Annotated in this window: 57 protein-coding genes, 3 tRNA genes and 5 pseudogenes (1 of these 65 only partly in view); 50 read left to right on the forward strand and 15 right to left on the reverse strand. The window is 52.9% G+C overall.

What is annotated here, in order from left to right; all coding sequences use genetic code 11:
• Positions 1 to 57: 57 nt before the first annotated feature.
• From I656_RS13130 to I656_RS13125, 3 genes and pseudogenes are all read right to left on the reverse strand, one after another.
• Positions 58 to 705: an MOSC domain-containing protein gene (locus I656_RS13130; protein WP_033004756.1), complete on the reverse strand. Its 648-nt coding sequence runs from the start codon at positions 703 to 705 to the stop codon at positions 58 to 60.
• A 77-nt stretch (positions 706 to 782) separates the two neighbouring features.
• Positions 783 to 1713, reverse strand: a pseudogene (locus I656_RS0114665) (LLM class flavin-dependent oxidoreductase); the annotation flags it as partial.
• A 156-nt stretch (positions 1714 to 1869) separates the two neighbouring features.
• Positions 1870 to 2844, reverse strand: coding sequence for a hypothetical protein (locus I656_RS13125; protein ID WP_020753905.1), 975 nt, complete (start codon positions 2842 to 2844; stop codon positions 1870 to 1872).
• Between the two features lie 136 nt (positions 2845 to 2980).
• On the opposite strand from I656_RS13125, the gene I656_RS13120 reads away from it, so the two are divergent.
• The 9 genes from I656_RS13120 to I656_RS13080 all read left to right on the forward strand — a co-directional run bounded on the left by I656_RS13120 (position 2981) and on the right by I656_RS13080 (position 11356).
• Positions 2981 to 3544 carry a thioredoxin family protein gene (locus I656_RS13120; protein ID WP_033004757.1) on the forward strand — a complete coding sequence of 188 codons (564 nt, stop codon included), beginning with the start codon at positions 2981 to 2983 and terminating at the stop codon, positions 3542 to 3544.
• A gap of 259 nt (positions 3545 to 3803) precedes the next feature.
• Positions 3804 to 4193, forward strand: coding sequence for a gamma-glutamylcyclotransferase (locus I656_RS13115; RefSeq protein WP_015374770.1), 390 nt, complete (start codon positions 3804 to 3806; stop codon positions 4191 to 4193).
• 191 nt (positions 4194 to 4384) lie between these two features.
• Positions 4385 to 5743 (forward strand): type I glutamate--ammonia ligase, encoded by a 1359-nt coding sequence (gene glnA / locus I656_RS13110; protein ID WP_020753910.1) that lies wholly within the window; start codon positions 4385 to 4387, stop codon positions 5741 to 5743.
• Between the two features lie 266 nt (positions 5744 to 6009).
• The gene (locus I656_RS13105) at positions 6010 to 6897 is read left to right on the forward strand and encodes a sulfite exporter TauE/SafE family protein (RefSeq protein WP_020753911.1); all 888 of its coding nucleotides are present in this window, start codon (positions 6010 to 6012) and stop codon (positions 6895 to 6897) included.
• A 287-nt stretch (positions 6898 to 7184) separates the two neighbouring features.
• Entirely contained in the window at positions 7185 to 8141 is a 957-nt protein-coding gene (locus I656_RS13100; protein WP_020753912.1) for an MBL fold metallo-hydrolase, read from the forward strand.
• A 224-nt stretch (positions 8142 to 8365) separates the two neighbouring features.
• Positions 8366 to 8665 carry a transporter suffix domain-containing protein gene (locus I656_RS13095; protein WP_014195759.1) on the forward strand — a complete coding sequence of 100 codons (300 nt, stop codon included), beginning with the start codon at positions 8366 to 8368 and terminating at the stop codon, positions 8663 to 8665.
• A gap of 9 nt (positions 8666 to 8674) precedes the next feature.
• Positions 8675 to 9472: an SGNH/GDSL hydrolase family protein gene (locus I656_RS13090; protein ID WP_020753914.1), complete on the forward strand. Its 798-nt coding sequence runs from the start codon at positions 8675 to 8677 to the stop codon at positions 9470 to 9472.
• Positions 9469 to 10383: an ABC transporter ATP-binding protein gene (locus I656_RS13085; RefSeq protein ID WP_020753915.1), complete on the forward strand. Its 915-nt coding sequence runs from the start codon at positions 9469 to 9471 to the stop codon at positions 10381 to 10383. Before I656_RS13090 ends, I656_RS13085 begins: the two co-directional genes overlap by 4 nt.
• Positions 10376 to 11356 (forward strand): ABC transporter permease, encoded by a 981-nt coding sequence (locus I656_RS13080; RefSeq protein ID WP_011231139.1) that lies wholly within the window; start codon positions 10376 to 10378, stop codon positions 11354 to 11356. The genes I656_RS13085 and I656_RS13080 overlap by 8 nt, the downstream gene beginning before the upstream one ends.
• Positions 11357 to 11424: 68 nt before the next feature.
• Here the strand turns inward: I656_RS13080 and I656_RS13075 are convergent, their stop codons facing one another.
• Entirely contained in the window at positions 11425 to 11934 is a 510-nt protein-coding gene (locus tag I656_RS13075; RefSeq protein ID WP_020753916.1) for a hypothetical protein, read from the reverse strand.
• Between the two features lie 190 nt (positions 11935 to 12124).
• Between I656_RS13075 and I656_RS13070 the strand changes: the two genes are divergently transcribed.
• The 22 genes and pseudogenes from I656_RS13070 (at position 12125) to I656_RS12970 (ending at position 27592) form a co-directional block, all read left to right on the forward strand.
• Positions 12125 to 12198 (forward strand) — tRNA-Pro (locus I656_RS13070).
• Positions 12199 to 12208: 10 nt separating this feature from the next.
• A tRNA-Ala gene (locus I656_RS13065) sits at positions 12209 to 12281 on the forward strand.
• 9 nt (positions 12282 to 12290) lie between these two features.
• Positions 12291 to 12380, forward strand: a tRNA-Ser gene (locus tag I656_RS13060).
• A 237-nt stretch (positions 12381 to 12617) separates the two neighbouring features.
• Positions 12618 to 12887, forward strand: a complete 270-nt coding sequence (locus tag I656_RS13055) for an AbrB/MazE/SpoVT family DNA-binding domain-containing protein (RefSeq protein WP_011231142.1) — start codon at positions 12618 to 12620, stop codon at positions 12885 to 12887.
• Positions 12887 to 13216: a type II toxin-antitoxin system PemK/MazF family toxin gene (locus I656_RS13050; protein WP_011231143.1), complete on the forward strand. Its 330-nt coding sequence runs from the start codon at positions 12887 to 12889 to the stop codon at positions 13214 to 13216. The genes I656_RS13055 and I656_RS13050 overlap by 1 nt, the downstream gene beginning before the upstream one ends.
• 455 nt (positions 13217 to 13671) lie before the next feature.
• On the forward strand, positions 13672 to 14505 hold the full coding sequence (locus I656_RS13045; protein ID WP_020753920.1) for a pirin family protein: 834 nt from the start codon (positions 13672 to 13674) through the stop codon (positions 14503 to 14505).
• 95 nt (positions 14506 to 14600) lie between these two features.
• Complete coding sequence (gene nfsA / locus I656_RS13040) at positions 14601 to 15350, forward strand: oxygen-insensitive NADPH nitroreductase (protein ID WP_015374779.1); 750 nt, start codon at positions 14601 to 14603, stop codon at positions 15348 to 15350.
• A gap of 73 nt (positions 15351 to 15423) precedes the next feature.
• The gene (locus I656_RS13035; RefSeq protein ID WP_015374780.1) at positions 15424 to 16167 is read left to right on the forward strand and encodes an NAD-dependent protein deacylase; all 744 of its coding nucleotides are present in this window, start codon (positions 15424 to 15426) and stop codon (positions 16165 to 16167) included.
• A 180-nt stretch (positions 16168 to 16347) separates the two neighbouring features.
• Positions 16348 to 17526 (forward strand): acyl-CoA dehydrogenase family protein, encoded by a 1179-nt coding sequence (locus I656_RS13030; RefSeq protein WP_013145374.1) that lies wholly within the window; start codon positions 16348 to 16350, stop codon positions 17524 to 17526.
• 35 nt (positions 17527 to 17561) lie between these two features.
• Positions 17562 to 18326, forward strand: coding sequence for a beta-ketoacyl-ACP reductase (locus I656_RS13025; RefSeq protein ID WP_013145373.1), 765 nt, complete (start codon positions 17562 to 17564; stop codon positions 18324 to 18326).
• Positions 18327 to 18344: 18 nt separating this feature from the next.
• Positions 18345 to 18793: pseudogene (locus I656_RS0114670) on the forward strand (MaoC family dehydratase N-terminal domain-containing protein).
• Positions 18790 to 19194, forward strand: coding sequence for a MaoC family dehydratase (locus tag I656_RS13020; RefSeq protein WP_020753925.1), 405 nt, complete (start codon positions 18790 to 18792; stop codon positions 19192 to 19194). Before I656_RS0114670 ends, I656_RS13020 begins: the two are co-directional and overlap by 4 nt.
• A 94-nt stretch (positions 19195 to 19288) precedes the next feature.
• A complete protein-coding gene (locus I656_RS13015) occupies positions 19289 to 20458 on the forward strand; it encodes a thiolase family protein (RefSeq protein ID WP_033004758.1) in 1170 nt (389 codons plus the stop codon).
• A gap of 20 nt (positions 20459 to 20478) precedes the next feature.
• Positions 20479 to 21105: a TetR/AcrR family transcriptional regulator gene (locus I656_RS13010; RefSeq protein ID WP_020753928.1), complete on the forward strand. Its 627-nt coding sequence runs from the start codon at positions 20479 to 20481 to the stop codon at positions 21103 to 21105.
• Between the two features lie 59 nt (positions 21106 to 21164).
• Positions 21165 to 22028: a branched-chain amino acid ABC transporter permease gene (locus tag I656_RS13005; protein ID WP_033004760.1), complete on the forward strand. Its 864-nt coding sequence runs from the start codon at positions 21165 to 21167 to the stop codon at positions 22026 to 22028.
• Complete coding sequence (locus I656_RS13000) at positions 22028 to 23068, forward strand: branched-chain amino acid ABC transporter permease (RefSeq protein WP_033004761.1); 1041 nt, start codon at positions 22028 to 22030, stop codon at positions 23066 to 23068. The genes I656_RS13005 and I656_RS13000 overlap by 1 nt, the downstream gene beginning before the upstream one ends.
• Positions 23068 to 23832, forward strand: coding sequence for an ABC transporter ATP-binding protein (locus tag I656_RS12995; protein WP_033004763.1), 765 nt, complete (start codon positions 23068 to 23070; stop codon positions 23830 to 23832). Before I656_RS13000 ends, I656_RS12995 begins: the two co-directional genes overlap by 1 nt.
• Positions 23825 to 24532 carry an ABC transporter ATP-binding protein gene (locus tag I656_RS12990; RefSeq protein ID WP_020753932.1) on the forward strand — a complete coding sequence of 236 codons (708 nt, stop codon included), beginning with the start codon at positions 23825 to 23827 and terminating at the stop codon, positions 24530 to 24532. The genes I656_RS12995 and I656_RS12990 overlap by 8 nt, the downstream gene beginning before the upstream one ends.
• Before the next feature lie 131 nt (positions 24533 to 24663).
• The gene (locus I656_RS12985; RefSeq protein WP_033004764.1) at positions 24664 to 25863 is read left to right on the forward strand and encodes an ABC transporter substrate-binding protein; all 1200 of its coding nucleotides are present in this window, start codon (positions 24664 to 24666) and stop codon (positions 25861 to 25863) included.
• 80 nt (positions 25864 to 25943) lie between these two features.
• Positions 25944 to 26111 carry a gamma-D-glutamyl-L-diamino acid endopeptidase gene (locus I656_RS12980; protein WP_020753934.1) on the forward strand — a complete coding sequence of 56 codons (168 nt, stop codon included), beginning with the start codon at positions 25944 to 25946 and terminating at the stop codon, positions 26109 to 26111.
• A 225-nt stretch (positions 26112 to 26336) separates the two neighbouring features.
• A complete protein-coding gene (locus tag I656_RS12975) occupies positions 26337 to 27338 on the forward strand; it encodes a multidrug resistance efflux transporter family protein (RefSeq protein ID WP_014195771.1) in 1002 nt (333 codons plus the stop codon).
• Positions 27335 to 27592 carry a hypothetical protein gene (locus tag I656_RS12970; protein WP_014195772.1) on the forward strand — a complete coding sequence of 86 codons (258 nt, stop codon included), beginning with the start codon at positions 27335 to 27337 and terminating at the stop codon, positions 27590 to 27592. Before I656_RS12975 ends, I656_RS12970 begins: the two co-directional genes overlap by 4 nt.
• 112 nt (positions 27593 to 27704) lie before the next feature.
• Here the strand turns inward: I656_RS12970 and I656_RS12965 are convergent, their stop codons facing one another.
• Positions 27705 to 28208, reverse strand: coding sequence for a QueT transporter family protein (locus tag I656_RS12965; RefSeq protein ID WP_033004766.1), 504 nt, complete (start codon positions 28206 to 28208; stop codon positions 27705 to 27707).
• 76 nt (positions 28209 to 28284) lie between these two features.
• Here I656_RS12965 and chrA point away from each other — a divergent pair, with 76 nt between their 5' ends.
• Positions 28285 to 29496: a chromate efflux transporter gene (gene chrA, locus I656_RS12960; protein WP_020753936.1), complete on the forward strand. Its 1212-nt coding sequence runs from the start codon at positions 28285 to 28287 to the stop codon at positions 29494 to 29496.
• 5 nt (positions 29497 to 29501) lie between these two features.
• On the opposite strand, the gene I656_RS18565 is transcribed toward chrA, so the two are convergent.
• Complete coding sequence (locus I656_RS18565) at positions 29502 to 29819, reverse strand: hypothetical protein (RefSeq protein WP_164832294.1); 318 nt, start codon at positions 29817 to 29819, stop codon at positions 29502 to 29504.
• Positions 29820 to 29954: 135 nt separating this feature from the next.
• Here I656_RS18565 and I656_RS0114680 point away from each other — a divergent pair.
• From I656_RS0114680 to I656_RS12950, 4 genes and pseudogenes are all read left to right on the forward strand, one after another.
• Positions 29955 to 30388: pseudogene (locus I656_RS0114680) on the forward strand (DMT family transporter).
• Positions 30389 to 30475: 87 nt separating this feature from the next.
• Positions 30476 to 32593, forward strand: coding sequence for a YhgE/Pip domain-containing protein (locus I656_RS12955; RefSeq protein ID WP_020753940.1), 2118 nt, complete (start codon positions 30476 to 30478; stop codon positions 32591 to 32593).
• A gap of 211 nt (positions 32594 to 32804) precedes the next feature.
• Positions 32805 to 33320 (forward strand): nitric oxide synthase oxygenase, encoded by a 516-nt coding sequence (locus I656_RS0114685; protein ID WP_369770198.1) that lies wholly within the window; start codon positions 32805 to 32807, stop codon positions 33318 to 33320.
• A complete protein-coding gene (locus tag I656_RS12950; RefSeq protein ID WP_020753942.1) occupies positions 33317 to 34099 on the forward strand; it encodes an ABC transporter ATP-binding protein in 783 nt (260 codons plus the stop codon). Before I656_RS0114685 ends, I656_RS12950 begins: the two co-directional genes overlap by 4 nt.
• 90 nt (positions 34100 to 34189) lie before the next feature.
• Here the strand turns inward: I656_RS12950 and I656_RS0114690 are convergent, their stop codons facing one another.
• Complete coding sequence (locus tag I656_RS0114690) at positions 34190 to 35341, reverse strand: Ger(x)C family spore germination protein (RefSeq protein ID WP_033004770.1); 1152 nt, start codon at positions 35339 to 35341, stop codon at positions 34190 to 34192.
• Positions 35342 to 35642: 301 nt separating this feature from the next.
• Positions 35643 to 35840, reverse strand: coding sequence for a hypothetical protein (locus I656_RS12945; RefSeq protein ID WP_020753944.1), 198 nt, complete (start codon positions 35838 to 35840; stop codon positions 35643 to 35645).
• 349 nt (positions 35841 to 36189) lie between these two features.
• Between I656_RS12945 and I656_RS12940 the strand changes: the two genes are divergently transcribed.
• The 3 genes and pseudogenes from I656_RS12940 to I656_RS12930 all read left to right on the forward strand — a co-directional run bounded on the left by I656_RS12940 (position 36190) and on the right by I656_RS12930 (position 38605).
• Positions 36190 to 36942, forward strand: a complete 753-nt coding sequence (locus I656_RS12940) for an SDR family NAD(P)-dependent oxidoreductase (protein WP_020753945.1) — start codon at positions 36190 to 36192, stop codon at positions 36940 to 36942.
• 74 nt (positions 36943 to 37016) lie between these two features.
• Positions 37017 to 37787 carry an SDR family NAD(P)-dependent oxidoreductase gene (locus I656_RS12935; protein ID WP_013145353.1) on the forward strand — a complete coding sequence of 257 codons (771 nt, stop codon included), beginning with the start codon at positions 37017 to 37019 and terminating at the stop codon, positions 37785 to 37787.
• A gap of 39 nt (positions 37788 to 37826) precedes the next feature.
• Positions 37827 to 38605: pseudogene (locus I656_RS12930) on the forward strand (enoyl-CoA hydratase/isomerase family protein).
• 270 nt (positions 38606 to 38875) lie between these two features.
• On the opposite strand, the gene I656_RS12925 reads toward I656_RS12930, so the two are convergent.
• From I656_RS12925 to I656_RS12915, 3 genes are all read right to left on the reverse strand, one after another.
• Positions 38876 to 39703, reverse strand: coding sequence for a serine/threonine-protein kinase (locus I656_RS12925; protein ID WP_033004772.1), 828 nt, complete (start codon positions 39701 to 39703; stop codon positions 38876 to 38878).
• Entirely contained in the window at positions 39703 to 39900 is a 198-nt protein-coding gene (locus I656_RS12920) for a hypothetical protein (RefSeq protein ID WP_020753949.1), read from the reverse strand. The genes I656_RS12925 and I656_RS12920 overlap by 1 nt, the downstream gene beginning before the upstream one ends.
• Positions 39901 to 40020: 120 nt before the next feature.
• Positions 40021 to 42114: a DNA topoisomerase III gene (locus tag I656_RS12915; RefSeq protein WP_033004773.1), complete on the reverse strand. Its 2094-nt coding sequence runs from the start codon at positions 42112 to 42114 to the stop codon at positions 40021 to 40023.
• Positions 42115 to 42329: 215 nt separating this feature from the next.
• Here I656_RS12915 and I656_RS12910 point away from each other — a divergent pair, with 215 nt between their 5' ends.
• The 4 genes from I656_RS12910 to I656_RS12895 all read left to right on the forward strand — a co-directional run bounded on the left by I656_RS12910 (position 42330) and on the right by I656_RS12895 (position 45734).
• Positions 42330 to 43703: a cell wall metabolism sensor histidine kinase WalK gene (locus tag I656_RS12910; RefSeq protein ID WP_020753951.1), complete on the forward strand. Its 1374-nt coding sequence runs from the start codon at positions 42330 to 42332 to the stop codon at positions 43701 to 43703.
• 2 nt (positions 43704 to 43705) lie between these two features.
• Positions 43706 to 44386 (forward strand): response regulator transcription factor, encoded by a 681-nt coding sequence (locus I656_RS12905; RefSeq protein WP_014195790.1) that lies wholly within the window; start codon positions 43706 to 43708, stop codon positions 44384 to 44386.
• Between the two features lie 31 nt (positions 44387 to 44417).
• A complete protein-coding gene (locus I656_RS12900) occupies positions 44418 to 44975 on the forward strand; it encodes a TVP38/TMEM64 family protein (RefSeq protein ID WP_033004775.1) in 558 nt (185 codons plus the stop codon).
• 192 nt (positions 44976 to 45167) lie between these two features.
• The gene (locus tag I656_RS12895) at positions 45168 to 45734 is read left to right on the forward strand and encodes a YdhK family protein (protein ID WP_025950592.1); all 567 of its coding nucleotides are present in this window, start codon (positions 45168 to 45170) and stop codon (positions 45732 to 45734) included.
• 130 nt (positions 45735 to 45864) lie between these two features.
• Here I656_RS12895 and I656_RS12890 read toward each other — a convergent pair whose 3' ends face one another.
• Entirely contained in the window at positions 45865 to 47052 is a 1188-nt protein-coding gene (locus tag I656_RS12890; protein WP_020753956.1) for an amino acid permease, read from the reverse strand.
• A gap of 56 nt (positions 47053 to 47108) precedes the next feature.
• Here I656_RS12890 and I656_RS12885 point away from each other — a divergent pair, with 56 nt between their 5' ends.
• From I656_RS12885 to I656_RS0114695, 3 genes are read left to right on the forward strand one after another with little or no spacing between them, the layout of a single operon-like run.
• Positions 47109 to 47591 carry a PH domain-containing protein gene (locus I656_RS12885; RefSeq protein ID WP_033004777.1) on the forward strand — a complete coding sequence of 161 codons (483 nt, stop codon included), beginning with the start codon at positions 47109 to 47111 and terminating at the stop codon, positions 47589 to 47591.
• Positions 47581 to 49023, forward strand: coding sequence for a PH domain-containing protein (locus I656_RS12880; protein WP_033004779.1), 1443 nt, complete (start codon positions 47581 to 47583; stop codon positions 49021 to 49023). The genes I656_RS12885 and I656_RS12880 overlap by 11 nt, the downstream gene beginning before the upstream one ends.
• On the forward strand, positions 49020 to 49151 hold the full coding sequence (locus I656_RS0114695; RefSeq protein ID WP_317889386.1) for a hypothetical protein: 132 nt from the start codon (positions 49020 to 49022) through the stop codon (positions 49149 to 49151). Before I656_RS12880 ends, I656_RS0114695 begins: the two co-directional genes overlap by 4 nt.
• A 79-nt stretch (positions 49152 to 49230) precedes the next feature.
• Here the strand turns inward: I656_RS0114695 and I656_RS12875 are convergent, their stop codons facing one another.
• Entirely contained in the window at positions 49231 to 50892 is a 1662-nt protein-coding gene (locus I656_RS12875) for a cytosolic protein (protein ID WP_033004780.1), read from the reverse strand.
• A gap of 201 nt (positions 50893 to 51093) precedes the next feature.
• On the opposite strand from I656_RS12875, the gene I656_RS12870 reads away from it, so the two are divergent.
• Together I656_RS12870 and I656_RS0114700 are read left to right on the forward strand one after the other, a co-directional pair.
• Complete coding sequence (locus I656_RS12870) at positions 51094 to 51729, forward strand: hypothetical protein (RefSeq protein ID WP_033004781.1); 636 nt, start codon at positions 51094 to 51096, stop codon at positions 51727 to 51729.
• Between the two features lie 106 nt (positions 51730 to 51835).
• The gene (locus tag I656_RS0114700) at positions 51836 to 52411 is read left to right on the forward strand and encodes a hypothetical protein (RefSeq protein ID WP_081212633.1); all 576 of its coding nucleotides are present in this window, start codon (positions 51836 to 51838) and stop codon (positions 52409 to 52411) included.
• Positions 52412 to 52492: 81 nt separating this feature from the next.
• On the opposite strand, the gene I656_RS12865 is transcribed toward I656_RS0114700, so the two are convergent.
• Positions 52493 to 52975 carry a hypothetical protein gene (locus I656_RS12865; RefSeq protein WP_020753963.1) on the reverse strand — a complete coding sequence of 161 codons (483 nt, stop codon included), beginning with the start codon at positions 52973 to 52975 and terminating at the stop codon, positions 52493 to 52495.
• A gap of 354 nt (positions 52976 to 53329) precedes the next feature.
• Here I656_RS12865 and I656_RS12860 point away from each other — a divergent pair, with 354 nt between their 5' ends.
• Together I656_RS12860 and I656_RS12855 are read left to right on the forward strand one after the other, a co-directional pair.
• Entirely contained in the window at positions 53330 to 54436 is a 1107-nt protein-coding gene (locus tag I656_RS12860) for a hypothetical protein (RefSeq protein WP_020753965.1), read from the forward strand.
• Between the two features lie 110 nt (positions 54437 to 54546).
• On the forward strand, positions 54547 to 55215 hold the full coding sequence (locus I656_RS12855) for a hypothetical protein (RefSeq protein ID WP_020753966.1): 669 nt from the start codon (positions 54547 to 54549) through the stop codon (positions 55213 to 55215).
• Positions 55216 to 55491: 276 nt separating this feature from the next.
• On the opposite strand, the pseudogene I656_RS0114705 reads toward I656_RS12855, so the two are convergent.
• Positions 55492 to 56001: pseudogene (locus tag I656_RS0114705) on the reverse strand (arsenic transporter) (it continues 818 nt past the right edge of the window).

The following is a 56001-nucleotide window of genomic DNA, read 5'->3' on the forward strand; positions in this document are numbered from 1 at the left end:
TTATCTAGCACCACGGGTATAAAGATATTTTGTTAGTCATTTCCGCCGCTTTGTGCTTTACGGCCGGGGCCGAGCGGCGAGACGCTTTTGAAACGTTTCGCGCCAGCTTGCGGATAAGGCCGGATGGCTGGCGATTTGCTTCATGGCAGCAGCATTGTCGCGCTCATGATAGTAAATGTGATTGATATACGCGATGGACAGCGCCCCCACGCCCCGTTCGACGAGAACGAGCGGCGCGCCCGGCTCTACGACGCCTTCTTGCAAGACGCGGAAATAAAACCCACTTTTTCCTGTCTGGCAGACGGCTTTCGGCAAATCGGGCAGCTGATGTTTGAACGCCAATTTGGAGCACGGCTGGCGCGGCTGTGACACTTGTACGAGCGCTGTGCCGGCGGCATAAATGTCGCCAAGACATACATCGTCTTCCGTCAACCCGAGAAGCGTCCAGTTTTCGCCAAACGCCCCCGCCGTAAATGGGCGGCCGTATCGCTCTTCCCAATAGACGAAATGCTCGGACGGATAGGCGCAAATCGCTTTATCTTCTCCTCCGTGATGGACGAGGTCGGCTTGTCCATCTCCAGCCAAGTTTTGTTTGCCGACTGCAACGGGATGAGCGACCGGCGTTTTGTCAATGCCGGTTGTGATCCGCTGGCCGCCGATGTGGAGCGTTTTCGGCTTCCCGACATTAATGGAGAGAATCTGCATCGCATTCACCCCCATACAGCGTCGGCGATGAGCCGGAAACTCGCGAGTTTATCCTCGAAGTCGTATGTAATCGTCACGAGCATGATTTCCTCTGTTTCATACTTTTCGCTCAGCCGATACAGCTCGTCTTTGACGCGCGCCGGACTGCCGACGATCATCCGCCGCCGGTTGTCTTCCACCCGTTTGCGCTCATACGGGCTGTACGGATACGCAGCCGCTTTTTCCGGGCTTGGCGTGCCGTTCAGCGCCATCCCTTGCTCGATCATGAGCAGCGTCAAGTCAAGGCTTCCCGCGATCCATTCCGCTTTTTCATCCGTTTCGGCGCAAATTGCAAACACCGCGACCATTCCGCGCGGCTCGGCCAAATACGGCGATGGAACAAACCGGTCGCGGTACAGCCGCATATAATGTTCGCCGCCTTCCCCGTTGATAAACTGGGCGAACACGTACGGCAGCCCTTTATCGGCTGCCAGCTTCGCCGTTTCCGAACTGGAGCCGAGCAGCCATAGTTCCGGCGGGGACTGCACGATCGGCGTCGCCTTGACGCCATACAGCGGGTGAACCGGCGGCAAGGCGTCATACAAATAGCCGAGCAAGTCGTCAATTTGCTCCGGGTAGCGGTCGACGGACCGTCGTCTGTCGCCTTGCAGCGCGATCGTCGCTCGCGGCATCCCCCCGGCGCCCGCCCGACGCGAGGTCGACGCGGCCGGGGTGGAGTCCGGCAAGTACGTGGAAATTTTCCGCTACCTTGTACGGGCTGTAATGCGGCAGCATCACGCCGCCCGAGCCGATGCGGATGCGCGACGTTTTCGCTCCGATGTGTCCGAGCAGCACTTCCGGCGACGAACCGGCAAGGCTGTTCGTATCGTGGTGTTCTGACACCCAAAACCGCTTATAGCCGAGCTGCTCAACATGCCGGGCGAGCTTGACGGTGTTCTCGAGCGCTTCTTCCGCTGTCATGCCTTCCGCGATCGGCGACTGATCGAGGACGCTCAGTTGCAGCGCCATTGCGATTCCTCCTTCTTCCGCCGCAGCGGCGGGAAAAATGATTAGTTTCTATTATGCGCTGTTTTGTTTCGATTTGTCCATTCATTTGCCCGCCCGTCCGGCAAAAACCGATCCGCCGCCGGCGGATCGGTCAATCCCGTCAAGATGCACGGCAGTTCACAAGCTGACGGACTGCTTTTGTTCGGCCGCCTGGCGGTCGGGTTTGGGGCCGCGCTTAGGGAAGAAGGAATGAAACAGCTGTTTCATGCTGTCAATGATAAATGAACATCGCTCATACAGCGCTTCTTTTAAACTGTCAAGCTGGCGGGTGACTTTGTATTGCGCTGCCTCTTGCGCTTCAAGCCGTTCGATGACCGTCTCGTGGAACACGTGCTGCAGCTCGAGCTGTTCGATCAACTTTTGGTACAGTTTTTCTTGCCCTTCGAGGCGGGCGGCCATTCCTTCGGCGAGCTGCTCGCGTTCGGCCGTCCGCTGTTCGAGCCGGCGCATCGTGTCGCTTTGCACGGTGAGCGCTTCGATGACGGCCTGCTGCGCCGCTTCTTCTTTGGCCAGCTGCTCTTCCCACCGCGATTGCCGCCTTTCCTCCCGCTCCTGCTGGGCGATGACTGACTGCTCGAGGCGTTCGAGCGTTCCGGCCAAGGCGGCTTGCCCCGCCTGTGCTTCCATAAGCAGCCGCTCGATGCGGGCGAGCGCTTCCGCCCACTGCCCGCTTTGCGCTTCCTGTTGCTTTTGCCCGGTTTCGGCCGCTTGCTGAAGCGAGGCAACCATGGCGGCCATTTCTTCGTAATAGTTGGTTTGTGCTGCTTGACCAGCGGTCACTGTTTGTTCGAGCTCAGCCAGCGCCTCGGCAAGCTGCCCGCTTTGCCGCGCCCAGCCGGCAGCAAGCGACTGTTCGAGGCGGGCGAACACGTCGGCCATTTGTTCGCGCTGTTCCTCCTGTTTCTTTTGCCCTTCTTCGATGGCGGCCTCAAGCTGGGCGAGCCGTTCCGCCAGCTGATCGAACTGTTGTTTTTGCTGTTCGAGCATTTGTTGAGCGTCCGTGCGGCGGTAATAAAACACCGGGTGGGATGCGGGCGGCGCGGCAGCCGGCCCGTACACGCGCGGGGTCATGTGTTTATTCATATAAATCAACGCGCAAAAGCCTCCTTTCCGTTCGTCTATGTGGCATCATATGCCGAGCTGTGCGGTTCGGTTTGGGCGCCGCATTTGTGGCATCTGGCTGTCTTTTGCTATAATGAAAGAAAATAGCGGAGAAAGGGTGTTGTTGATGCCAGCTGTTGAATCGAACATGTTTCCGCTTGGCAAACAGGCGCCGCCGTTTGCTCTCCCGAACGCCGTCGATGGCCGGCTCGTTCGCCTTGACGATGTAAAATCGGACGTCGCGACGGTCGTGATGTTTATTTGCAACCATTGTCCGTTTGTGAAACATGTCCAGCACGAGCTTGTTCGCCTCGCGAACGATTACATGCCCAAAGGGGTGTCGTTTGTCGCCATCAATTCGAACGACGTTGAACAATATCCGGACGATTCGCCGGAAAACATGAAAAAGGTGGCGGAAGAGCTCGGCTATCCGTTTCCGTATTTGTACGATGAGACGCAAGAGGTGGCGAAAGCGTACGACGCCGCTTGCACCCCGGACTTTTACATTTTCGACCGGGATCTGAAATGCGTCTACCGCGGCCAGTTGGACGACTCGCGCCCGAATAACGGCATCCCGGTCACTGGGGAGTCGATCCGCGCCGCGCTTGACGCTTTGCTCGAGGGCCGGCCGGTCCCAGAAAAGCAAAAGCCGAGCATCGGCTGCAGCATTAAATGGAAACAAGCACTGTAACAATTTGCTTGACTTTTCATTGTGAAGCGGGTATGATGGAGAAAGCATCATTCGTTCGTTGCGGAATCGCCATCGCCGTGCCGTCGGCTTGCGAGTGCAGCCGGCACGGCGTTTTTGTGGCCGCGATCTACTGAACAAATTCACACTGGCGCCGCCTCGGAGCGGCAAGGATGGATGAGAGGAAGGGCTTCCATTGTTTTTGTTTCCTTTCCTTGAGTTTTCATAATCTATGTTATGTAAACAAAAGGAGAACGAGGAGATGGCGGAAGGGCGATATCGGGTGTTTGTGTATGGCACGCTGCTGACTGGCGAAGAAAACCATGAAGTGGTCGCTCCGTACGTTCGCGCTGTATGCTCAGGGAAAGTAAACGGCCGCTTATACAACGTTGGCCCATACCCTGCGCTTGTGCTTGGAGAAGAGGGGGAAGTGGAAGGGGAGTGGCTGACGGTGACGGAAGAAGGGCTCAAGGCAATGGATGAGCTCGAGGATTACGTTGAAGGGCGGCGCGATAACGAATACGAACGGGTGTGGGTTCGCGACGCGCGTAAACCGATCGAAGGATATGTGTACGTCTATCCGCCGGAAAAAGCGGCCGGCTTGCCGCTTATTCCGTCCGGATCATGGCGGCGGCGTGAGGAGAAAATGTAACATCTAGAAACAGCCTATGAGGAACGGTCATCCTCTGGGCTGTTTATTTTTTACATGAATATGAAAACGATTGCAAAAAATCGTTATAAAAATACAGAAAAATTGCTAAAAAAGTGTTGCCAAACGGCCACTCTTTTTCTATAATAAAAGCATGTTAGAAAAATAAACGTAAGAATGTGAGGTAATGTGACATGTCAAAAACGTTCGTTTCCTCCACCCAAACGGGATTGCTTGAACAAATTAAAGAAACGATCCAACAAAAGAACGTTGAACTTCTTCATTTGCAGTTTGTCGACATTGAAGGGATCTTAAAGCACGTGACCGTGACGGCTGAACAGCTTGATGATGTTGTCGAAGGGAAAATCATGTTTGATGGTTCGTCGATCAAAGGCTTCTCGCCGATCAACCGTTCCGACTTGTATCTTCTTCCGGATTTGAATACGTTTGCTGTTTTGCCGTGGACGGTCGAGGAAGGCTATGCGGAAGCGCGCTTTCTCTGCTCGGTGACCAATCCGGACGGCACGCTGTTTGAGGGCGACCCGCGCAACGTGTTGAAAAAAACGGTGGAGCGGGCGGCGGAAAAAGGGTATGCGATCTCGGTCGGCCCAGAGCTGGAGTTTTTCCTGTTCAAAGCCGATGAAAACGGCAATCCGACGCTTGAGCTCCATGATGGCGGCGGTTATTTCGAACCGTCTCCGAAAGACTTGGGCGAACGCGTTCGCCTTGAAATTTACCGCGCCTTAAAAGCGATGGGCTTTACGATTGAAGCGTCGCACCATGAAGTGGCGGAAGGCCAGCATGAGATCAACTTCAAATATGCCGATGCGCTCGGTGCGGCTGACAATGCGACGACGTACAAATGGGTTGTCAAAACGATTGCCAGCAAGTTCGGTCTTCATGCGACGTTTATGCCAAAACCGGTGTTTGGCATCAACGGTTCAGGCATGCATGTCAACATTTCCCTCTTCAAAGATGGCGAAAATGCGTTCTTTGATCCGAACGATGCGAATCAGTTGTCAGAAACAGCGTACCAATTCATCGCGGGCTTGCTGAAAAACGTAAAACACTTCGCGGCGGTTACGAACCCGCTTGTCAACTCGTACAAACGGCTTGTGCCAGGGTATGAAGCGCCTTGCTACATCGCTTGGTCCGCTTCGAACCGTTCGGCGCTCATCCGCATTCCGGCCAAACGCGGCGTCGCGACGCGCGTTGAGCTCCGTTGCCCGGATCCGTCGGCCAATCCGTATTTGGCGTATGCCATCATCGCTGCCGCTGGCCTTGACGGTGTCGAAAAAGGTTTAACCGCTCCGGCGCCGATTGATGAAGACATCTTCCATATGTCGGAAGAACGACGTGCGGAGCTTGGCATTGACAACTTGCCGGAAAACTTGGGCGAGGCCATCGCAGCGCTAGAAAGCGGAGACATCGGCCGCGCGACGCTTGGCGAGCACGTATTCAACGAATACGTCGCGATGAAAAAAGACGAATGGAACAGCTACCGCACGGCGGTCCACGCTTGGGAAGTCGAGCGGTATCAAGGGAAGTTCTGATCGAAAGCCAGCATCCAAAAGGTGTCCCGTCGCCATATTCGGGGCGCCTTTTTTCTGCAGGCGGCTGTTTGTCTTGATGGACGGCCGCGCGGCGCCTTCCGTCCGTCGGCCGCCAAGCCGTTGGTGTTCGCAACGTCATCTTGCGAGCGGGGACTAAAATAAATGATAGCATTTTTTATTTTTTTAAAATTCATAGTTGACATCTATGAATAATGAGATTTAAATTATAAGTAACGCGCTCAACCATTGAAAACGGAGGGAAACCAATGAAAAAACTGATCGTTTTTGTGTTTGTAGGATTTATCGCCCAGCTGATTGACGGCTCGCTTGGGATGGCGTATGGCGTCACGTCGTCGACGCTGCTGTTGACGTTCGGCATCGCTCCGGCCGTCGCCTCGGCGTCCGTTCATTTGGCGGAAGTGGTGACGACGGCGGCATCTGGCGCTTCCCATTGGAAGTTCGGCAACGTCGACCGCCGCATGGCCTTTAGGCTCATCATTCCCGGGTCGGTCGGCGCGTTTGTCGGAGCATGCTTTTTAAGCAACTTGCCGGGAGATTTGATTAAACCATATGTATCCTTGTTTTTGTTGGCGCTTGGCTTTTACATTATTTATCGATTTTTAGTGTTGAACGGCCGCGCGCCGTCGACGCCCGGAAAACAGTGGTCCAATAAGCAGCTCGTCCCTCTCGGATTGGTGGCTGGCTTCCTTGATGCGACCGGCGGTGGAGGATGGGGGCCGATTGCGACGCCGGTGCTGTTGGCCAATAAAAGCATGGAAGCGCGCAAGGTGGTCGGCACCGTCGATACATCCGAATTTGCCGTCGCGCTGTCGGCGACGCTAGGATTCGTCATTTCGCTTGGTTGGGAGCAAGTGAACTGGTACTGGGTGCTGACGCTCATGGCGGGCGGGGTCGTTGCTGCGCCGATCGCGGCTTGGCTTGTGCGCAAACTGCCGTCCCATTTGCTTGGAGTGTTGGTCGGCGGGTTGATTATTTTGACGAACGTCCGCACGCTCCTGCACGCTTGGGAGGCGCCTGCGCCGGTGTATCCGACCGTTTATGGCCTCATCGTCATCGGCTGGGCGGCGGCGGTATGGCTGGCGATCAGAAACGGACGGAAAGGAAAGGCGACTAGCAGGGAGTTGGCGTCGTAAGCATTGGGCGCGCTTGGCAAACGGCGGTGTCTTTCTGTTGGCGGCAGCGTTGGATGCGGTCGGGTTGAGCATCAGGGAGCTTGTTCGTGCTGCGGAGGGCAACGGTCGACAGCGCCTGCCCTCAAAAATAGCGCGCGGAGCAGTTGTTGCCCCGTTTGACGACAGTTGAAACGAGAAGGCGGCTCTTGCCCTCTGGGCAGGGGCTGCTTTTTTATCAGCCCCTGTAGCGGGAAGCCGGTTTCTATGCTAAAATATTCTGTATCATCAACCAAAGGGGGAGAGGGAACATGGCACAGCCGCTTGATCTCGGCCGCCGCATTTCACTCATCGATTTGTATGATTTGCGCATGCCGCAGCGCACCGGTACATACGTGCTTCACGAAGAGAACTTGGCGATCGTGGAAACAGGGCCAAGCCCGTCGGTGCCGCATTTGCTTGCTGGGTTGAAAGCGCTTCATATTGACCCGGGCGAGATCCGCTATATTATCGTTACCCATATTCATTTGGATCATGCGGGCGGCGTGGGGCTGCTTCTTCAGCATTGCCCGAATGCGATGGTTGTCGTCCATCCGAAAGGGAAGCGGCATTTGGCTGATCCATCGCGCCTCATCGCTGGAGCGAAGGCGGTGTACGGCGCGCAGTTTGAGTCGCTCTTTGATCCGATTCTTCCGGTGCCAGAAGAGCGATTGATCGTGAAAGAGGACGGGGAAACGTTGGAGTTGAGTGCGGAGCGGACGCTTGTGTTTTATGATACGCCGGGGCATGCGAACCATCACGCTTCGATTTATGATTCGTACAGCCGCGGCGTGTTCACCGGCGATACGATCGGCGTTTTTTATCCGCAGCTGCAAGAAGCGGGGCTTACGTTTTGCCTGCCTTCAACATCTCCGAACCAATTTGATCCCGAGGCCATGAAGCAGTCGGCGGCAAGACTTGAGGAGCTGAGACCGGAACGCATTTATTTTGGCCATTTTGGCATGCTGGATGACCCGCAGGAAGCGTTCCGCCAGCTTCGCGTTTGGCTGCCGAAGTTCGTGGCGGCGGGAAAAGAAGCGGTCGACCGTCATCCGGAAGCGCCGGCTGCCGAGCAGGCGAAAATGGCAGCGCACCGGTTGCGCGGCGAAGTGATGGCGTTTCTTGATGATCATGGCGCTCCATCTTCGTCGTCGGCGCATGCGGCGATCGAGCTTGATTTGCAAGTGTGCGCGATGGGGTTGATCGATTATTGGCAGAAACAACGGTGATCATTCGATTGGCCTGGCCGATTCGGCTGGGTTTCTTTTTTTGACGGGAAAGCGAAAATTGGAAAAACGGGAAAAACTGTTTTTGTGTGTGTTCGGTTTTTAGGCGGATCATTTCGTGAAATTGCGGTGTATATGTTAGAGTGGAAATAAGCGATCCTGATTCCTGTTGGAAAGAGCGTCCATGAGCAAGGGGGAACGGAAGAGTGAAACAGAGGCGGTCCGTCATGCATCACATTGGCGTCGGGTTCATCATCGCATCGTTCGTCGTTTGGGTCATTCCGCCCATCGCGCCATTTTTACCGTTTTCGACTGCGGCCAAAGCGTCGATCGTTGCGGTTGCCATTGTGGCGGCGGAAATCATGTTTTGGATCGGGGCGCTGTTGGTTGGAAAGGAAGCGGCGTCGAAGCTGAAGAAGTATTGGGATCTGAAACATTGGCGAATAAAACGGCGGTTGTCGGATCAAACCAATGATGGCGAACAATGCCAAGACGGATCGCGAGAGATGACAACGATGAAGAAATGAGGTGGTTGCATGCGACGGAGCACAGTTGCGCTTCTCATAGCCGTTGCCGCCCTGTCTGGAGTGCTTTGGCTTGGCGGCCTGGCATTGGCGGTGCAAGACCAGTTTTTTTCGGCCGCCAAGCCGCCGACGAAAGAACAACGGCCGCCGACGGCTGAAACAAGGCAACATGACGAGAAAATGGATATTGTTGCTCTTGGCGATTCGTTGACGAGAGGAACGGGCGATGAAAGCGGAAAAGGGTATGTCGGCTATATGGTCGATGAGCTTCGCCGGCAAACGGATAGGCCGATCCGTGTGACGAACTTGGCCATCCGCGGCCTTCGCTCTGACGGACTGCTTCGCCAGCTTGGCCAGCCTGAGATTCAGCGGCAAGTCGCCATGGCGGATCTTATTGTGATGACCATCGGCGGCAACGACTTGTTTCAAGGCGGGGAAGCGTTGAAACTGGATCGAAAGCAGCTGAATGAGGCGAAACGGCGATATGTAGCCAACCTAGACCGTATTTTCGCCGCGCTGCGCCGCTTCAACAGCGAAGCGGTCATTTTTGCGATCGGTTTGTACAACCCGTTTGGCGATTTAGACGATGCCAAACGGACGTCGGCGGTTGTGCGCGATTGGAATTTTGCATCAGCGGAAGTGGCGGCCCGCTATCCGAACATCGTCGCGGTGCCGACGTTTGATTTGTTTGCCCTCCATGTCAACGACTATTTGTACAGCGACCATTTTCATCCAAACGCGGCAGGCTACAAGCGGATTGGAGAGCGCGTCGCCTCGCTCATCACGTTGACGGAGGAGGGTGAGCAATGACCAAACAGGTGACGTTAGCGGTCAAAGAGCTGCGGAAAACGATTCGCGGCAAGGAAATTATTAAAGGCATTTCGTTTGAGTTGCATGAGGGGGAAGTATTCGGTTTTTTAGGGCCGAACGGCGCAGGAAAAACGACGACGATCCGCATGCTCGTCGGGCTCATTCGGCCGACGTCGGGGACGGTGGCGATTTGCGGGTATGATCTTCACCGCCAGTTTACCGACGCGATCCGCCAGATCGGCTGCATCGTCGAAAACCCAGAAATGTATCCGTATTTAACAGGCTGGGAAAACCTTGAACATTTCGCCCGCATGATGCCGGGAATTGGTGCAGATCGGATCATGGAAGTGGCGAAGCTCGTCGGCCTTGAACAGCGCATCCATGACCGAGTGGGCACGTATTCGCTCGGCATGCGGCAGCGGCTCGGCATCGCTCAGGCGCTGCTTGGAAAGCCGAAGGTGCTCATTTTGGACGAGCCGACCAACGGCCTTGACCCGGCCGGCATTCGCGAAATGCGCGCCTTCATCCGCTTTTTGGCGGAAACGGAAGGGTTGAGCGTCCTTGTTTCATCGCATTTGTTAAGTGAAATTCAATTAATGTGCGACCGCGTCGCCATTATGGCGAAAGGGCGGCTCTTGGCCGTGGACACGGTTGAGCGGCTGTTAAACCAACAGGCGCGCGTCGTCTGGAAAGCCGCTCCAACGGATCGGGCGCGGGCGCTGTTAGCGGCGGAAACCGAGGTGCTGCGCGCTGATGAAGAGACGATCGTCACGCCATATGAGCCGTCGAGACTAGCCGCTTGGAACGCCAAGCTTGTCCAAGCCGGCGTCTCGGTTTCGAAAATTGAACCGCGGCTGCCGACGCTCGAGGATTTGTTTATCGAGCTGACAGGGGGCGAAACGATTGAGTAAGCTCGTGTATAATGAAATGTTGAAAATCGTCCGCAAAAAGCGGCTATGGGTGATCGCCGCCATCATTGCGGTGCTCGTCGCCTTGTTTACATACGCCCAATACCGCGAGACGGAAGAGCTGAGAAAACGGCTTGGCACGACCGACTGGCGGACGCAGCTGCAGCAGCAAATCGTCGATTTGCAAAACCGCTTGCAGTCGCCGAGCATGTCGGAGGAATGGCGGAAATACTTGCAAATCCGCCTCAAGCAGCAGCAGTACTACTTAGAGCACAACATTAATCCGTCCGCCCCTGGAGCGCCGACGTTTATGCGGACGTTTATCGAAAACGCCATCGACTTGTTTTTGCCGCTTTTAGTGATGGTGGTGGCGGCCGATTTAGTGTCGTCCGAGGCAAGCGCTGGAACGATCAAGCTGCTTCTCGTTCGGCCGGTGAAGCGGTGGAAAATTTTGTTGAGCAAATATATCGCGTTGCTCCTGTCGGTGTCGCTCATTATGCTGATGGCGGCGGTGCTGTCGTATGCCATCTCCGGACTCGTGTTTGGATATGGCGGCTTCCGTCTGCCGCTGTTGACCGGATTTGTCCAGCAAGGAGAGGATCTCAATACAGCGAATGTCCACATGATTCCGCAATGGAAATACATTTTGATCGAGCTCGGGCTGGCAGCGTTTGTGAGCGTTGTCGTCGGTACACTGACGTTTATGTTTTCCGTGCTGCTTAGGAGCACGGCGGCGGTGATGGGCATCATGCTGGCAGCATTGATTTCTGGCGCGATTTTGTCGAACATGGTGTCGTCGTGGCATTCGGCAAAATATTTGTTTATGGTCAATTTGCGGCTGACGGATTACATCAAAGGAGCGGCTCCGCCGATTGAGGGGATGACGCTTGGCTTTTCGATGGCCGTGCTGGCTGTCTGGGGGCTTGCAGGGCTTCTTGTCGCTTTTTTTGTCTTTATGCGGCGAGATGTCTATTGAAAACGGCAGAGCGGCGAAAACCCGAGGGGGTGTTCCCTCGGGTTTTTCAGTGAAAGGGGATGAAATGCCTATCTATTCGGCTGCTTGTCGTGAACGCCGGCGAGTCCAAGCGCGTGATGGCCCCGCAGCAACTGCTCCACGGCCGGCCATTGCTGTTCATCGCAACGGATGAGAAGCACGATCCCATTCGGTATGGAAGAGATCGGCGCATCTTCGCGGTCGGCGAGCAAATACAGCTTGTTCATGTCGACGGAGCCGCGGTAGCTGTCCCAAATGCTGTACATGTAGATGGCCACATAAAACATGAGCCATCGTTCGTCAAGAACGGCTTTTGCCTTTTCAAAATCGCCAAGCAGCGAGTATAATATACCTGTATTGATATGGGCTTTTGTGTTGATAAACAGCTCCCAGAGGATTAACATAAAGGCCGTGGCGTAGCGTTGCTGCATCAAATTGCCGAAACCCGGAAACGAAAAGGAAAAAAAGGCGACGACAAGCGGATGACGCAAATGGAAATGGGTGGTTGTCAATTGCGACAAATGCGCCCGTTTGCGCCGCGCCGGCGGAATGAGTTTCACAAAGCGCCCCCTTTCCTTTACACGGTTGCTGTGTTTTTAGTATAGGAAAAAAGGAGCGGCAGCTATGCAGGTCGTTTCAGAAAAAAGATCAATTTTCATCCGTTATGGCGAAAAAAAGATAAAAAAACTATTGACTTTCCTTTGAGGTTCATATAGAATGTGAATTGTCGCAAGGTAAACCAGCCTATGTCGGGAAGTAGCTCAGCTTGGTAGAGCACACGGTTCGGGTCCGTGAGGTCGCAGGTTCAAATCCTGTCTTCCCGATCATTAATTTGGGGCCTTAGCTCAGCTGGGAGAGCGCCTGCCCCGCACGCAGGAGGTCATCGGTTCGAATCCGATAGGCTCCATTTTCATACGGAGGAATACCCAAGTCTGGCTGAAGGGGGCGGTTTCGAAAACCGCTAGGGGTGTCACAGCCCGCGGGGGTTCGAATCCCTCTTCCTCCATTTCTAATATCCGATCCTGTCAAATGGTAAATCATGAAACCCTTGATACGACTGCGTTGGCAGTCGTTTTTCATTTTTTGGGAATCCTTTTGACTTTTCTTCAAATCCTTTAACATGTTCAGCGTCTTATCATCAATCGTAATCGTTCGTTTCGAATCGAAAACACCGTCTCGATGGCATCTTTTTTTGAATTTATGTATATACTATGTATATACGAAATGAAAGGAGAGAGGTATAATGGAATTAAACAAACAGAAAGGAGTGTCAATCATGACAATAACCGTTCAAAAATGGGGAAACAGCCTTGCGGTTCGTATCCCAAGCGTGATTGCTGAACGTTTAGCGCTTCATCAAGGATCAGAAGTGGAGATGATCGTTGAGAACCAAGCGATCAAGTTGATCCCGAAAAAGAAGAAGCCGACATTGGAGGAACTTTTGGCTAAAATCACGCCGGAAAATCGCCATGCTGAAATTGATTTTGGAACAGAAGGGAATGAATTGTTCTGATGCAAGCGCCGGATCGTGGGGATCTTGTTTACGTCAATTTCAATCCACAAGCAGGGCATGAGCAGGCAGGAAAAAGGCCCGGCATCGTTCTATCACCAAAGCGGTTCAATCAATTGACAGGGTTTGCGGTGCTTTGCCCGATCACCCGGCAACAAAAAGGATATCCATTTGAAGTGGAATTGCCATCAGGCTTGGCCGTTGAAGGCGTGATTTTAACCGATCAGGTCAAAAGTTTAGATTGGCGCGCCCGACAGCTTCAAATAGTAGGACGGGCGCCCAATGAAGTTGTTTCGGATTGCTTGGATCTGATTCATACTTTTCTTTCGTGAAAGGCCATTTATGTTGGCCTTTTGTTCACTTTTAGCATACTTTTTGCGTACATTTTTGCCCTTCACGCTCCTTGAGGCGGGAGACTTCCTTCGGATATTTTGTGAAAAAGGCAGAATTGAGCAACGAAAAGAAGGCGGATCGTCCCGCTTTTTTGCATGGATTGACACACTGGAGATTATTTTGCACAAATTTTGCACGTGATGAACGAGCATGTCCATTCATCCTTGAAATATCAATCGTTTTATGGTGGGATTGGAATCCCTCTTCCAACGTCCACCTGCCGAGTGCCGGCAGGTTTTTTGTTTTTTGCGAGCGGTATGGCCGCCATTTTTCAGGCGGATGGCTTGCCTGTTTTTCGTTGAATCCGGTACGATGAAGGGGGGAGCGGTTTGCCGATTGAGCTGCACTCCTTCCGGCAACGGCCGGGATTGCGCAACATAAGGGAGGAGAGGTTATGGCGATTCAACGCCGCATTCGTCGCGTGAAAACCGTGCAAATGACGACCAACAGCCCGATTCATCAGAGCGGTTCGGTGCTTGAGCCCGGGAACTGGCAAGAGTATGATCCGTTTTTGTTGCTGATGGAAGACATTTTTGAGCGAGGAACGTTTGACGTCCATCCGCACCGCGGCATTGAGACGGTCACGTATGTGATCAGCGGCGAGCTTGAACATTTCGACAGCAAAGCCGGCCACAGCACGCTCGGCCCCGGGGATGTGCAATGGATGACGGCCGGCCGCGGCGTCGTCCATAAGGAAGATCCGGCGCCCGGTTCAACGGTGCACAGCTTGCAACTTTGGGTCAACTTGCCGAGCACGCATAAAATGGCCGAGCCGCGCTACCAAAACTTGCGCGCCGAAGAGATGCCGGTGCGAAAAGAGGAAGGAGCGGTGATCCGCGTCTTTTCCGGGTCATCCAAAGGGGTGCAAGCCCCGACGAAGAACATCGTTCCTGTCACGATGGTGGAAATGATTGTCGAACCGGGAACAACGGTCGTGCAAGATTTGCCGGGGCATTACAACGGCTTTTTGTACATTTTAGAAGGGAGCGGCACGTTCGGAGCTGACCATACGGAAGGAAAGGCCGGGCAAGCGCTGTTTTTCAGCCGCCACAACCGCGGCGAGGAAACGGAGCTAAACGCGACCGCCCGCGAAAAACTCCGCCTTCTTCTTTACGCCGGTGAGCCGGTGAACGAACCGGTCGTCGCCTACGGGCCGTTCGTCATGAACACGCCGGAACAAATCCGCGAAGCGATTCGCGATTACCAGGAAGGGCGGTTTGGGCGATAACGGAAGGGAAAGAGCCGATTCGTTGTATGGCTCTTTCTTTTTTGTTATCATGTTCACAAAAAGAAGCCGTTGGGCTGTTCAAGGAGGACATAGTCATGAACCAAGTCATCGAAACGATTCTCCAGCACCGTTCGATCCGCCGTTTTGAAGACCAGCCGCTCACGGACGAACAAATCCGCACGATCGTTGAATGCGCCCAAGCGGCGTCGACATCAAGCTACGTTCAAGCGTACTCCATCATCGGCGTGAAAGATCCGGAGAAAAAACGGAAGCTCGCTGAACTGGCCGGGAATCAATCGTACGTCGAGCATAACGGCCATTTCTTTGTCTTTTGCGCTGATTTTCACCGCCATGAGCTCATTGGCGAGCTAGAAGGAAAAGACGTGCTTCCATCGCTTGAGAGCACGGAAAAGTTTATGGTTGCGCTGATTGACACGGCGCTTGCGGCGCAAAATGCCGCCATTGCCGCGGAGTCGATGGGGCTTGGCATTTGCTATATCGGCGGGCTGCGCAACAACTTGCCGGAAGTATGTGCGCTGCTAAATGTGCCGAAGCGGGTCATTCCGCTGTTTGGGCTTGCCGTCGGCTATCCTGCACAAACGCCGGATCAAAAGCCGCGGTTGCCGTTTGAACACGTTTATCACGAGGACGAATACGACCAAGACCGGGCGCGATTCATCGCGCAGCTGCAGCGCTACAATGAAACCGTTTCTACCTATTATGAACAACGGACAAACGGCCGCCGCCGCGACACATGGACCGGGCAGATGGCCGATATGCTCAGCCGCCAAGTCCGGATGTACATGAAGGAGTTTGTGGAAGGGAAAGGGTTCAATTTACGGTAGCCTCGCTGCAGGCGGGAGCCCCCAGCTCCCATTCCCGAAGTCCAAGAGGTTCGTAAGAAAGGAGAGAACGAGAGTGGACAAAATCCGGCAACTGGCGCAATGGATCAAAGAGGCGAATACAATCGCCGTCCTGACCGGGGCCGGGATGAGCACGGAGTCCGGCATTCCTGATTTTCGCAGCGAAAACGGCCTTTACGCCCAAGAGGACCATGTCGAATATTATTTGTCAGAGCATTATTACAAAAAAGATCCGGCTGATTTTTGGCGTCGATTCAAGCGGATGTTTTCATTAAAAATGATGGGCGGCTTTGCCCCGAATGATGGGCATCGGTTTCTCCGTTGGCTTGAGGAGATGGGCAAGACGGTGACGATTTTGACGCAAAATATTGACGGGCTGCATACAAAAGCAGGGAGCACGAATGTCATTGAGCTGCACGGCACGTTGCAGACGGCGACATGCCCGTCATGCGGCAACAAGTATGATCTGTCGTTTATCAACCGCCACGAGGTGCCGCGCTGCGAAAAGTGCCAGACGATTGTCAAACCGGATGTCGTCTTGTTTGGCGGGCTTGTTCCTCGTATCGAAGAAGCGTTCGCTAGAGCGGCGGAGAGCGACTTGCTTCTGGCCATGGGAACAAGTTTGGAAGTGGCGCCCGTGAATCAAATCCCGTTTTATGTTGCCGCCGAATCGCCGGCAACAAGGAAAGTATTGATCAACAAAACAGCGACAAGAATGGACGGGATGTTTGACCTTGTCATTTATGGCGGAATCGGGGAAACGGTCGCTAGCGTGCGCAAGCAAATACAGGCGGAATAGATCGATAGATTCCATGCCAACGGGAGAACGCATATGGCGTTTTCCCGTTGGACAAAAAATCAAAAAAGGTATTGTACTTTTCAGAACATTCGAATATAATAAAGATAACATACCAACCGGTTGGTATTTTGATGAGTGGAGCCGAGCATAAAGGCGTAACGGAAAACGGAGGGGACCATCATGTATTTGCGCTTAACGGACGAGCAGCGCATGGTGCAAAAAGCGATCCGCAAGTTTGTGGAAAAAGAGTTAATGCCGCTTGAAAACGAAGTGTTGCGCAATGAGCGGGAAGGAAAGCCCGGGCTTGCGCCGGAGAAATTGAAAGAATTGCAATTAAAAGCGAAAGAAGCGGGTTTTTGGGGGATCAACACGCCGGAGGAATACGGCGGCGCGAACTTGGGCCACGTCATGCAGGCGATCGTCCTAATGGAAGTGTCGAAAACGCTCGTTCCGTTCCAGTTTGGCGGATCGGCGGACAACATTTTGTATTACGCGAATGAAGAACAAAAGAAAAAATATTTGATCCCGACGATCAACGGCGAGAAAAAATCGTGCTTTGCCATGACCGAGCCGGGAGCAGGATCAGATACGCGCAACATTAAAATGACGGCGGTGAAAGACGGCGACGAGTGGGTGTTAAACGGGGAGAAGACATTCATTACCGGCGGCAATGAAGCCGATTTCGTCATGGTCATCGCCATCACCGACAAAGAGCGTCACCAAGCTTCGAACGGGCGTGAAGGGGTGACGTGTTTTATCGTCGACCGCGAGATGGGCTGGCGTTCGGAACCGATACATACGATGGGACCTTCCACTCCAGCCAGCTTGATTTTCGAAAACGTGCGCGTGCCGGAAGAAAACATTTTAGGCGAGCTGCATCACGGCTATAAGCTTGGGCTTGAGTGGATCGGCTACGCCCGCTGGGTCGTCGGCGCCCGTGCGGTCGGAGCGGCCGAGCGGCTTTTGCAAATGGCCATTGACTATGCGAAGGAGCGCGTCACATTCGGCAAACCGATCGCCGAGCGGCAGGCGATCCAATGGATGATTGCCGATTCGGCGGTAGAAATCGAAGCGGCGAAATGGCTTGTGTTAAACGCGGCGTTTACGCTTGACCAAGGGGAGGACAACCGCCATTTAGCCTCGATGGCGAAACTGTTTGGCGCGAACATGGGCAACCGCGTCGTCGACCGCGTCATGCAAATCCACGGCGGCATGGGCTACACGAAAGAAATGCCGATCGAGCGCTGGTATCGTGAAGCGAGATTGTGGCGCATTTACGACGGCACGGATGAAATTCAGCGCCTCATTATCGCCCGCAATTTGATCAAAGGGCACGTCAAGCTTGGACAGTTCATCTAAAAAATGAAAGCGTTGTCGAAAGGGAGGAGAACACGATGAGTCAACGGTTTGCAGGAAGAGTGGCGTTTGTGACCGGAGGAAGCCGCGGCATTGGCAAGGCGATTGTCACCCGCTTCGCAGAAGAAGGGGCGAAAGTGGCGTTCATCGATTTAAATGCAGAAGCCCTTGAAGCGACGGCTGCCGAGCTGCGGGAGAAAGGGTATGAGGTGTACGCCAAAGTGGCGAGCGTCACAGACCGCGAACAAGTGGAAACGACGATGCAAGAAGTGGTCGAACGATTCGGCTCGCTCGATATTCTCGTCAACAACGCCGGCGTCATCCGCGACAATTTGCTGTTTAAAATGACCGATGACGACTGGCAAACGGTGATGGACGTCCATTTAAAAGGCGCGTTTTACTGCGCCCGCGCTGCGCAAAAATATATGGTCGAAAAAGGGTATGGGCGCATCATCAACATTTCGTCGACATCCGCGCTCGGCAACCGCGGCCAGGCGAACTATTCGGCGGCGAAAGCCGGCATCCAAGGCTTTACGAAAACGCTGGCGATTGAGCTTGGCAAATTCGGCATCACGACGAATGCCGTCGCCCCTGGGTTTATTGAAACCGATATGACGAAAGCGACGGCCGAGCGGCTTGGCATTTCGTTTGAGCAGCTCATCCAAGCGAGCGTCGCCAACATCCCGGTCGGGCGCAGCGGCCGTCCGGAAGACATCGCTCATGCGGTCGCCTTTTTCGCCGATGAGCGGTCGTCGTTTGTCAACGGCCAAGTGCTGTATGTCGCCGGCGGTCCGAAATGCTGAAAACGAGGAGGACGGGGCATGTACCAACATGACATCGGGAAACGGTCAGCGAAAGTGAAAAATGTCGTTGAGCGCGGAGCGGTGAAAAAGTTTGCGGAGGCGATCGGCGATCCAAACCCGATTTATTGGGACGAAGAGACGGGGAAACGGTCGCGCTACGGGCGCAACATTGCGCCGCCGACGTTTCCGCGCGTGTTTGACTACGGCGTCATTGAAGGGCTGAAATTGCCGTCCAAAGGCTCATCCATGGCGAACAGCACTTCCATTATGAGCGCCCGCTGTTTGTCGGCGAAGAGCTGTACTGCTATGCGGAAGTAAAAGATTACTTTGAAAAGCAAAGCAGCATGGGCCTGCTCGGTTTTTTAGTAATCGCCAACAACGGCGAGGACGCTGACGGAAATCTCATTTTCACTTCCACCTCGACGATCATTATCAACGAGGCGGTTAGAAAGGCGATGAGCGTATGACGAGCATCCGCAAATGGCAAGTCGGAGAGTCGCTTCCTGAAGTAACGCTCGCACCGGTGTCCCGGCTCGATTTGATCAAATATGCCGGCGCATCAGGCGACTACAACCCGATTCATACGATCGATGAAGAGGCGAAAAAAGCCGGCCTGCCGGGCATTATCGCCCACGGCATGTGGACGATGGGCAACCTCGCGAAGCTGTTTACGCCATACTACGAAGAAGGGTTTGTCCAAGACTATTTCGTCCGCTTCCAGTCGATGGTGTTTTTAAACGATGTCATCACCTTAAAAGCAACGGTGAAGGAAAAAGACAAGAAAGCGATCCGCTTTGCCGTCGCCGCCGTCAACCAGCATGGAAAAGAAGTCGTCAAAGGTGAAGCGGTCTTTGCGCTTTACGAGTGAAAAAGACGGGCGGCCCCAAAGCTGAAGCCGTAAGCGGGGCGAGGGGCCAGCCCGTTTGCGGGGATGTGTTCACAACGAACAAGGGGGAATGACGATGAAACGGGATGCCGTCATTGTGTCGGCCGTACGGACGGCCATTGCCCGCCAAGGAGGCGCTTTGGCGACGTTGCCGGCGCATATTTACGGTGCGGAAGTGATCAAAGAAGCGATGCGGCGGGCGAATATCGGCCCGGAGCATGTCGATGATGTCATTATGGGCAACGTCCTAAGCGGCGGCGGCAACATCGCCCGACTGACGGCGCTGCAAACCGGCTTATCTCTAGAGTTGACAGGTTTGACCGTTGACCGCCAATGCGGTTCGGGCATTAACGCCGTCAATTTAGCGGCGCAAGCCATTTGGGCCGGCGACGGAGACGTGTATATCGCCGGCGGCGTGGAAAGCATGAGCCGCGCGCCGTATTTGATGGACCGCCCGGAAAAACCGTACAGCTCAACACCGCCAAGCTTCCGCAAGTCGCAGCTGTCGCCAAAAGAGATTGGCGACCCGCCGATGGGGATTACGGCGGAAAACTTGGCGAAAAAGTATGGCATCAGCCGTGAAGAACAAGACGCATTCGCCTTGCGCAGCCAGCAGCGCATGGCGCGCGCCATGCAGGAAGGGCGGTTTGACGAACAAATCGTGCCGATCACCGTCCCGGTGAAAAAAGGCGAGCCGTTCGTCTTCGATACAGATGAACATCCGCGCCCGAATACGACGATGGAAGCGCTGTCGAAGCTGCCGCCGGCGTTTTTGGAAGGGGGAACGGTGACGGCCGGAAACAGCTCAGGGCTGAACGATGCCGCTTCTGCGCTCGTCATCATGTCGCGGGAAAAAGCAGAGGAGCTTGGCGTAAAGCCGCTTGCCGTCATCCGCGCCCATGCGGTTGCCGGGGTCGACCCGAACATCATGGGCATCGGCCCGGTGCCGGCGACAAGAAAAGTGCTCGAAAAAGTCGGGCTTACGCTCGATGATATGGACATCATCGAAATCAATGAAGCTTTCGCCGCCCAGGTGATCGCCTGCGACCGCGAGCTCGAGATGGACCCGGAAAAAGTGAATGTCAACGGCGGCGCCATTGCCCACGGCCATCCGCTTGGCGCGACGGGAGCGATTTTGATCACAAAAGCGGTGTATGAACTGAAGCGCCGTGGAGGGAAATACGCGCTCATTACCGCGTGCATCGGCGGCGGCCAAGGCATTGCGACGATTATTGAACGAGAATGAGGCAACGGAGACTATAGGGAATGAAAGACAAGCTAAGAGAAGCCGCCATTGAGTTGTTCGAACGCAAAGGATTCAAAGAAACGTCGGTGCAGGAAATCGTCGAAGCGATCGGGGCAACGAAGGGAGCCTTTTACTACTATTACAAAAGCAAAGAGGAGTTGCTATGTGATATTTGTGTTTCCTATCTGGACGATTTGCTTCGGCAGCAAGCTTGCATTGTCCAAGATCTTGAGAAAAGCTGCACGGAGAAATTGCGGGCCATCGTCCATATGGTCATCTGCAATATCCGCACACGGAAGAAAAGCGCCCGCATTTTCTTCCGCGAAATGCGGCATTTGGCTGACGACCATTTAGAGGAAATCCGCGCCAAGCGGCGGTTGTTTCGCAAGCGGTATGAACAGCTGGTTCGAGAAGGAATCGCCCGCGGCGAATTCAAGCCGTCGCTTCATGCAGAAATGATTACGTTTGGCCTGCTTGGCATCACCAACTGGAGCTATTATTGGTTCCGGCCTGACGAAGGCATCTCTGAAGAAGAACTGACGGATATTTTCGTTGATTTCATTTTGCACGGCATAAAGGCGCCAAGAGCTGGAGAAAGCGGTCGAAATGAGGCGGAGCCAGGCAATTCGGGCGGTCAGACCGAATGAAAGATCGGCCGCGCCGCTTTGATGGTCTGGCTAAACGGCACACAAAAAGGGGGATCGGGATGGAGCTATTCATCCAGCAGCTGTTAAACGGGCTGACAGTTGGAAGCGTTTACAGTCTTGTCGCGTTAGGTTTGACGCTTGTTTACGGCATTTTGCACATTCCAAACTTTGCCCACGGCGCGCTGTATATGATGGGCGGTTATGTTACATTGACGGCCATGACGAAGCTCGGGATGCCGTATGGGATCGCGATCGTCGCATCGATGGCGGCGGTCGGGCTGCTTGGCATCTTGATGGAGCGGCTCGTGTTTTATCCGCTTCGCAATGCGCCGCCGCTCCATGATAAAATCGCGGCGATCGGCATCTTGCTCTTTTTGGAAGCGTTTGCCCAGTTTGTCTGGGGGGCGGACTATCAGACGATGCCGACTCCGTATGGCGATGTCGTCACGTTGTTCGGATTCACATTGACCATTCAACGCATCCTCATCATCGCATCCGCTGTCATCATCATGATCTTGCTTTACCTCTTCTTGAAAAAAACGTTCATCGGCGCTTCGATCATCGCGATGGCGCAAAACCGCGAAGGGGCGAATTTGGTCGGCATTAACACGAATAAAGTCGCCATGCTGACGTTTTTCCTTTCCGGCAGTTTGGCAGCGCTCGCCGCGTCGCTCGCTTCGCCGATCAACCTCGTGTTTCCCGGCATGGGCCATCTTGTCATCTTGAAAGCGTTTGTCATCATCATTCTCGGCGGCATGGGAAGCATTCCAGGCGCCATTGTCGGCGGCTATATTTTGGGATTCAGCGAAAGCTTGGGAGCGACGTATGTGTCGAACGACTACAAAGACATTATCGCTTTTGCCATCCTCGTCATCATTTTAACGGTCAAACCGAACGGACTGTTTGCCAAGGAGGGACGTTGATGGCCATTTTGGAAAAACGGCGCCTATGGCTCGCTGCCCTCATCGCTGCGGCGATTCTCTTTCCGCTTTTCGTCGCCAACGGCTATTACGTGCATATGATGACTATTTCCTTTATTTGGATGATTGCGGTGTACGGATTGAACTTGTTTGCCGGCTATACGGGGTATTTGTCGCTTGCCCACGCTGGATTTTTTGCGATCGGCGCGTATACGCTCGGCATTTTGACGGTAAAAGCCGGCTGGCCGTTTTGGCTTGCTTTTGCCGCAGCGTGTTTGCTGACGACGTTGATCGGCGTTTTCGTCGGACTTGTCGCCTTGCGAACGAAAGAACACTTTTTCGCCATTTATACACTTTGCGTCGGCTACATCATCTATTTGATCATTGACAAATGGGACAGTTTAACCGGCGGAGTGCGCGGGTTTATCGGCATTCCGGCGCCGGCTGACATCGGTCCGCTCTCGTTTCAAACACCTGTCGCCCAATATTATTTGGTGTTGTTTTTCTTGCTTGTCGTTGTTTGGATCATGCATCGCCTTGTTTATTCGCTGACGGGGAGGACGTACATTGCCATTCGCAACAGCGAGGAGCTCGCCTTGACGCTTGGCATTTCGACGATGAAAAACAAGCTCGCCTCATTTGTTCTCTCGGTCTTTTTTACATCGCTGGCCGGGGCGCTGTATGCGTCGTTCATCCGTTTTCTCGGCCCAGACATTGCGTACGTCAGCGTCATGTTTGACTTTTTAACGTATTTGCTTGTCGGTGGGATTGGCACGCTCGCCGGTCCGGTCGTCGGGACGTTGCTGATTACGTTTCTGTCCCAACAATTGCAGTTTTTGCAAGATTACCGGATGTTGATTTTCGGTCCGGTGCTGACGTTGCTCATCATCTTTTACCCACACGGCATTGCCGGGGGGGTCATCCGTTTGAAAGCAAAGCGTGAAGAAGCGCGCCGTCTCGATCCAGAAGCGAACCGAGTTGCTGCGGAACTGGCCGTCTCGAGCCAAGGACGAGGCGAGCGGCACGCAGAGGAGGGATCATGATGCTTTTGCACGTTGAACGGTTGACGAAGCGGTTTGGCGGGCTTCTGGCGGTCAACGATGTCACCTTTTCCGTCGAGCAAGGGAAGATCAACGCCATCATCGGCCCAAACGGAGCCGGCAAATCGACGTTTTTCAATTTAATCAGCGGCTTGTACCGGCCGACGTCAGGGACGATTACGTTCAAAGGGCGCGATATTACCCGCCTGCCGGCAAACGAACGGGCGAAGCTCGGCATCGCCCGCACGTTTCAAACGACTCACTTGTTTGAACAGGCGACGGTGATCGACAACGTCATCATCGGCCATCGTCTCCGCACGTCATCCAACTTATTTGATGCCATTTTGCGCACGAAACGGCACCGCCGCGAGGAACAGGCATGCAAAGAAAAAGCGATGGAAGTGCTCGACTTTGTCGGTCTAACCCATGTGGCGGATCGGATGGTGGCCAACTTGTCGCAGGAGCAGAAAAAGCGGGTGGCGTTCGCGCTTGCCTTGGCGACCGATCCGGAGCTCGTGCTGCTTGATGAACCGGCAGCCGGCATCAACCCGGATGAAACGGAAGGGCTTGAGGAGTTGATCGTCAAAATGGTAGAAGGCGGCCTGACTGTTTGCCTGATTGAGCACAAAATGTCGATGATCATGAAAATTGCCGACCGCATTATGGTGTTGAACTATGGAGAGAAAATTGCAGAAGGAACGCCGGAGGAAGTGAAAAACAACGAGGCGGTCATTCAAGCGTACTTAGGAGGGAGCGCCATTGCTTGAAGTTGCGAACGTATCGGTCCGCTATGGGAGTTTTGCCGCCATTCGTGATGTAACGTTTTCCGTCAAGCGAGGGGAGATCGCCGTTTTGCTTGGCGCCAACGGGGCCGGGAAAAGCACATTGTTTCGCACGATCAGTGGACTGCACAAACCAGTGCGGGGGGAAATCCGCCTCGATGGCGAGCGCATTGATTCGCTGCCTCCTGACCGCATCGTCGGGCGTGGCGTCGTGCAATGCGCGGAAGGGCGCAAACTGTTTCCGCGCATGAGTGTATACGAAAACTTGCTGATGGGCGCTTACGTCCATCGGAAGGACAAAGAAGGCATCCGCCGATCGTTGGAACACGTATATGAATTATTTCCCATCCTGCGGGAAAAGCGCAATGAGCCGGCCGGATCGCTAAGCGGCGGCCAGCAGCAAATGCTTGCCATCGGCCGCGCCTTAATGTCGCGTCCTGCGGTGCTCTTGCTTGATGAACCGTCGGTTGGACTCGCTCCGCTCATTGTCGAGCAAATGTTTGCGACGATTAAACAAATCAATCAGGAAGGGACGACGATTTTGCTCGCCGAACAAAACGCCCATGCGGCGTTGTCCATCGCTCATCACGGCTATGTGTTTGAAAATGGAACGATCGTTGCTTCAGGAACAGCGGAGGAGCTGCTCGCCAACGACGATGTCCGCAAGGCGTACATTGGAACATGACAAGCGATTGCCGCGAATGGCGTATTTCGCGGGCGAAAGCAAGCGATGCGCCTGCATTGAAAGGAGGTGAACCACGGTCGCGGCACTTATTCATCCAAATATATTTTAGAATAAAAATAGGGGGGAGCGGAATGAAAAAAAGAAAATGGCCGATCGCGGCCATGATGACGGCCGTCATGGCGTTGATGCTTGCGGCATGCAACAGCCCGACAACAAACAATAATGCCAAAAGCGGTAATGGAGGTGGAGGCGACAACGTCGTCAATATCGGTTACAGCGGACCGCTAAGCGGTCCGGCCGCCTACTACGGGGAACGGACGTTAAACGGCGTGAAGATGGCGGCGGACGAAATCAATAAAAACGGCGGGTTTGAAGTCAATGGAAAGACCTATCAAATCAATGTTGTGTCGTTAGATGATAAATATTTGCCAAATGAAACAGCCGCCAATGCGAAACGGCTTGTCCAAGAACATCATACGCCGATCATTTTCACTCCGCACAGCGGTGGGGTCATGGCGTTGCAAGTGTTCAACCAAACGGACAATTTCCTTATCGCGGCGTATACGAGCGAGCCGAAAATTACACAAACGGGCAATAAGCTGACCGTGCGCATTCCGCCGCGCTATGACGGCTACATCCCGACGTTTACCGATTATGCCATGAAGCATTTCGGCAAGAAACTGGCCGCCTTGCCGACGGCGACGCAATACGGGAAAGACTGGACAGAAAAACTGTTGCCGTATTGGGAAAAACAAGGCGGAAAAGTTGTCTACAAATCATCGATTGATTTTACGAAAGACACCGACTTCTTTACGATCGTGACGAATGCATTGAAAGAAAAGCCGGATGTCTTGTTTATCGGTGGACCGTCGGAACCGACGGCAAAAGTGGCGAAACAAGCGCGTGAACTTGGCTTTAAAGGCGGCTTTATCATTATGGATCAGGCGAAACTCGATGAGATGAAACGGGTGACGGGCTCTTATGACATGCTTGAAGGTTCGATCGGCGTCATGCCGCTTGTCGAGTCCAAAGAGCCGGGAGCACCGCAGTTTGTGGAAAACTATCGGGCGAAGTACAATGCCGAAGCGAGCTCGGAGTCTGCCTATAACTACTTGGCTCTTTACGCCTTTGTCGAAGCGATGAAGGCAGCCGGAACGGTTGATGATCCGGCCGCCATTCGCGAACATATGAATGAAGGGTTGAAAAACATCCCGAAAGACAAGCAAGTGTATGTCGTTCCGAAGGTTGGTGAGGACGGCGGCTTTGAATCAAAAATTATCGTTGCAGCAGTGGAAAATGGCAAAGTTGTGCCGATCGAGCTAAAGAAATAAGTCGATCTATTTACTGGCATTTCCGTCAGGACGCCGCACGGACGAAGTGCGACTATCAGCTGGCGCTCCTTGTTTCGAAAATGACACGGTATGCGCTGGCCAAACCGCAAAAAAAAAATCCGAGCGGCGGCAGCGATAAAGACTGGTTTGTCCTGCGCTTCAAACGGCCGGGATTTACGATCGGAGTTGCGCCGTATGTCGGTGAGCGTCCGGTGCCGCTCAAATACTTCCCGGCGATTTGGAGCTAAAATGACGGCGTCCCGCTGGTGTTTGCCAACAAACTATAATCAACGCGCGCCCACTTTCTTGCGTGGGCGCCTTTTTTATGGCTTGCTGCTGAGAAAAATGAGCAAAATAACCGTTATTCTATTAAATAAAACTATGTTCTAAATAATCAATAAAACAAATAGAAAAATTTCGAATAATAAGATACAATAGAACTGTTCTGTGACATTGGAAAGGGGATGGGAATTATGAGGGAAATGGCCCTCGGCCTTGCCGCCTCATTCTTCTTTGCTGTTACATTCATATTGAACCGCTCAATGGAGCTGGCGGGTGGAAGCTGGGCGTGGAGTTCGTCGCTTCGTTTTTTCTTTATGGTTCCGCTGTTGTTTGCCATTCTTTTGGCACGCCGCAACCTCGGTCCGGTTTGGCATGACATGAAATGCCATCCGTGGACATGGATCACCTGGGGGACGGTCGGGTTCGGCTTGTTTTACGCGCCGCTCACCTACGCGGCCGCCTACGGACCCGGATGGCTGGTGGCCGGGACATGGCAGTGCACGATTGTGGCCGGCGTTCTGCTTAGCCCGCTCTTTACAGAACGAAGAGAAACGAAAAACGGAACGGTATTGGTGCGCCGTCCGATTGAAAAGCGGGCGCTCTTGATTTCCATGTTGATTTTGTCCGGCGTCGTGCTTATCCAGTTCCAGCAAGCAAGCCACCTCACTTGGAAAGAAATCGGGTTGGGGATCTTTCCCGTGCTGATGGCCGCGTTTGCGTACCCGCTTGGCAACCGGAAAATGATCGAACATTGCGCCGGGCGCCTTGATGCGTTTCAACGCGTATGGGGAATGACGATGGCCAGCCTGCCGTTTTGGCTGATTGTCGCGTTGATTGGCTGGCTGACAGCAGGTGCGCCGTCCGCGGGGCAAATGATGCAGTCGTTCATCGTGGCCATTAGTTCCGGGGTCATCGCAACGACGTTGTTTTTTATCGCGACCGATCGGGCAAAAGGGAACGAACGGAAACTCGCCGCTGTGGAAGCGACGCAATCCGGGGAAGTGATTTTTGCCGTTATCGGCGAAGTGCTGTTCTTGTCCGCTCCGCTTCCGAACGGATGGGCATTCGTTGGCTTGGCCGTCATCATCATCGGGATTTGCTGGCATAGCTTCGAATCGACAAGAACAGTGAAACACTCATCGCTGCCCATTTCCACAGATCGGCGCCTCAAACGCATAGGGGGGGAACGATGAGAATCATCGTGTGCATCCTGCTTGCCTGCCAGACGTTCGTCATCTACTATTGGATCAGCGATTGGCGTCAGCTTGTCACCCCGGTGGGTCTTTGCATGTGGGTGGGCGGAATCGCAGTCGGCCTTGTTGTTCTTCGGACGGGGCGGTACCTATCGCCAAGATGGCGGAGGGCGCTGAAGATGACGACGGCGGGAGTCATCTTGCTTGCTGTGATGTCGCTGATCATTGAATGGGCGGTTTGTTCGATGCCGTAGTCAAAATAGATGTTGAAAGCCCGTACGATTGATCAAGAACTTCCCGTGTGGGCGTACGGGGAATGCGCCTTTAGAATGAAGCGAACCCCTTGCCTAAGGCGAAAGAGGGCTGCTAACGGCTTCGATGGGCGGAATCGAACATCTTCGGCGCCAAGCGGCGGCCAACCGCATACATGATCGGTGCGCCGATCGCCATGACAACAAACTCGCCAATGGCCGTCGTCAGCCATGTGAGCCAAAACGGAAAGCCGAGCGCGAGCTTTAGTTCAAAGGCGATGATGGCCATGGTCACGGTAAACGACAACGTATTGATCGCCATACGCGCCCAAATGTTCTCGACATAACGCATGGAAACAATCGTGATGAGAAGCGCCAGCACCGACTGGCCGACGCCGAATACAAGATCATACGCGACAATCGGCGAGAAAAACAAATTGGCCAAAAAGACGCCGAGCACGATGCCCACGGCGTATGTTCGGCGGAATACGACTAGGTGGTTTAACATTTCTGAGACGCGAAACTGAATGTTCGTAAAGCCAAACGGCTGGATGAACGCCGTCACGGCGATATACACGGCGGCGATCAAGCCATTTGCCGCTATGATCCGAATGTTCATAACGTTCTCTCCTCGCATTGATGTGATAATATGATTGTAGCATGACAAACGAGTGAACGAAAGGAAGTGAATCTCGTTGACCTTGACGGATCAACAAGCAACAAGCCGGCGGCGATCGGTTTGGGAAGTCGGAAAAACAGCGCTTCTCCTCGGTTTAACGTCATTTGGTGGTCCGGTCGCTCATCTCGGCTATTTTTACGAAGAGTACGTCAAACGAAAAAAATGGATTGACGAGAAAACGTATGCCGATTTGGTCGCTTTATGCCAATTCCTCCCTGGTCCAGCGAGCAGCCAAGTCGGCATCGGCATCGGATTTATGCGCGCCGGCGTTTGGGGGGCGTTGGCAGCTTGGCTTGGTTTTACGCTGCCGTCAGCGGTCGCCCTCAGCCTGGTTGCTGTTTGGTTGCAACACCATTCTTGGGGTGACGCCGGCTGGATGCACGGCTTGCTGTTGGTGACCGTGGCGGTCGTGGCACAAGCCGTATGGGAGATGGCGCGCAAATTCGCCTCTAGCCGCCTCGAGGCAACGGTCGCCATCATAGCGGCGGCCGCCGTGCTTCTTGCGCCGGGCGCGTGGAGCCAAGTCGCCGTCATCGCCGCAGCAGGGGGCATTGGCGCTTTTGGATTGCGAAGAAAAAACGTCGCCCTTTCCTCATCTGCGGCAGGCATCCCGCCTTCCATTCGTCGTTCCACCGGTTTGACGTTGCTTTCATTGTTTGCCGTGTTGCTTGTTGCGCTGCCGCTCATTCGCACTTGGATCCATTCACCGCTTTTGGCGCTGTTTGACAGCTTTTACCGCGCTGGGGCGCTCGTGTTTGGCGGCGGTCATGTGGTGTTGCCGCTCTTGGAGGCGGAAGTGGTGCCGCAAGGGTGGGTCACCGCCAATCAGTTTTTAGCCGGCTACAGCGCCGCCCAAGCCGTCCCTGGGCCGCTGTTTACGTTTGCCGCGTATATTGGAATGGCGGCGTTGGGCTGGAAGGGAGCGCTAGTGGCTACCACAGCCATTTTTCTTCCATCCTTTTTGCTCGTTCTTGGCGCGTTTCCGTTTTGGCACTGGCTTCGCCGTCATCCACGCTTCCAAGCGGCGCTTGCCGGCATTAACGCCGCTGTGGTCGGGATTTTGCTTGCGGCGCTGTATGACCCGATCTGGACGAAAACGGTGAAGGGACCGGCCGATTTGGCGTTTTCCCTTGGGGCTTTTCTTCTTCTTGTTGTGTGGAAGTGGCCAGCATGGGCGGTCGTCCTTGTTTCGTTCGTCGGCGGATGGCTGCGCGCTTGGCTCGGCTGATCGCCCTAAGCACCATGATGGCGGCTTTTCATGATCGTCCGAAAATGGACAACGCCGTGTTTGGCTTTGCCGTTGCAATAGCCGGCAGATGCAAATAGATGCATAGATCGATCAACAGCAGCGCCAGCCAAGAGAAACGCTATGAGAAAATGGATGGTCACAATAGCAGGCGGGAGGTCAAACCAGACAACAAGGGGCCGAGTGCGATCTGCGCCGCAAGCAATCCAGCCGCCGCCGACCGTCGTGGCGAGCACGATGGCGTCGATCGTCAACCTCGTTTCCTTAATGGCCGGCGCCAGTGTATTAGTGATGAGCTTGATCAAATGGTTTTCGTTTGCATGGAAGCGATACCGAGGCGGCAGAAACAAAAGAGCGCCGGCATGGCGTAGGGCTGTGCGCTGAAAGGAAAGCTCGCCGCCTGATCCGCAGGCGTATATAGGCAAAAGGAGGGGGAGCCGATGAAGTGGGTATGGATGCTGCTCGCTCTAACGGCCGGGATGGCTGTCTCCGTACAGGCAGGAGTGAACGGCGGCCTCGGCAAGCGGATTGGTGTGTTGGAAGGGGCGTTCGTGTCGTTTTTAATCGGAACGATCGTCTTATTTTTAGTGCAATTGTTTTTCGGAAAAGGAGAATTGCTGGCCATGTTTTCCACACCGAAATGGCAGCTGACGGGCGGTATTCTCGGCGCTTTTTATGTGTTTGTCATGGTGCTGATCGTTCCGAAAGTCGGCGTCGCCAACTCTCTGGCAGCGTGATCGCCGGCCAGCTCGTCATGAGCTCGATCATTGATCACTTCGGGTTATTCGGGGGACAGCGCATTCCGTTTGACATGACGCGCCTCGCTGCTATAGCCTGTTTGTTTTTGGCGCTTTGGCTTTTTTTCCGCAAATGAACAACAGGACTGGCCAAGTTGGTTTAGTTTTCCGTGATCCGCTCATACTAACAACAGCATGATCGACTTGAAAGGAAGCGGATCAAAGTGAAACAGGCATGGCGCATTTATATGAGCGATTTGAAACATCTCACGACCAACTGGGCCGCATCCATATTGGCTCTCGGTCTGATCGTTCTTCCATCGCTTTACGCTTGGATCAATGTAGAGGCTTCGATTGACCCTTATGCCCATACAGAGGATTTACCGGTCGGCGTCGTGAACGAAGACCGAGGGGCGGAGTTGACCGGTCACCGGTTTCACGCCGGCGATGAGATCGTCAAGACCTTAAAAAACAACCACCAGTTGGGATGGCGATTTGTCACGCGGAAAAAAGGAATGGAAGGCGTTCGGAGGGGAGACTACTTTGCGACGATCGTCATTCCGGCTGATTTCTCAGCTAAATTAGCCACTGTAGTGCAGAAACGTCCGAAAAGGGCGGTTATTTACTATTATGAAAACGACAAACGGAACGCCATCGCTCCCAAAATCACGGAGCGCGGAGCAAGTACATTGTCAGCGCGAGTCAGCGATGAGTTTGTGAGGGTGGTCAATACCGCATTGTTTTCCTTGTTCCACCAAGCGGGAGTGGCGCTCGAACAGCAGCTTCCCACCATTCGCCGCGTTGAAGCGTTCGTGTTTCGTTTGGAAAACGAATTGCCAACGATTCAACGACAATTGAAAGCCCTAGATCGCGATGTGGGAGAGGCAAGATCACTAGTTCGTACAGGCCGCGAGCTTCTGCCGGCTGCCAAAACAACGGTGCGGCGCGGTTTAGAATGGACAGGCCGCGTTGAGAAGTTGTTCATGCAAGTCAATGCTTCATCGCACTTATGGGAAAAGCCGGTGGAAATGGCGGTTCATGCGCTCTATTCCTTTGCAGAGCAGACGCCAGAGTCTCTCGATACACCGGAAAAGCAAGCGCGTTGGGCGACTCTCATCCAACAGGCTGCAACAGACGCGAGCCCATTGGTTCAGCAATTGCGCCGAACGTTGAGAACATGGGAGGGGACGATTGATTCCTCTTCGCTTCAACCTGTGCAGCGCACCATCAGCCGTATCGAGCAGACGCTAGCGTCTATTCAAGAAACAGCGGCGCTAGTGAAACAACATCCAACAGACGTCGAAGAGAAGATCACTCACCTGCGTGAACAAATGGCCTTATTGGACGCACAGGCGAAGCAACTTGATCAAGCATATCGCCAACGGCTGCTGCCTATGCTGCGGGCAAAATGGAATCAAACAGGGGAACAGGTGCGACAAGCGAAACAAACGCTTCTTCGCATGGATCAAGCGTTAAATGAGGCAGAGCAATGGTTGTCAAACACAGATCGTGATTTAGCGGCCGCGCAACAAGCGCTAAAGACCGCGCTGGCGCAATATCCCTTTCTTGCCCGCCAGGTTCGCGAGCTGGCCGCCTTTCTAGCGACAATCAAAAAAGAAACGAACATCGACGAGCTGATTCGCTTGTTGAAACAAGATCCACAGGCGAAAGGCGCCTTTTTGGCCCACCCGATTGACGTCAAAACGTTCCGCCTTTTCCCGCTTCCAAACTATGGTTCGGGCATGAATCCTTTTTACACGGTGCTGGCCATATGGGTAGGATGTTTGTTGCTTGTTTCCGTCTTGTCGACGGATTCTTCTTCGTTTTCGGAAGCGAATGAGCGGGAACGATATGCCGGACGGCTGTTGACCTTTTGGACGCTGAATGCTTTGCAGGCGATGGTCGTGACGGCTGGAGCGGCTTTCATCTTGCCGAATATTTTCATCCGTGAGCCGGGATGGTTCATGACGTTCGGCCTTTTGTGCAGCTTTGTCTTTATGGCGGTGGTTTTTTCGCTTGTTTCCTTGTTCGGCAATGTGGGAAAAGCGATGGCGATTGTGCTGCTTGTCTTGCAAATTGCCGGAGCGGGAGGCACGTATCCGATTGAGCTGATTCCTCCGTTCTTTCAGCAATTAAACCCTTGGCTGCCGTTTACCTACGCCATTGATGTCATGCGCGAGGCAGTCGGCGGGATCGTATGGGAAAATGTTGAGCATGATGTCAAGCGGCTTCTCTTGTTTGCCGTTGCCGCCCTTTTGGCCGGGCTTGTGTTGAAAGGCCCGTTAAGCCCGTGGATGCGCGTGCTGAAAGAGAAAGCCGCCCTAAGCGGGTTGTTTCATTGAAACATTTGCTCTATTTTCTTTTGGAAGCATCTGCTACAATAAGGACGAGAGCGTTGCTTCCTGTTCAATGGCCCCGTAGGATGCATGCTTCTCGTTTTGCGAGATGAGAGAACGAATGGCGGGGAAAAGGGGAGAGAATTGTGTCGATCCGTCGACTGCTTGGTGTTGCATTCCTTTTTTTGGCGATTTCGATGTTTATCGAGCAAATGTGGTGGGTCGGGGGCATTTGCCTCTTGATTGGAATTGGAATGACGGCGAAGTGGAGGAAAAAGAAGCATATATGGTAACGATCGAGAGCGATAAGCTCAGACAGCAAGATGAGCAGTTGATGACAAAAGCGAAACAGTTTATCATGGCCAGCTATCGGGAGCTTGGAAAAAGTGAGCAAGAAATGAGGCGGCGGTTGAACGAAATCCGTTGGGAAGTGGAACAAACCGGCACGTACCGCCATACGTACGAAGAGTTAAGCTATGGGGCGAAGATGGCTTGGCGCCACAGCAACCGTTGCATCGGCCGCTTGTTTTGGCAATCGCTCCATGTCATCGATGCGAGAGAGGCGGTTACCGTAGCCGGCCGCCATGTCACCGGCGATTGGACATGGCTGATTCCGCCTCTTTCTCCGGCGACAACGCACATTTTTCACCGAACTTATGACAACACGACCATGTTGCCCAACTTTTTCTATCAGGACCGTCCATACGAACGACAAAGGGGAGAGGAACAATGACCGTCATCATCCGCATGCGCGATGTGTCATGGGCAAGAGGAGGGCGCATGATTTTGCGTGATATCAACTGGGAGGTGAAAGAAGGCGAGCAATGGGCGATTCTTGGCCTAAACGGCTCCGGGAAAACATCGCTTCTCAATATCGTCACCGGCTATCAGTACCCGACGCGCGGCGAGGTCGAGGTGTTGGGGTATCGGTTTGGGCAAGCGAGTTTGCCGGAGATGCGCCGGCACATCGGATTTGTCAGCAACGCGCTCGATCAGTTTCACGACACGCTGCAAACCGAGACGGTTGAAGATGTGATCGTAAGCGGCAAGTTTGCGACGATTGGCCTGTATGATGCGGTAACCCGCGAGGACCGGGATCAAGCGGAGGCATTGATGGAATCGTTCCGCCTGCAAGCGGTGAAAGGGAAGCGATACGCGACGCTGTCGCAGGGGGAAAAACGGAAAACGTTGATCGCCCGGGCGCTGATGGCGAATCCGAAGCTGCTCATTTTGGACGAGCCGACGGTCGGCCTTGACTTATTGGCCCGCGAAGAAATTTTAGCATTGATCGGACAGATCGTCACTCAGCCGTGCCATCTCTTATACGTCACCCATTATATCGAAGAAATCGTCGACTCCATTACCCATGTCTTGCTTTTGCAAGACGGGCGCATCCTTGCGGCTGGCCAAAAAGAGGAAGTGTTAACCGACGAGCGGCTTTCAGAAGCGTTTCGCCTTCCGATCCGCGTTCATTGGGAAGACGGCCGGCCGTGGGTGTCGATTGGACGTTGAAGACGGATGGACTACCGGCTCCCTAAGGTGCGAAAACCATACCGGGAGCCCTTCCAACCGTAAAAATGCGCAAAAGCATGTCACAACCATCTAGCCGCCTGCACGATAATCCAGTTTTTCCTTGCCAGAAGAGCCGATGGAAAGATGGACGGAAATGTTTCGAATGGTATTCGTTTTCAATGGGATGATGCCGTTTTGTTCCCATTGTCTCCATTTATGAACGTTGCTGCGGTATAATTGGTCTGATACATTCAGCACGTCAATGTTTCGATTGACTCCCCATTCATAGGCTTGTTGGATTTCCTGTTTCACCGTTTGCGCCGTCAGCTTAGCCAGCTGTTCTCTTGACAGCGGCCGGCGCAGCTCGATCAGACTTCCTTGAGCTTGGATGGTCAACTGAAACGCAGGGCCATCTTTGGTCGAAAGAACCGACCACTTCGCTTTTGGATGACGAACGACGAGAGAAGCAACTGTTTGCTGCCCTTTTTTCACGTAAATGGGCGTTCGGATCACATCCCGTTCTGTCCAACGAACGCCTAACAGCTTCTCACGGTCCGTGCATTGTTGGAGTTTGTAATCATGCAAAAAACAGACACCGCTGAGGGACAACATTTTCTTTTTTTTTCCATCCTCTGCCCATCTGGAAGGGTCAAGAGTCATATACGGAATTCGAAGCGTTGCGCTACGTTCATCACTGATCGCAATCAGACGGTTAAATCGAAGCGGGCGAATAAAGGAGCTTTGCTTGAAAATTTCTTCCGGATTCGTTAGCATAGACAAATACGAAGAAGCATGCAATAATGGAGTCGCTTTAAGCAAATCGCTCAAAGGAGCGTCGGTCGCGTAAACCCAAATGGTGTGGCGGATCTCATGATACCTCGTTAATAAATCGATGACTCCTCGCACCACTTCCTTTTTCAGCGCCCGTTTCGTAAACACAATACTCTTAACGTGTCCCCACGAGACCATTTGCTGGATGGACGTGTAAAGTTCATGGGCGGCGATTTCCGGTGTTTCTCCTGCTGACCGTCCAATGACCACGGTTTCGGTCTGCCTTCCGCCGCCATACTCTGCTTTTGCCAATCCGCTGAAGTTGATGAGCTGTACGTACAAGACGAATTGGCGATGATCATAGTCAATGCCGATTGAGTGAATATAGACGATTTGATCAATATTCCGGTTTCCCCAACAGCCGCTGAGCAGCAATGTCATCAGCCCCACGGCAACAAGACGGAGGTACATAGGAAATGGTCCTCCTCCCATTTTCACATTGATCCATTTTATCATTTTGAACCAAGAAGGTCCCCAACTTCCATGAATGAGCGTAAGTGGGAGAAAGATGATCGGGATGAGCCCCCGCCTAGAATATCCTGTTAGGAAAGGCTGGATTTGCTGTCTTTGAGAGTAAAACAGCCTAACCGTAGAACGCATGGGGATGGCTAGGCTGGCAAATAGTCGTGGGGCAAGTGTATCCAACACTCTTCCACCTTTACGCCTTTGTATTAGATGGGAGAGCGTTTCATTTCCTAGCGGCTCAAAAGGCTCAGTTAACAGGCGGAAGATGGATGCCATCCGCCTCTTGACGGCTGTCAGCTGGCGTCACTTCGATCACCGGCGGCCGACCGTTTTCAAAACCGCGGGCGATGTCGCGAATCGGGCTCATTTCATCAGGAACGCCGATCCCTGGCGTATAGCGCGGCAGGCTGGAAGCGGCGCCAGTTTCTTCCCAAGGCTCTCTCATGGATCAACACCTCCATGTTTTTAGTATGGCCATTGATGGAGACTGTATAAATGGAAATTACATCCTTTTCTGTCCACTTCTTCACGCACACCACTTGGTTTTCGCGGATGAGACGGGCGGACCGTTTGTGCAGGAAATCGTTCCGACAGTTCGTGATTTTCTCATAAAGCTTGGCCACTCATCCTCCACTTACGTTCACGCGTGGATGTCAGGGTCTTCTCGGCGAGAGATAATAAAAATGTTTAAAATATTCTAAATGTGATGTATAATAAAAGAAACAACATACTAACCGGTTGGTATATCATCTTTTGAAAACGGATTCAGAATCCGATCGAAAGGAGGGAAAATCATGAGGCTACAAGGAAAAGCGGCGATTGTCACCGGCGGCGCGAGCGGCATCGGCCGGGCGACGGCGATCCGCTTTGCGGAAGAAGGCGCCAAAGTGGCGGTGAGCGACATTAATGAGGAAGGAGGGGAAGAAACGGTCCGCCTGATTCGGGAAAAAGGAGGGGAGGCGATTTTTGTCCAGACGGATGTCGCCGATTCCAAGCAAGTGAGCCGCCTTGTCCAAACGGCGGTTGATGCCTTTGGCGGCCTACATATTCTCTTTAACAATGCCGGCATCGGCCATTCGGAAGTGCGGAGCACCGACTTGTCCGAGGAGGAGTGGGACCGGGTCATTAATGTCAACTTAAAGGGCGTGTTTCTTGGCATCAAATACGCGGTGCCGGCACTGAAAGCATCCGGGGGTGGGGCGATTGTCAATACATCGAGTTTGCTGGGGATTAAAGGAAAAAAATACGAATCGGCTTACAACGCTTCCAAAGCCGGGGTCATTTTATTAACGAAAAACGCAGCGCTTGAATACGGCAAGTTCAATATTCGCGTCAACGCCATTGCGCCGGGGGTCATTGATACGAACATCATTACTCCGTGGAAACAAGATGAGCGCAAATGGCCGATCATCTCGAAGGCGAACGCCCTCGGCCGCATCGGGACGCCAGAGGAAGTGGCGAACGCGGTGATGTTTTTGGCGTCCGATGAAGCGTCCTTTATCACCGGCGCGATATTGTCGGTCGACGGCGGCGGGCTGACGTTTTAGCGGCCGAAGTTTGAAAAGAGAAGGGCACGCCCTAACCGCTAGGCTAGCAACAGAAATGAGGGGAGAGGAAAACGATGCGTTTTTTGAATACCGTGGCCGTGGTCACCGGAGGAGGCAGCGGAATCGGCAAGGCGGCGGCTCTCCGTTTGGCGAAAGAAGGCGCCACAGTCGTGCTTGTCGGCCGTACAGCAGCGAAACTGGAGGAGGCTGCAGAAGAAATCGCACGTCTCGGGACGCCGGGGGGCGTTGACCGGTTTGCGGCGGATGTCACCGACCGCGAACAAGTGCAAGCATTGGCCGAGTATGTCCGACAGCGGTACGGCGACTTGCATGTGCTTGTCAATAACGCCGGCATCTCCACTCATGCGAGATGGCTGGAGTTGACGGAACAAGAGTGGGATGACGTCCAACGCATCAACATCAAAAGTGTGTTTCTTGTGTCGCAGGCGTTCGCTTCGCTGATGATCGAAGGGGCAAAACGCGAGCGCGCCAATCGGGCGATTGTGAACGTAGCGTCATTGTCCGGCCATCAGGCCGGGGCGGAAATTCCGCACTACAGCGCGGCGAAAGCAGGGGTCATCAACTTGACCAAATCGCTCGCTTTGGAGCTGGCGCCGTATGGCATCCGCGTCAATTCCGTCTCGCCCGGTTTTGTCGAGACGCCGCTTACCGAGCGCGGACTGCAAAACGAGCGGTTTGTGAAAGCCATCGAGCGCAACACTGCCTTGGGTCGAGTTGGGCAACCGGAAGAAGTTGCGAACGTCATTGCGTTTCTTGCCTCACCGGAAGCGTCGTACATGACCGGCTCTGATGTGTTGGTGGATGGCGGATGGCTCATCAAATGAAACGGAAAAGTCCAAAATGGAAAGGGAGAGCAAAGGAATATGGAAACCTCGCATTTGCTTGTGGAACAATCCGGTTCTGTATTATGGTTGACGCTGAATCGCCCGGAGCGGCTCAATGCCTTCAGCCCGGAGATGATTGCCGGACTGACGGATGAAATCGAACGCGCCGCGGCGGATGATGCCGTCCGCGTCATCGTCTTATCCGGCGCTGGGCGGGCGTTTTGCGCCGGCGGGGATGTAAAAACGATGGGGCAATCAAGCGCCTCGCAGGCGTATGAGCATATCGGCCGACTGAATCGGCTCATTCTGACTATGCAACGATGCGAAAAACCGATCATGGCCGCGGTGCACGGATTCACTGCCGGGGCGGGATTTAACCTCGCGCTGGCGTGTGATTTGATCCTCGCGGCCGAAGACAGTCAATTCATTTTGAGCTTTGCGAAAGTCGGCCTTGTCTCCGACGGTGGCGGGTCGTATTGGCTCCCGCGGCTTGTCGGTCCGCATTTGGCGAAACAGTTTTTCTTCACCGCCGATCCGATTCCAGCCCGTCGCCTGTATGAATTGGGCGTCCTAAGCGAGGTCGTCCCAGCTGAGAAACTGCGCGAGGCGACAGAATCGCTCGCCTCGAAGCTGGCGTGCGGGCCCACGAAAGCCATCGGAAAACAAAAACGGCTGATTGAGCACGCGCTGACCGCGACACTCGAGGAGATTCTCGAAGAAGAGCGTCTCGTTCAAGGCTGATGGTGGAAACCGAAGACCATCGCGAAGGGGTGGCGGCGTTTAAAGAGAAACGGAGCCCGGTGTTCCAAGGAAAATAAGCGAGCGGCAGTGCCAAAAGAGCGCTGCGCCCTGTTTCTCCATCAGCGGGAGACGGGGCGTATTTTGTTTTCACTTCGCCTCAAATGAAACATGGGGCTGACCCAAAAGGGTAATTTTCTTTAACAAAACACAACATATTGTTTCTTAATGATTGTTTTATACCTATTGTTTCTTAATGATTGTTTTATACCTATATACGGTAATGAGAAAGGGTGTCTCAATCCTTTTGGGACACCCTCTGGTTGGTCGGGGAACGGTGCGATCAAGCGTCAAAGCGCCCCTGCTTGATTCCGGATGGGTTCTGCGAGCAACTGATCCACGTCGTCGATCAACTCGTCAACATGGTCATACGGCGCATCCAGCTGCAGCATTTTCCGCAAGATCCGACGAGCGTTTGGCGATAAATCGAGCTCTTCTTCCCAGCTTTTTTCCTCGTCACTGGTCGGTTCATAGGCAGAATACAATAAAAACAAGGTGAAGTGTCCAAGGGCATAGAAATCGCTTCGTGGATGCGGTTCGCGCCGCAGCCGCTTCTCAAGCGGGTCGTCATCGCGGAAATCCACCGGTTCGCCGATGCGGCAGGCCAAGCCGAAATCGATGATCGCCGCCGTTCCATCGCGCCAAATGATGTTCGGGATGCGCAAATCGCGGTGGACGATGCCGAAAGCATGGACGTGCCGGACGACCTCAAGCACCTTCTTTAACAATCGAAACGCCTCTTGTTCCGTGTACTTGGCTTCCAGCTTGAAAATCTGGTCTTCCACCGTTTCTCCGTCGATATACTCCATCACGAGATGCGGCTGTCCGCGCTCCACAAACCGATCATACAGCCTCGGAATTTGCGGGTGGCGCAGGTGGGCGAGCACGTCAGCTTCGCGCTGAAGCAAGCGGCGGCCGTCTTCGCCTTTTGTCCGCCGCGCTTGTTTGATGACGACAAGACGGCCTGTCAGGTGATCGCGCCCTTTGTAGGCGATGCCGTAGCTTCCCATCCCAAGCTCTTCGATGATTTCATAGCGGCCCAAAAGCACCTTCCCGCCCCGATGCGGCCGATCAACCCAGCGGGAAACGAACGGATGGCGTTCAAAAAACCGTTTCATCAGCTGCCGAAAAAGCTTGAGAAGAAGCTGCCGCTATGATGTTTCTTTTTGTAGTGATGATGCCCGTACTGGGACGGGTGGTGGTGCGAATGATACGTCGGGGTGTAATAATGGTGGTCGCTGCTGCTGTAATGTTTATGGTAGTGCGACGGATGATGGGGATGGCCGAAAAGGGATTTTAGCCATTTTTTCAACATCGTGATCGCTCCTTTGCGATAGATTTATCTATATATACGAGGCAATGAGAGGGAGGTTTCAGATTCAAAGATGAAAAAGAAACCGCCAGGGGCATTAGCCCCTAGCGCGGTGCGGCAACCTCATTCCTTTTTTTCGTTCAACGCCTGCTTGAAGAGCTCCCCTAAACTCGTGCCAAACGATTCGTTGGCCGGGCTGTATTTTTTCAGCAGCGCCCGTTCGCTTCCTTTTGCGGCGATGCGTTTGGTCTCGTCCGCTTTTTCGACAATATTGCACGGGCGGCATTGGAAATAAAGTCCTGCTTTTCCTTCATGCATTTCCATACGCCGGTGGCATTGCGGGCAACGGCGGTTCGACAGTTTCGGGTCGCGCCGGCGGCGGTAGCGGCACGCTAAGTTCGAGCAGACAAGCATCCGTCCGTCTTTCGTTTTCCGCTCTTTTAAAAGCGCACCGCATTCTGGGCATGTGAGATTCGTGAGGTTTGGCGCTTTGTATACCTGCTCGCTTTGCTTGATTTCGGCAACGAGTTGCTGCGTTTGCCGGCGGATGTTGGCCAAAAATTGTTGTGGATTTCCTTTCCCGCGGGCGATCGCCTCCAGCTCCCGCTCCCAGCGGGCGGTCAATTCCGGCGATTTCAGCTCTTTATTGACGAGCTCAATCAGCTGTTTCCCTTTTTTCGTCGGATAAAACCGTCCGTCTTTTCGCTCGACCACTTCGGTTTCGACCAGCCGTTCGATGATGTCCGCCCTTGTCGCTGGCGTGCCGAGCCCGTATTTTTCCATTTGCGCGAGCAAATCGGCTTCCGAATAACGAGCGGGCGGTTCGGTGAACGATTGTTCCCTCTCAAGCTGCACCGATGGGAGCGTCTGACCTTCTGCGAGGTGTGACAACGTCGGTTTGGCATCCGTTTCTTCTTTGCCGAGAACCGCTTTAAATCCGAAGTTCACAACCGCCGTCTCCTTGGCGACAAACATTTCGCCGCCGATGTCAAAGACAGCTGTCGTTGTTTCGGATTCATACGGCGGGAAAAACAGCGCCAAAAAGCGACGGGCGATGAGATCATACAGCTTGCGCTCATCAGTCGACAGCCTGCTAAGGTTGAGCCGCTCATCCGTTGGAACGATGGCGTGATGATCGGTCACTTTGTCATCGTTAAATACCCGCTTGGCTGCTTTGGCTTTGCCTTTGGCAAGGAGCGGAGCGATGACGTCCTCATAACCGGATTTCATCGCCAACAACCGCTCGGTCATCGTCGCTTCCATATCGCTTGGCAAATAACGCGAATCGGTGCGCGGGTACGTGACGAGTTTGTGTTGTTCATACAGCCGCTGCAACACCGAGAGCGTCTTTTTCGCCGAAAAGCCAAACCGCTTGTTCGCGTCCCGCTGCAGCTCGGTTAAATCATACGGCAGCGGGGCGGGCTCGCTTTTTCGTTTCCGCTTGACGGACACGACGCGCGCCGGCTGACCGTCAAGGCGGGCGAGCAGCTGCTTCGCTTCGTCTTGGTCAAACAGACGATGTCCTCCATGCCGCTTCCATACGGCCGTGATGGAACCGATCTTGGCCCGAATCGTCCAATATGGCACGGGAACGAACGATTGGATCTCGCGTTCGCGCTCGATGATCATCGCGAGCGTTGGCGTCTGCACGCGCCCGGCGGAAAGCGGATCGTTGTATTTGGTCGTCAAGGCGCGCGAGACGTTTAACCCGATCAGCCAGTCGGCTTCGGCGCGGCAGACGGCCGATTGATACAGCCGGTCAAACTGCGCCCCGGGCTTGAGTTGGCGGAAGCCGTCGCGGATGGCGCGGTCGGTTTGCGAGGAGATCCATAGCCGCCAAATCGGCTTCGTCCAACCGATCATCTCTAAAATCCAGCGCGCCACCAGTTCCCCCTCGCGGCCCGCGTCGGTCGCGATGATGACATCTTTCACATCCGGTCGTTTCGCCAACCGTTCAATGGCGCGAAACTGGTGGCTCGTTTGCCGGATGACTTTCAAGCCCATTTTCTTTGGGATGATCGGCAAGTCCTCCAGCCGCCATGTTTCGTATTTCCGGTCGTAGTCTTCCGGCATCTTCAGCTCCACTAAATGGCCGAGCGCCCAGGTGACAATATGCTGCTTTCCTTCAAAATAATGTTTATGCGCTTGCTTGCAGCCGAGCACGCGGGCGATGTCGCGAGCGACGCTCGGCTTTTCCGCTAACACGAGCGATTTCATCGATAAACCCCTTTCTGTCGTCTCCACATGAGCACAGTCTGCTTCTTAGTATAAAGGAAGAAGGAAAAAGACGCATCCGCCAAGGTTTGTCTCCTTGGCAGGACAAGACGCCTTGGCGCGGCGCAAAGCCGCATCTCCACACTTTCTGCACATTTGTCAAATAAAATAGTAAAATTGAAATGACACTCGGGCTTGCTGGATGAGGAGAGGAATCCGTGCGAAAACTGTCATGGAAACTCGGAATGCTGTTTTTTGCCTTTGTCTTGGCCATTGAAATGGCGCTGTTCGTTTCCCTCTACGCTACGCTCGTCCATGCGCGCATCGAGGAAGAATTCGCGCAACTTATAGCGCGGGGAAACAGCCACCGCAACGTCTTGGAGAAAAATAACGATCGAACGACATTGGCGCATGTCGTGATGATGGAATCAGAGGCGGAAACCGATGTCGCCATTACGGACGCCCGGCGCCGGATTGTATCGGCGTCTAGCGGCATTGTTCCGTTTGCCAAGCGCCTCATTCCTTTAACGAACGGCCGCCATATTCCCCGCCGGGGAATGATGGTTGAAACCGACTGGAAGCGGGCGTCACATATTGCTGCCGTCAGCCCGATTCAAATCAGGGGTGGAACAAGGGGATATGTGTATATGTTTCAAGACACCCGCTCGATCCGGACGATGGTGTATAAATTGAAACATCATTTTGTTGTCGTCGGTATGTTGTCCGTGGCGATTACGATGATGACGATCGCCTTTTTCTCCCGCGCCATTACGATGCCGCTTCTTCGCATGAAGCGAGCGACCGAAGCGCTCAGCCAAGGCGATTTTTCCGTGCGCGTCGAAGTGAAAGGAGACGATGAGCTGGCGCAGTTAGGCAACGCCATTCAAACGCTGGCCAACGATTTGGCGTATTTGAAACAAGAGCGGAGCGAATTTTTAGCGAGCATCTCTCACGAATTGCGCACGCCGCTGACGTATGTGAAAGGATACGCCGACATTGCCCGACGTCCGCATCTGTCTGAGGAACAACGGGCGAACTATATGGCGATCATTTACGAAGAAGCGGAAAAGATCGAAAAGATGGTCAAAGATTTGTTTGAATTAGCCAAACTGGAGCAACACTCGTTCCAGATTGAAAAGCAACCGACAAATCTTTGTTCGTTTTTGACAAAATTGTGTGAAAAACTGCGCCCCGCGTTTCAGGAAAAATCGTTGTCGCTTGTGTGCCAGTGCCCCGGTTCGGTCATGGCTGCGATTGATCGGCAGCGGTTCGAGCAAGTGATGATCAATGTGCTTGACAATGCACGAAAGTACGCGTTTTCTGGCACGACGGTGGCCGTCGCCGTTCACCTTCAAAAGCAAGGAATCGTCATTGCCGTATCCGATGAAGGAACCGGCATTCCGCCGGAAGATGTGCCCCGGATTTTCGAGCGGTTTTATCGGGTTGACAAATCGCGGTCGCGGACAAGCGGCGGGACCGGACTCGGTTTGGCGATTGCCAAAGAAATCGTCGAGGCGCACGGGGGAACGATCGCTGCTCGAAGCGAACAAGGAAAAGGAACGACCATCCTCATTACGCTGCCGGAGGGATAATGATGTATACCTTGCTGTTGGTTGATGATGAAGAGCGGATGCTCGATTTATTGGAATTGTATTTAGCGCCGAACGGCTACCGTTGCGTGAAACGGCGTTCAGGGGCGGAAGCCATTGACTATTTGCGGCGCCATCACGCCGATTTGGTGCTGCTTGATGTCATGATGCCAGAACTCGACGGATGGGAAACGTGCCGCCGCATCCGTTCGTTTTCGAATGTGCCGATCATGATGGTCACCGCTCGCGATGAGACGGCGGATATTGTCCAAGGATTGAAAATCGGAGCGGACGATTATGTGACGAAACCGTTTGACGAGGCGGAACTGCTTGCTCGCATTGAAGCGGTGCTGCGCCGTACAGCTGGCGGTCGTTCCGCCATTCGCGCGGCCGGGCTTGTATGGGACGAAGAGGAACATACGGTCCGCTACGAAGATAAGCCGATTGCGTTGACGCCGAAAGAATTTGCCATTTTGGGGCTGCTGTTAAAGCACCCGAATCAGGTGTTCAGCCGCGGGCAAATCATCGCATCGCTATGGGGCTATCTCGCTGATACGGAAGAGAGGACCGTTGACTCCCACATGAAAAACATCCGCGAAAAATTGCGGAAAGCGGGGTTCCCAGTGGACGAATATTTGCAGACGGTCTGGGGCGTCGGCTACAAATGGGAAGGGCGCAAGTCATAACCATTTTCGGAAAGAGAGGCGTTTGGGTCAAATGGAAGAACGGATGATTGAGTTCCTTCAAGCATACGGCGGAGCGGCGTACTTCTTGAGTCTAGCCTGCAATGTGGTGATCAGCGTGCTCGGAGTCGTCCCAAGCGCCTTTTTAACTGCCGCCAATTTGACCGTTTTCGGATTTTGGCCCGGCTTTTGGGTGTCGTTTGCCGGCGAGGCGATCGGAGCGGTCGTCTCGTTTGTCTTGTATCGAAAAGGACTTCGCCGATGGAGCGAGACGACATGGCTTTCCCATCCCAAGGTGAAGCCGTTGCTTCATGCAAGTGGCAAGGAGGCGTTTGGGCTTATTTTCGCGCTTCGACTGTTGCCGTTTGTGCCATCCGGGGCGGTGACGTTCGTTGCTGCTGTCGGCCGCACGTCTCTTTCTGTGTTTGCAACGGCTAGCTCGCTCGGCAAGCTCCCGGCTTTATGGATGGAAGCGTATGCCGTCCATCAATTCCTCGAGGCCGCCTGGGCGGGCAAACTGATGCTCGCTGTTGCATCGATCGTTCTTTTGTGGTTCGTCTGGCGAAAGATAGGGCAAAAAGCAGCGGGGTGAAACAGCCCCCGCCCAAAAGGACAGTCAGCCTAGGCGCCATACGGCCTTTAGCGGCAAATGGCCGGACGCCGTCGGCATGATCGTCACGACTTGTGCGCCCGCCGCGATGGCGGGGAATGGAAACAAAAGCGGTTTCTCCACAAAATCTGCACAAATGTCGGGTATGCTAACAAGGCAAGGAGGGTGAAAACGATGAAAAACTGGAAAATGTTGTTAGGTACAACTTCGGTCATGGCAGCGCTCTTGTTATCTGCCTGCACCGGTGCAAACGACAACAAAGCGCCAAAGGAACATACGGCTTCTCACACCGGGCATGAAGGAATGAATCACTCGGGCTCCAAAGAGGTGCCGGCCGGATTGAAGGAAGCGAAACATCCAAAGTATCCGGTCGGAAGCCAAGTCATCATCCACGCCGACCATATGCCGGGGATGGATGGAGCCAAGGCGACTGTCACTGGTGCCTTTGACACGATCGTCTATACGGTCACATATACCCCAACCACAGGCGGGAAACCAGTGAAAAACCATAAATGGGTCATCCACGAGGAAATCGAAAACGCCGGTGACAAACCGTTCCAGCCGGGCGACGAAGTTGTCTTGAATGCCGATCACATGGAAGGGATGAAAGGCGCCAAAGCAATCATTGATTCGGCGAAACAAACGACGGTGTATATGGTCGATTACGTCGATACGGAAACTGGTCAAAAAGTGACCAACCATAAGTGGGTGACCGAAGATGAGCTGTCGCCGGCCAACTAACGAATCATCATCGGTGTTTCCGCAAAACGCACAGCCATTTCCCTTGGAGCGGAAAAAGGAAGACGGGCGCCGTCTATGATGAAAGGACGCCCGTCTCTAGCTGTCGCCCGAGCGAAAAGAGGCGGTTTGGTTACGCCGTTCGCCCGGGCGCTTTTGTTGCTTGATGCTGCTTTTCTTTGACAGTGGAATAGATGAATAAGAGAACCAAGACGGCCACGCAGAGAAGCGAACCGATTCGATGCTCTCTTTGAAGCAAAAAGCCAAGCCAAATCGCCCCGAGCGCCCCGACCGCCGCCATCGTTGTGTACGGAAACCCTTTCGTTCGGAAAAACGGCTTCGTTTTGTAGTGCGGCCGCAGCTTCAGCTGAGCGGCGCCGATCATCATCCAAACGATGAGCACCGTAAACCCAGGAATCGTCATCAATTCCCCGATGATCCGCCCGGGCGCCAAGTAGGCGCCGATCACGCCAGCGGCGATGCAGATGGCGACCATGCCCATCCCGTACAGCGGAACCCCGTGTTTCGTCGTCCGCTGCAAGCGGCGGCTTGCTTCTCCTTGTTCAGCCATGGTGTACAGCAACCGAGAAGTCGCATAGACGCCTGTATTGGCCGCCGATAAGACGGCAATGAGCAACACCGCGTTCATGACATGGGCCGCGCCGGGCAACCCGATCGCTTCCAACACTTGGACAAAGGGGCTGTTCGTTTCCGAAACGGTGTTCCATGGCATAATGCCGCAAATGATGGCCATTGGCAAAAGATAAAAGCCGACAACCCGCCAGATTGTGGTGCGAATGACGCGCGGCAGCACCTGCTCGGCGTCTTTCATCTCCGTCACCGCCACCCCGATCAGCTCCGCTCCGCCATAGGAAAACATCACGATAAGCAAGGCGCTGAGCGTTCCGGCAAACCCGTGCGGAAACCATCCGCCGTCGCCGGCAGACGGAAACGAGCCGCTTATGCCGCTTGGGATCACGCCAGCCCATACGCCCGCCCCGAGCACGATAAACACCACTAGCGCCGCCACTTTCAGGCCGGCCAGCCAAAATTCCGCTTCCCCGTAATACTTCACAGGGAAAAGATTCAACCCCATGATCAGACACGCGCACAGGAGGGCAAGCAGCCATAACGGCGCAGACGGAAACCAATAGCTCAGGAAACTGCCGGCAGCCAGCAGTTCGACAACAGTGACCAACGTCCAATTGATCCAATACAGCCAGCCGACGATCCATGACAGGCGAAAGCCAAACGCCCGGCGGATCAAATGTTGAACGTTCGAACCTCTGTCAACGATTGTCGAAAAAAGGCATCGCAACATGGAAATGTTTCGTTATACTGGAAATAGAAATGATGTGCAAAAAGGAGATTAAGAGAATGCTTCCTCATAGAGGCAAACCCATTTCATCAAAAGCAGTCATCGTGTGGCGCCTCACTGGGGCGCTTGGGGCATTGGCTTCTGGCGTGGCGATCGGGGGAGTCATGTGGTTGCTCTCGCAGTTCCATGCTCCTCCTTGGTTATTGATAGTGTTGGTCGGCGTTTGGGTGGTGCAAGCCATTGTATGGGTCGTCTGGCTCCCGCCGTTGCGCCAAAGACGTTGGCGCTATGGCATTCGCGAAGAAGAGATTGACATTCAGCGAGGAGTCTGGTCTACGAGACGGACTTTGATCCCGATGGCTCGCGTTCAGTACGTCGATGTGCGACAAGGTCCGCTTCTCAAGCGGTACGGGTTGGCTTCCATCGCGGTGTTCACAGCGGCGGCTGCCCATGAAATTCCCGCTCTTCCGATGGAAGAAGCGGAGCAGCTTTGCCGCTTGATTGCCGAGTGGGCGAAGGTGGCGGATGACGATGACGCCTAGACGCCGCCTTCATCCTGTTGCGATTATGGCGGGAGTCGGAAAAGAGCTGAAAAATATGGTCATTCCGCTCCTTGTGATCATGGTGGCTGGCAGCCGCAACCGCTTCTCTTGGAGGGATTTCATCGTGCCGCTGGCGGCTGTCGTATACACGGTGGTGATGGGTGTTCTTTCTTGGATCCGCTTTACGTACGCTTGGGATGAAGACCGCTTGCTCGTGGAAGAAGGCGTGTTTGTCCGCAAAAGACGTTCGATTCCGTTCGAGCGCATCCATGGGATTTCGGTGACAGAGGGCATATGGCAACGGATGGCGGGAGTGGTTCAAGTACATGTTGAGGCGGCGGGCGATGCCCTCGGTGAAGCAGAAGTGACGCTTCGGGCCATATCAAAGGAAGAAGCCCGCCGCCTGCAACGATGCGTGGAACAGGCGAAAAACAAGGCGGAAAACGCCGCCCATCCGGAACCATCCGCGAACCGCCCACATCCTGCTCTGTTTACCTTATCGATGAAAGAAGTATGGATGGCTTCGTTGACAAGCGGCGGCACGCTTGGCGTGGTTGCCGCGTTATGTGCGTTTTTGTCACAATTAGGCGACTTCATTCCATATGAGGCGCTCATCCGTGATCTTCAGTCGACATGGAACGGACATGGAGGATGGTATATTGCCCTATTCATCTTGTCGCTTCTCTTGGCCGCTTATGGAGTAGCTATCGTACAAAACATGATCCGGTACGCTTCGTTTGTCGTGCGGAAACAAGAAGACACGATTGTCATTGCCCGCGGATGGCTGGAACGAAAAGCGGTGTCCGTCCCAGTTGCCCGCGTCCAAGGTGTCGTGATTCATGAGAATTGGCTGCGCCGTTTGTTTGGGTACGCCTCTGTGTCCTTGATTCATGCCGGTGGGAGGCTCGATGGCGGCGGAGCAGGGGATGTTGTTCTTTGTCCGTTTGTCGAAAAGAGGAGAGTTGCGTCGATCATTCAAGCTTGTTTGCCCGAGTACGATCTCGGCGTTCCTTTTTCTCCATTGCCCAAGCGCGCGAAACGCCGTTACATGCTTCGTCCGCTTGTTTGGCTCGTGATTCCCGCCATCTTGGCGGCATATATAGAACGCCCATGGGGGGCGGCTGTGTTGGTGGTGTTGCCGCTCGGGGCATGGATCGGCATCCGTCGCTTTCAAATCGCGGGATGGTCGCTTTCGTCGAAGCAGCTGGCGCTTCGAAGCGGATGGTTTCGGCAAACGACGACGTATATCTTGAAACGTCACGTTCAATCGCTTGAAACATCAGCGACGTGGTGGCAAAAGCGAAAACGGCTGGCGACCATTTCCATTGCCGTCATGCCGCTTGGCACCCGCGTCCGCGTCGTGGATGTGGATGAAGCGGATGCGGCTTCGGTCTACCGCTGGCTGCAAGGGAAAAGGAGGAAGCAAACATGATGAGAGCCTCTTTTCATGGGATCATCCTTGCGTTTGGGCTCATGTTGCCGCTGGGGGTGCAAAACGTGTTCATTTGGACCCAAGGACGATCCAGCGGCGTTGACGGCACGCCTTGCCGGCGGTGCTGACCGCGTCGTTGTGTGATGCGTTGTGGATTTTACTCCCTTGAATCCAAAGCGAAGAGGCGGGAACACTCCCGCCTCTTCGCTATTGAGAGGTTTTCGTCTTTTTGAATAGAGACCATAATCCCCATTTTGACGGTTTCCCTTCCCCCATAAAAGAGTCTTCTCCATGAATGATGGCGTCATCTTGGATCAAAACGGAGGCGGAAGGAAGGAATGCCGTCGCTTCATAGGTTTCGGAATCTGATTGCTGCCCGTCGGCTGAAATGTCGGATGCCGATGTTGGATCTTGCGTCACCGCCTCTTGGCTGCCGGGAGAAACTAGAGATTCCTGCTTCTCTTTGATTTCCATGTTTGGGTCTGTTTTGTTAGGTCGTTCATCCTCGTTTTTTAACGGGTCCGCTGCTTTATGAGTGCTTTCAAACCTTACTTCATCTGTCTGTGTAAACAATTGGTGGTCCTTTTTCTGTTCCAGCCTTGAAGCGTCTGAGCGTTTTCCTGGATTTGGATCAGTATGATCGTTCTGAACGCTGATATTCAATCGATTGTCCTCATCCTCTGCAGGTGGTGATGAATGCTGGGATGGGTGGCGATGATGGGAAGATGGATGTTCCATTCGGACGCGTTTGATTGGGATCGATTTTTGTGAATATAGATGGGATGCATGAGTTTCTTTGCGTTTCACAGGTGAGACAACAATGGGTTGGTTGGTTCCATCCATAAACTCCTGTAATTTTAAAAAACTGTTAGGGGGTGGCGGCGCCTTTTCCGTTTGCATGTTTGTTGAAAAGGGATTAGCTGATTGGATCGGTGATGTTGCCGGTTCTTTCGATTTCTCATCAGAGGATGCCGTTAACCGCTCCATGAGTCGGGACAGCATCTCCTTCAATTCAATTGTATCGTCATTTGGCGATTCCTTGGGTGGGTCATTCCGCGATCGGGTTAAGTCGGCGATTTGGTTCGAGAGATGTTTGATCTCACTGGCAAAACTCGTGACCTTTTCCATCATCAACTCCAGCTCCATTTGTTGGGTGAAAATATGTTTTTGCAGCGTCAAGGAGTCTTTTTGTCGTTCGATCTCGATTTTGGATAGTTTGTCTTGGATTTGTTGCATTTGCTTCGTAAACACTCCGATGTCTTTTTCCAATGCTTCAATTTTCGGGATGTTGCTTACATTGTTTTGCAGGTTGGAAACATCTTTGGCCATTTTCTCTATTTGTCCCTTCATCGTATTGTAATCTTTTTCTAGTCGCTCTAGCCAAGATGCCCATGAATCGATCGATTCGTTCATAAACGAAAGGGTCCCGTCCTTTCGCAGTCGATTTTTTTCTTTTGTTTTTTTTCGTTCTTCATTCCATTCCGTTTCCTTTTGTTGAAACGCCTTCAGTGTCGCTTCTAAAGACTGGATGTGTTTTTGATTGGCTTCCGCTTGTTCTTGCCAGTAGGCGCATGTTGTTTTCCATTGCTCCATCTCCTGCCGCAGCCATTCTTTTTCTTCCTCCATTGTTTTCAATGCTTCCGATAAGCGCTCGATCTCATTCTTTTGCTCGGACAGCAGCTCTTCATAACGGCGGCATTGTCCGATGAGTTCATCATGCTTCGCCTGGAGTTCATCCTTTTCCATGTGAAGACGCTCCCATTCTTCTTGAGAGCCTAATGAAGCGAGCAGTGTTTTGTATTTGTCCAATTCTGATTTCAGATGGATGATTTTTTGCTGCAATTGGGTGGTTTTTTGCTCCTTGCTCATGTCCATCACCTTTTTCCGCATGTCATGGTAGCCATTATATGCAGATATTGAAAAACGGGTGCCCTGCTTGCTCATGCATGAACCATATCATTTTTGTTTTCAAAAATGAATAAAAATAGTTGTTTTTACTATAACTTGTATTTCTCCCCATCATACTATAGAGTAGCCTGACAAAAATTCATGAAAGAAAGGATTGGTTCTATGCCTATCAATTTAGAGCAATTTGCTCAACAATTTGATCCAGAGTGCATTCAAGTGTGCAAAGTCTATGACTGGACGACACACGTTGTACAGCTGGCGCAAGACATCACATTCACATTCCCAAGCGGTTCGTTGGATGGAGTCACGGTTTCCCAAGTCAGCTGTTCGGTCACATTGTTGGAGTGTGGGGAAGACGCCCCTCGCCGGGATATTGAGTGCACGGTCGGCAATCAAATTGTGACGCTGCAAGCCGTCACCTTAAGCAAAACGATTCAAGTCGTGTTGGAGGTAACGGGAACGAACGCAACGGGCGCTCAAGTGACCGTCGTCAGCAACCCCGCGTTAATCACAACCAGCGAGGAAGTCATCCTTTGCGCTCCAGAAGGCACAACGGTGTGCTGCAACGCTGTACAAAACACCTTTAATAGTTGCCGGGTCGGGGCGTTTACGCAAAGCGGAAACAGCATTACGGCGAATATTTCGATCCGCATTTGCCAAAGCATTGTCGTGACCTTTGAAGTTATTTTGGAAGTCGCTGCACGGTTCTGCCAACCCCGCCCGGAAATCATCTGCGAAGAAGAATGCCCGGTGGATGTCTTTCCGCCGCAATGCCCCGCTGTGTTTCCTGCAATGTAAAAAACACGTCTCTAGTTGCGGAAAAAAAGAGGAGATGTTCTCCTCTTTTTTTCATACATATACATTTAAGAAATGGAAAAGTGACGTCATAAGAGGGGGAAAGATGATGGATTCGATTCTCGAGTTGGAACAGAAAATACAATCGATTGAGAAAGAACTTCGCGCTGTTAAACAAGCCGTAACGGAAATGAGACAGTTGCCGAAACAAGTCTTATCAGATGAAATTTGTGTGATTTGCTACTTCACCTATTCCTTATTGCTTCCGAAGGCAGGCGGGCAAAAAGGGATCATTGCCGGGAACTTTGTGATCCGCAATATGGGATCTTCTCCTTTGGAGAACCCCTATATTTGCCTGCGGGTTTCCCCAAAAGAACACGTGGCGTTATCGGCAAAGTTAGGAGGCGGCATTCAATACGATCGCCGTCTCAATCCGCTTGTCATGGAAGCTTGGCAATATATGAATGAGGAGGCAGAGAACATCGCGGAAGAGAAGGGAGAATTTTGGCTAAAGCCGGTTCATGTGTCACGCATTGAGCCAGGGCAAACGCTCTCTTTTTCTAATTTCCAATTTCAAGTCGGTAAGCGTGAAATCTCGACCACTTACAAAGCGGACGGATTTTTTTTCTGCCAACAGCTGCCTAATGGAGTGCGAGCATTGAACCATATTGTCGTCCATGCTTGACAGCCTGAAGACCTACGCGCCATAAAGCAAAAACAACCGGCTCAGAGGGCAATCGCCTTTCGCTGAGCCGGTTTTGCTGGGTTATACGCTGCGAACAACAAGAGCGTTCAAGGCGCGAGTTTCTGCTGTGATGCCGCTTAGCAAGGTGGATAAAATCCCACCGTTCGTTTCAATGACAATGCGATAGACATGCGTCCCTACGCCCGGTGCGTCGACCCATGTCAAGTTCGGGAAAAGTGTTGTATTCGCAGCGAGTGAGAGTACGGGTAGAAGGGATTCGACATCAAGTGACGCAATTGGGACAAAAGCTCCTCCGTTTGTTGACCGTTCCAGCCTATAGGTGATCCCTGTCAAAGTAGCGCCGGATAGAAGGGCTAAAACAGCCAGTTCCAACTCAACCATCGAATCGAGCTTGACGCGGTCGCCGCTGAGGGTCGTAATCGGCTGCAAACGAAGCACTTCCGTGACGGCAGTTCCGGTCAGAGGAATGGTAATGGGCAAATCCGTTGAAGACTGCGTAAAGAACAATTGGGGAAACAATCCACCATTGCACACACAAACCATTCGTCTATCATCCTTTCCTAGTTTAGATTTGGTACTACTGTATTAAATGATAATGTTTAAAAAAATGATTAAGATTAATAACTATTTTTCTATAAAATGGTGTAATCATCCATGATGTAAGAGGGTGGGTATGACGAGCAACGGGACGTCAGCCTTTTGGCACCACGCTTTAAAAGAAATCAGGTTAATTACTTTTAGCTTGGATGCATGATCAAGACCGATTTCCGGAGAGTGATGTTAGGTTCTTATTTTTTCATATTAGGCGATGGACCTATGCATAATGTTTACAGGATACGTATATATACAGTATGAACACCCCTTATGGATAAAAAAACAGGGAGGCGTTATTGAGATATGACGTTATATGGCATGAATGACCATTCCATCCCTTCGCGCTCCAACGATGAATTGGCGCCGTTAATTGGGAAGACCGTCACTATTTATCGTGGAGGTCCGGAATCCAAAACCGGTAAATTGCTTGATGCCCAATCCGACTATCTTTCCCTTATGGACGGGTCATCCGTCATTTATTATGCACTGCACCATGTTCAAAGCATCACCGAAAACGCCAAACAGAATTCGATCCCTTCTGCTTCCGATTTGGCCAACCTGCCCGATACGGAGATCCCTGCGAGGTTCAGTTGCTTTCATGAACTGTTACAACATTTGGTCGATGCTTATATTCAAGTCAATCAAGGTGGGCCTGAATCTAAACAAGGGACATTATTAGGCGTCAATGACGACCATATTGTCCTGTTCACCCAGGATGATGGGGTGGTGTTTTATCATCTTCAGCATATTAAAAGTATCAGCCTGCTTATCAAACGTGAAGAAACCACACCAGAAGCCGGCTCATCAGCAAACGAAGCGGCGGACAACGTTTCTCCATCATCGGCAGATCATGTTTCTCCATCACCAGAGGACGCCTCTAAACATCAGGAAACGCTCTCTCCTCCTCCATATGTCAACGCACAAAATTTGTCGGATTTATTAGCCCATTTAACGCATACATGGGTGGCCATAAACCGAGGAGGACCTGAAGCGATTGAAGGGATTCTTGTTCCCGGCGGCAGCGGATATTATACGATTGTCAATGGAAATGAAATTATTCGAGTTCATCCTCATCACATCAAAAGCATCAGTTGCGGCCCCAAGGGAGCATTTCAAGCGGTGACGGCGGGAGAACGCCAAGGAGACGGCGAGAACCAGGGAGAACAAAAACAGCAGGAGTCGCAAGCATCCCACCAGGAGAAAAAAGGGGAAAAGGAAGACGAACAGCATAAGAAGGAGAAAGAAAAGAAAAAGAAGGGGGAGGAAAAGGCCAAAGACGACAAGAAAACAGATTCCGCTGAGACAAAAGAAGAGAAGAGTGAAAAGGAGAAGAAAGGAAAGGAAGAAAACCACAAGATGAAAAAACACGAGGAAGACAAGAATAAAGAGAAAAAAAGGCGACCCTCATGAAAAATCAAAGAAAAAAGATGAGGAGAAGCCGAAAAAAGAGGATCAAAACCACAAACATGACTAACGTGCAACAGGCGGCATTCACCTGAAATCAAAAAGGATGAGAGGCAATGGATCCATTAAAAACACTGTTAGGAAAACATGTGAAAATGGAGATTTCCGGGGGGACAACGGTTCAAGGGGTTCTTGTCGACTTTGGGTTGGATATTGTGGTGATCTATACAGGAAAAGAATATTTGTATGTCCCCCATTTGCATATTCATTACATTAAACGCCACACCAATCCCTCTTTCGAAATCGCTAGTCCTTTTCCAGAAGTCCCGTTGCAGGAAGAATCGGGAATCTCTTATCGAAAAACGTTATTAAATGCCAAAGGTCGATTTGTTGAAATTTATGTCATTGGAAATAAATCAATCCATGGCTATATTACCAATGTGTTCAATGATTACTTCGTTTTTTATTCACCGGTTTATAAAGCCATGCTCATTTCGCTGAATCATTTAAAATGGTTGACTCCTTACCAGAAAAATATCACGCCTTACACATTAGGAAACGATGTGCTGCCAGTGCAGCCAACTCCGCTTTCCCTGCAACGGTCCTTAGAAGAACAGCTCAAAAAGATGGAGGGACAATTAGTCATTTTCGATTTGGGCGATCATCCAATGAAAATCGGCTTGTTAAAACGCGTACAAAACAATATTGCCGAACTTGTCACAGCGGGTGGAGATTCGATTTATTGGAAGGTGATTCATTTAAAGACCATCCATTCTCCATCTTGACCCCCCTCCTTACGGTTTCTTCGTTTAAGAAGGGCGGGTTTTCTCGATCAGGATGATCCATAAAGAAGGAGGACGCTGCAAGAGAATGGAGCGAACAAGGCTGTACAATGAACCGGAGATTTACATGCGCATCACCGACTTTCTCCCTATTCCAAACAGAAACGGGTTGACAGGATGGCGCGTGGCACATTCGACTGAGAAGCGTTTCACTACTGTGTTGGCATGCAAAAAATCCCTCCTAGCATCATGAAGCAAAAGGAGGGATTTTTTATGGGTTTACATAAATAGAATGGAAATCCAACTATATAGCATAGCAAGCGTAAAGACAACAGTCGGTGGAATGACGAGCAAGGTAATTTTGATATAGGCTGTCCATGAAACGGGACAGCGATGTTGATGTAAAATATGCATCCATAGCAAGGTAGCGAGCGTTCCCGTCGGCAAAAGGAGCGAACCGATATCGCTGCCGATGATCATCGAGGCGTAAGCGCCTTGGCAATAAGCGGATCCATGCTCATTTCTGTCAACGACAAGGTTCCAATCATGAGGGCAGGATGGTTATTAAATAGATTGGATAAGACAGACAGCATCGATCCCATGACAAACATCGAGGGAAACATATCCGACGCGTGCAATCCCGACAGCTTTGTCACATAATGGCTCAACCCGATGTGGTTCAGACCGTAAATGATGACATACATCCCGAAAGCAAACACAAGGATGTGCCAAGGTGCTTTTCTCAATACATCGTACGGGCTCATCTTTAAAGCATACCATCGCCATCCT

This window comes from Geobacillus sp. WSUCF1 (assembly GCF_000422025.1).
Classification (GTDB): domain Bacteria; phylum Bacillota; class Bacilli; order Bacillales; family Anoxybacillaceae; genus Geobacillus; species Geobacillus zalihae.

What these genes read in the sequence shown, in the direction of transcription:
- I656_RS12885 (WP_033004777.1), top strand. Translation starts at nt 47,109, where the DNA reads ATGCTTCCTCATAGAGGCAAACCCATTTCATCAAAAGCAGTCATCGTG.
- I656_RS12995 (WP_033004763.1), top strand. Translation starts at nt 23,068, where the DNA reads ATGCTTTTGCACGTTGAACGGTTGACGAAGCGGTTTGGCGGGCTTCTG.
- I656_RS13030 (WP_013145374.1), top strand. Translation starts at nt 16,348, where the DNA reads ATGTATTTGCGCTTAACGGACGAGCAGCGCATGGTGCAAAAAGCGATC.
- I656_RS12890 (WP_020753956.1), bottom strand. Translation starts at nt 47,052, where the DNA reads ATGTTGCGATGCCTTTTTTCGACAATCGTTGACAGAGGTTCGAACGTT.
- I656_RS13085 (WP_020753915.1), top strand. Translation starts at nt 9,469, where the DNA reads ATGACCAAACAGGTGACGTTAGCGGTCAAAGAGCTGCGGAAAACGATT.
- I656_RS12925 (WP_033004772.1), bottom strand. Translation starts at nt 39,703, where the DNA reads ATGAAACGGTTTTTTGAACGCCATCCGTTCGTTTCCCGCTGGGTTGAT.
- I656_RS12980 (WP_020753934.1), top strand. Translation starts at nt 25,944, where the DNA reads ATGACACGGTATGCGCTGGCCAAACCGCAAAAAAAAAATCCGAGCGGC.
- I656_RS13130 (WP_033004756.1), bottom strand. Translation starts at nt 705, where the DNA reads ATGCAGATTCTCTCCATTAATGTCGGGAAGCCGAAAACGCTCCACATC.
- I656_RS13100 (WP_020753912.1), top strand. Translation starts at nt 7,185, where the DNA reads ATGGCACAGCCGCTTGATCTCGGCCGCCGCATTTCACTCATCGATTTG.
- I656_RS13055 (WP_011231142.1), top strand. Translation starts at nt 12,618, where the DNA reads ATGGAATTAAACAAACAGAAAGGAGTGTCAATCATGACAATAACCGTT.
- nfsA (WP_015374779.1), top strand. Translation starts at nt 14,601, where the DNA reads ATGAACCAAGTCATCGAAACGATTCTCCAGCACCGTTCGATCCGCCGT.
- I656_RS0114700 (WP_081212633.1), top strand. Translation starts at nt 51,836, where the DNA reads ATGGATTCGATTCTCGAGTTGGAACAGAAAATACAATCGATTGAGAAA.
- I656_RS12875 (WP_033004780.1), bottom strand. Translation starts at nt 50,892, where the DNA reads ATGAGCAAGGAGCAAAAAACCACCCAATTGCAGCAAAAAATCATCCAT.
- I656_RS12870 (WP_033004781.1), top strand. Translation starts at nt 51,094, where the DNA reads ATGCCTATCAATTTAGAGCAATTTGCTCAACAATTTGATCCAGAGTGC.
- I656_RS12915 (WP_033004773.1), bottom strand. Translation starts at nt 42,114, where the DNA reads ATGAAATCGCTCGTGTTAGCGGAAAAGCCGAGCGTCGCTCGCGACATC.
- I656_RS12940 (WP_020753945.1), top strand. Translation starts at nt 36,190, where the DNA reads ATGAGGCTACAAGGAAAAGCGGCGATTGTCACCGGCGGCGCGAGCGGC.
- I656_RS12950 (WP_020753942.1), top strand. Translation starts at nt 33,317, where the DNA reads ATGACCGTCATCATCCGCATGCGCGATGTGTCATGGGCAAGAGGAGGG.
- I656_RS13015 (WP_033004758.1), top strand. Translation starts at nt 19,289, where the DNA reads ATGAAACGGGATGCCGTCATTGTGTCGGCCGTACGGACGGCCATTGCC.
- I656_RS13045 (WP_020753920.1), top strand. Translation starts at nt 13,672, where the DNA reads ATGGCGATTCAACGCCGCATTCGTCGCGTGAAAACCGTGCAAATGACG.
- glnA (WP_020753910.1), top strand. Translation starts at nt 4,385, where the DNA reads ATGTCAAAAACGTTCGTTTCCTCCACCCAAACGGGATTGCTTGAACAA.
- I656_RS13025 (WP_013145373.1), top strand. Translation starts at nt 17,562, where the DNA reads ATGAGTCAACGGTTTGCAGGAAGAGTGGCGTTTGTGACCGGAGGAAGC.
- I656_RS12970 (WP_014195772.1), top strand. Translation starts at nt 27,335, where the DNA reads ATGAGAATCATCGTGTGCATCCTGCTTGCCTGCCAGACGTTCGTCATC.
- I656_RS13115 (WP_015374770.1), top strand. Translation starts at nt 3,804, where the DNA reads ATGGCGGAAGGGCGATATCGGGTGTTTGTGTATGGCACGCTGCTGACT.
- I656_RS12860 (WP_020753965.1), top strand. Translation starts at nt 53,330, where the DNA reads ATGACGTTATATGGCATGAATGACCATTCCATCCCTTCGCGCTCCAAC.
- I656_RS12905 (WP_014195790.1), top strand. Translation starts at nt 43,706, where the DNA reads ATGTATACCTTGCTGTTGGTTGATGATGAAGAGCGGATGCTCGATTTA.
- I656_RS12855 (WP_020753966.1), top strand. Translation starts at nt 54,547, where the DNA reads ATGGATCCATTAAAAACACTGTTAGGAAAACATGTGAAAATGGAGATT.
- I656_RS12920 (WP_020753949.1), bottom strand. Translation starts at nt 39,900, where the DNA reads ATGTTGAAAAAATGGCTAAAATCCCTTTTCGGCCATCCCCATCATCCG.
- I656_RS12935 (WP_013145353.1), top strand. Translation starts at nt 37,017, where the DNA reads ATGCGTTTTTTGAATACCGTGGCCGTGGTCACCGGAGGAGGCAGCGGA.
- I656_RS12865 (WP_020753963.1), bottom strand. Translation starts at nt 52,975, where the DNA reads ATGGTTTGTGTGTGCAATGGTGGATTGTTTCCCCAATTGTTCTTTACG.
- I656_RS13005 (WP_033004760.1), top strand. Translation starts at nt 21,165, where the DNA reads ATGGAGCTATTCATCCAGCAGCTGTTAAACGGGCTGACAGTTGGAAGC.
- I656_RS12900 (WP_033004775.1), top strand. Translation starts at nt 44,418, where the DNA reads ATGGAAGAACGGATGATTGAGTTCCTTCAAGCATACGGCGGAGCGGCG.
- I656_RS13000 (WP_033004761.1), top strand. Translation starts at nt 22,028, where the DNA reads ATGGCCATTTTGGAAAAACGGCGCCTATGGCTCGCTGCCCTCATCGCT.
- I656_RS12895 (WP_025950592.1), top strand. Translation starts at nt 45,168, where the DNA reads ATGAAAAACTGGAAAATGTTGTTAGGTACAACTTCGGTCATGGCAGCG.
- I656_RS13020 (WP_020753925.1), top strand. Translation starts at nt 18,790, where the DNA reads ATGACGAGCATCCGCAAATGGCAAGTCGGAGAGTCGCTTCCTGAAGTA.
- I656_RS13105 (WP_020753911.1), top strand. Translation starts at nt 6,010, where the DNA reads ATGAAAAAACTGATCGTTTTTGTGTTTGTAGGATTTATCGCCCAGCTG.
- I656_RS12975 (WP_014195771.1), top strand. Translation starts at nt 26,337, where the DNA reads ATGAGGGAAATGGCCCTCGGCCTTGCCGCCTCATTCTTCTTTGCTGTT.
- I656_RS0114695 (WP_317889386.1), top strand. Translation starts at nt 49,020, where the DNA reads ATGATGAGAGCCTCTTTTCATGGGATCATCCTTGCGTTTGGGCTCATG.
- I656_RS12965 (WP_033004766.1), bottom strand. Translation starts at nt 28,208, where the DNA reads ATGAACATTCGGATCATAGCGGCAAATGGCTTGATCGCCGCCGTGTAT.
- I656_RS12880 (WP_033004779.1), top strand. Translation starts at nt 47,581, where the DNA reads ATGACGCCTAGACGCCGCCTTCATCCTGTTGCGATTATGGCGGGAGTC.
- I656_RS13120 (WP_033004757.1), top strand. Translation starts at nt 2,981, where the DNA reads ATGCCAGCTGTTGAATCGAACATGTTTCCGCTTGGCAAACAGGCGCCG.
- I656_RS12945 (WP_020753944.1), bottom strand. Translation starts at nt 35,840, where the DNA reads ATGAGAGAGCCTTGGGAAGAAACTGGCGCCGCTTCCAGCCTGCCGCGC.
- I656_RS13090 (WP_020753914.1), top strand. Translation starts at nt 8,675, where the DNA reads ATGCGACGGAGCACAGTTGCGCTTCTCATAGCCGTTGCCGCCCTGTCT.
- I656_RS12985 (WP_033004764.1), top strand. Translation starts at nt 24,664, where the DNA reads ATGAAAAAAAGAAAATGGCCGATCGCGGCCATGATGACGGCCGTCATG.
- I656_RS13050 (WP_011231143.1), top strand. Translation starts at nt 12,887, where the DNA reads ATGCAAGCGCCGGATCGTGGGGATCTTGTTTACGTCAATTTCAATCCA.
- I656_RS13095 (WP_014195759.1), top strand. Translation starts at nt 8,366, where the DNA reads ATGCATCACATTGGCGTCGGGTTCATCATCGCATCGTTCGTCGTTTGG.
- I656_RS13010 (WP_020753928.1), top strand. Translation starts at nt 20,479, where the DNA reads ATGAAAGACAAGCTAAGAGAAGCCGCCATTGAGTTGTTCGAACGCAAA.
- I656_RS0114690 (WP_033004770.1), bottom strand. Translation starts at nt 35,341, where the DNA reads ATGTACCTCCGTCTTGTTGCCGTGGGGCTGATGACATTGCTGCTCAGC.